Consider the following 57,515-nt stretch of genomic DNA (forward strand, 5'->3'; position numbering starts at 1 on the left):
TAATTTTTATTCCCAATGTCAACAAATTCAAACTGGCAGAATAGAGACTCATGACTGCCATTGTGACTATCCCCGCAATTGCCGTCATTAAATAAGGGATCACCATCCAATCCGGCAAGATAGAGCCAATATGAGCAATCGGATTCTCTGATTTAGGAAGGTCAGGCAATTGAACGGAGAGCAGGATCCCCGCAAACAATAGCAATACCAGGGGGATCATTCCGCCTGCGGTTACCGCCGTAAAAATTTTTACTTTGGGGGAATTGTCATGTTGATAACGGCTATAATCAGCGCCCGTGGCTGCCCACGCAATACCACTACCGGCAGCAACAACCGAAACAGCGGGCAGGAATCCCGTTAGCCAACTGCCTGATGGCATGGTTAATACAGCTTCCCATTCTGTCGTGAACAGAATATAAAACACGACAACGAGCGTCATTACGCCGAAAATTTTGGTAACCCACCGCTGCATGGTGATGACCATCTCTTTTCCCAACAAAGTGACACCAATTGACAGCCCAGCAAACAATACCATGCTAATCACAGTCAAAAGGGTACTTTCACTGAGTCCGCAAGCCTGAAATAGCGCAGAAAGCGTCAAGGTACCGGTAACAATATTAATGGATTCCCATCCCATGGAGATGAACCAGAAAATCACCGTCGGCGCAATATTTCCTTTAATACCAAAAATAGTCCGGGAGAGGGTGAGAGTGGTAGTTCTTCCCAATTTGCCACTGAAACTGATATAGCCAACCAACGCGAAGCTGGAAAGACCTATCAGTGCCGCGAGTACAGATTGCAGAAAAGAGAGCTTAAAAGAAACGATAATGGCACCGTAAACAATGCCGAGGATGCCAATATTGGCGGCTGACCAGACCCAGAATAGCTCCAGAGGTGAACCTGTGCGTTCTGAAGGAGGGACAATATCTATACCAGTGCGTTCTACCTTCCAGAATCGATGACGCTTTTGTTGTGTACCCATTATGTTTTCCATTACTGTCTTAAGGTCAGGCTTAAGACACAAAGCGAAAAACCCTATCTGAGTTGAACTTCACTAACTTATATCATTTACCTCAGCAGGGAATATGAAGATATCGGATAACGTCCTGAAAAATGGCTCTGGTCATGGCTACAATGGTTCTCTTTCCCTAGGTTGGCGCAAATCACACACTTTACCGGAGTACCAAAAAAAATAGCGCCATGACCGGAGCACTACGTTCCGGCTTGATTAAGCCGGTGTTTCTTCAAGCACAACTGGCAACAGGACGCCTGCTCTACCACGCCACGCCAGGGCCAATGTCAGACATAAGCCCCAAGATTGAAGAACACATAACGTTTCTGTGTACCCTTTATCTTTCGAGCTACAACTCTGTTGGATGTAATGCGAAACATATTGGATATACAGCCCCTGCAAATAGATCAGGTAGTTTCAAAAAACAGTTTCAGAAAACAGTTTTAGAAAAAAGCTCCAGAAAAAAGTTCCCAAACCCCCGACTTCTTATATAAGCAGGATTTATACTTTATCGTTCAATTAAGTCCAATAAAAGTCCAATTTCATCATTATGTGATGCCAATCTAATTCCAATACACGCTATACCCAATGGATTTTAAGATGCGTCGCGGTGGAAAAGGAGCGAATCCCCGGGAGCATAGATAACTCTATGTTCATAACAACGGTAACCGGAGTGAGTGAGCGCAGCCAACAAAGAGGCAACTTGAAAGACGAAGGGTATATACCTTGCTGTACAGGCTAATGTACACTTAAGCCATTAAATAATTGGGGTTAAAAAAATGCTGAATCACTTTGTTGACTGGGTATACGAACAACTTGAAAAGAAAAGCAGTAGCCCTCGTTATATACAACTACAAAAAGCCATTGAAATGGCAATTGAAAAGCGGTTATTGAATGTTGGTGATTTTTTACCGCCAGAACGCCGATTAGCTGAGCTTCTCAATATATCTCGCGTAACAGTCAGTAAGGCAATGCAGATTCTGGAAGAAAAAGGGGTCATCATACGCCAGCAAGGTATTGGTACTCAGGTTGCCAAACCGGGATGTTCTTCACTTAATCAAGCTGTTGGTTTTACCTCTCAGATTATTAAAGAGGGAGGAACGGTATCCAATTACTGGCTATCGAGGAATATCATTCCCGCACCGGAAGAGATTGCGAAAAAACTGTCGATTAACACGGGTGAGCCAATCGCTGAGCTACGTCGTATCCGCCTTGCCAACGGTACACCGGTTTCCCTTGAGAATACTTATATTCCCCAGCACTATCTGCCTCATCCTGAGCTGTTGGAAGGTTCCTTGTATGCACATTGGGAGGAACAGGACATCCACCTCACCAACGTGAATCACAAAATCAAAGCCATTTCCTGCCCTGCAAATCTGGCGATATTACTCAATATCGCTGAAAGCTCGCCATTGCTACAAATCCACCAAATAAGCCTGAATAACCAAAATGATATCATTGAGTTCAGTGAAATTTTGTGTCGTGGTGATATTTATGGCCTAGATTTCAATTCTCCTCAAAATATCGACATCAAATACAAATATAAAAATAATTAACACATCTAACTATTTATAAGTCATCCCTCCCTTCTCTTGAAGGGCGCAATTCAGCCTAAAATCCACTCATCTCTTCAACTTCCCTTCTGCCAAATAACATCATCGACAGAAGGGGTAGTGAGGAAAGGTAACAATGAAAGCAAGGGAAACAACGCAAGTTATTTCTTACTTGCTAATTTGCTAATTCCAACTGATGCCGCTTCCAACTGCTGGTAAATATAATGCTTATAACTCTCCACCAGCGCATTGTCCTGACAATCATCCAGCGCACCATCACACAAATGACGCATAATCATATTGGCTTGATAAAACTCAGGAGCTGGCAAACGAGCACGCTCCAGAATCATTCCGCCAAGAAAGGAGATATCAGTCAATTTTCCCGTTGTTATTGACGCTCCCTGTTTCAGGTTATCCCGCAGGGTAAATTGAGTCACATGGGCGGGATCAAGTAACGGCGAATGATAGTGCTCAAAGTGGATGTTCGGTTGATGATCCCCAAAATAGAGGAAGACGGTAGGTTTGTTGCGATGGGCAACGAATTCACTGAAATCTTTGATGGCCGGATCAGAAGCCACGATTTTTTCCATATAATGACTAAATTTACCTACCGCCGTTGAAGGCTCAACGTTGCCAGCCAAACCATAATCATCATCATGGCTCTCTTCATAAGGGCCATGTTCATACATTGTCAGAGAAAAAATAAAAATCGGCTTATCTGTTTCCTTCGCCAAGATGGTTTTCACATAAGACAACATATCTTGTGTCGAGATTTTCCATAAATTTTCTTCCATGTCTGCCGGATAGCCCAGCTCCTGCGGTTGGATAATCCGATCAACGCCCAGCGTTTTGTAAGCATGCCCTGCATGATAAGCAGACTTATTAAATGGTGTCAGAACAACCGTGTAATAACCATTGTCTTTCATTACGCGGAACAAGCTGTTTTTAAGATGATCAACGACAGTGTAAAACACCGAATTTTTATTGGGTTCAAAGTCCTCTGTATTCAATCCGGTTAAAACGGAAAATTCAGATAACCATGTTCCTCCCCCAAAGGTCTGTACCCTGAGTGGACTTTGGCTACTGACACCTGCATCACGCTGGAACATATAAAGATCTGGCAAGTGCACATTGGCGGGTAACTGGTAAATATGGGGATTAACGGTGGATTCCTGTAACAGTACAACGACATCGGGTTTAACGTCTGACTGGGGTTCAGGCAACGTCACTTTTTTCGCCTGTTGTAAGAAATAATCAGCAGATGAGCCGAATTTCGGAGGCTGATATTGCGAATCTGAGGCAGACATCACCATATTAGTCATCGTTCCCCTTCCCTTCGGTAATTCATTCTGCCATTCAGTATGGTAAGCATTCACCGTCAGATTAATTCCCCAGGCACTTACTGCCATCAAAACGATACTGGCGAATCGCCATTTGATCCCACGTGCAGAAGGTGCCGATTTCCAACTCAATATCATGTTTAATATCAACCAGATAAGCATCGCGACTACAGCGATACCTGCCAGCCAATAATGGTGTAAAGTCTCCTGATTTGAAGGGTCCAACATGACATTCAAATCAGAAAAAAATAACTGCTCTTTGTAGTAATGAACTTTTATCTGGTTGAGAAATTTGAGGATGATAAATAAGGTTCCAGTTAACACCGCCGAAAATAGCCAGCGTGCTGAAACTAAAAAAACCAGACCAAAGATGACGCCAAATACGCCGACAGACACCAGTGCAGGATAAATGTCCCCACCCTTTTCAAACACTAATACCAAGGAAGCAATCAACAGCAAGCCCAGATAAATCTTCGAGATTATCTTTTTTTTCATATTCTATTGAATTCCACACATGAGTTTAGTTTGACAACTCGTTGAAAAATAGCACAGGTTGTCAAATATGCCGCAAATAAAATGCAGCGGATTCGCTCAGTGAAGACAGCATGAATTCAAAGGAGTTCAACTGCGGCTATTGAAAACAGATATCGAACAGGTTCAAAACCAAATGCTAAAAAATGCCCTCATCCCGCAAAACATGCAAATCTGCTTTCCTGCGGGTAAATCCCATGCGATCAAAGTATTCCAGTATTTGGATCGCTAATTTCCGGCCAATCCCCAACTCATCCCGAAACTCTATCGCCGTTATGCCTCCCTTATCCTGAGAATAGCGACGGATTAAATCAGCAAACTGCTGAATGCACTGGCGATGGTAATAACGATCAGACACAATAGCGATGATCAGCCCTAATTGCGCCGCTTTTCGCAAAAGACAACGCATGGCTTCTTCATCTTCTCCCATTTCCGTTGCCAAATCGCGTACCCACCACACTTCCGCTTGAAAATATGGTTCTACGTGTAACCACAGACACGCCTGCTCTGCGGTAAACATCAATCCATGCTCAGGCGAGTGCAGCCAACCATTTGTTTGTTTAAGTAATTTTTGCTCCAGTAGCCGGTTGATCAGTTTATAAGCCAGCATGTCATCCAGTGTCGGCAGAGCCATGCGTTTCAAACGTGCTTTACCTACTCCCAGTTGATCGGGGTGTTTTTCATGGTATCCCGCCATAGCCTGCAATAGTTTTTGTTCTGCCGACGCGGCATGATGCTGCGATAGTGCCCAATCACCGGCAATAATCACCTTCATCTCGGCCAGCAAGCTGTTGAGCTGACTTTCTGTCAACTGACGTGACCAGGCAAAATGGCTGAGTGACAATGCACCACGGGTTAAATATAAGGCGAGACTTTCCGCATGGCTGTGCGTTCGAGCCAGTTGGGATAACCAATCAAGAAATTCATGCCGACGCTTACCCCTGCGAGGGGAATTTAAGCTAACGACCCTCGCTCCTGCCAGTGTTTTCTTGGCACTGATATCACGCAATATCAAGCGATCATTTTCCACCAGCCACAACGGGCGATCCAGCGTCAGTTCAGCCAATATTGGCGCATCAGCCAGCGAGTTCAATATAGAAATTCGTCCGGTGATATGGCTGGCGGCATGATGGATGTGGAGAGGTTGCCAGTTTTGCAATGGTGAATCGGCTTCAATTTCCACTAACACTTTTTCAGCAGCAAGCAATAGGCCTTGTGATACTGGTTTTTGTGACAACAACCAGTCGCCACGGGAAATTTGTTCTTTGCTGATATCACCGACGATATTCAATGCAATACGCTGTCCCGCTTTAGCGCTCTGGGCGGGTTGATTCTGGGCATGCAAGCCACGTACTCTCACGGCTTGCTCACTGTCAGTCAGCCATAACGTTTCACCGACATTGATACTTCCTGCCAACGCCGTCCCAGTGACAACCAATCCTGCTCCTTTAACGGTAAAAACACGATCGATAGCCAAACGGAAGCGTTGCTTCAATTTTTCATGCTGCAAATTTTGCAAAGAAGAAGTTTGCAAAGAAGAAGTCTGCAAAAAAGAAGAGCGGCAAAATTGATGGACAGAATTAATCTGATGAATAGATAGCAAATGCTCCCGCAATGGAATGATACCATCCTCTGTGGTGGCTGCCGTTACAAACAGAGGCACTGATTGCCAGCCTTGTGATGCCAATAATTGCGCAGCCTGTTGCCGGACTTCCTCAACCCGTGCTTGTGCAACACTATCCGCTTTAGTCAGCACAATCGTGATGGCAGGTCGCCCGATTAAACGCAAAATAGCCAAATGTTCCCGCGTCTGAGCCATCACACCATCATCACAGGCTATAACCAGCAAGATATGATCGATGCCACCAATCCCTGCCAACATATTGGATAGAAATTTTTCATGCCCCGGAACGTCGACAAACCCCACCGAAGTTCCATCTGGTTGCGGCCAGTAGGCATAACCGAGATCGATAGTCATCCCGCGTTTTTTCTCTTCCGGTAAATGGGTCGTATCAACGCCCGTGATTGCTTGAATCAGTGTCGTTTTACCGTGATCAACATGTCCCGCAGTGGCAAAAATCATAGTTATTGAACCTATTTTTTATAGCGACAATTTCTATAGCTAGAATTTTCTATAACAACAATTTCTATAACAGTAATTTCTATAACAGCAATGCCCGCAATAATTCACTTTCATCTTCCAGGCAACGGAGATCCAGCCATAACCGACCATCATACAGACGCCCAATGACTGGTTTTTTCAAATTGCGCCATTGATGAGCCAAGTTTTCCAATGTACTGCCACGTCCATTAATGGCAGTAAAAGTCAGTGCCCAACTGGGCAATCGATCCACAGGCAAGGAACCACTGCCAATTTGAGAATAGCAAGGTTCATCACGGACAATGAATTTTTCGCTGTAATATGCCTGAATTTGGGGAAGTAGCTGTTGCGCCATATCACGGATTTCGCCTTGCGTGCGGGTCAGCAAACGCAAAGTCGGTAATTTCTGGCGAAGCTGTTCAGGGTGTTGATAAAGGCGCAACGTTGCTTCCAATGCAGCCAGCGTCATTTTGTCTGCCCGTAATGCACGTTTCAGGGGATGCTGCTGGATAGCCTCTATCCACTGTTTTTTACCAACAATGATGCCAGCTTGTGGGCCGCCCAATAATTTATCGCCGGAGAAAGTCACCAGATCGATGCCGTGATTCAGATAATCCCGAGGCATCGGTTCTGCTGGCAAACCATATTGTGCCATGTCTATCATGGAACCACTGCCAAGATCAATAGCTGTCGGGATTTGGGATACCATGCCCAGTTTCGCCAGCGCCTCTCCCGACACTTCAGCCGTGAAGCCCTCAATACTGTAATTACTGGTATGCACCTTCATCAACATGCCGGTATCAGAATTGATCGCCCGCTGGTAATCTTTCAGATGCGTTCGGTTCGTTGTCCCCACTTCCACCAAACGACAACCCGCTTGCACCATAACGTCAGGAATACGGAAGGCTCCGCCAATCTCAACCAATTCACCACGGGAAACGACAACCTCTTTTCCTTGCGCCACTGTTGCCAGCACCAGTAAAACCGCGGCGGCATTATTGTTAACAATGCAAGCATCTTCTGCACCAGTTAATGTACAGAGTAAATCGGCCAGTGCGCGATCACGATGCCCCCGGCTGGCACCATCAAGGGAGTATTCCAATGTAACCGACGAGCGCATGGCCTGTGTCACGGCATCAATTGCCGTTTCAGCCAGCAATGCACGCCCCAGATTGGTATGGAGCACTGTTCCGCTCAGGTTAAATACGGGCTTCAGTGCTGATGTCTGGCCCCGCTCCAATCTTCGGTGCAATGATGCTGCCCAATCGTCACTCCATTCTGGCAAGGATTGATGCTCACGAATATTGAACCGCGCCTGTTCCTGCATTTCCCGCAATATATCGACCACTTGCGTCTGCCCATGAGACGCAATCAGCGAGGTGATTTCCGGCTGCCGCAACAATCTGTCAATGGATGGTAACTGACGATACAACGAATTTATTACTTGTGTCATCGCGTCCCCATCCCCCTTTATTCGTTGGGAAACAGAAAAGGGTTCAGGCTACTGCGGGCAAAACCTTCTTCTTCCATTTTGGCATCCAGAATCAATGACGCCAGATCATCTGCCACAGCATCTACATTCGGATCTTTTTCCTGATACAGAATTTTGAGATAACTGCCACAATCACCACAACTTTCCGCCTTAATTGCCGCCTGCTCACTCTCCAATGACCAATAATTCAAGTCTCGGGTCTGTTCGCAATTACTGCATTTGATTCGAACAACATGCCATTCGCTTTCGCACAGATTACAATGCAAATAACGCAGCCCTTGGCGAGTACTGATTTGCACCACACTGGTCACCGGCATACTGCGGCATACTGGGCAAAATTGGCGATGTTCTCCATATTCCGCCCGTGCCTTGCCGGGGATTAAACTGGCCATTTGTGCCCAATACACAGATAACGCAGCCCAGACAAACACCGCCTGATCAGCACTAACCTTGCTGAACTCGCTATTGAGCAGCGCGCTCGCCATCTCTTCTAATTCTTGTGCTGAATTTTTTGCCAGATTTTCGAGGACAGGTTTCACATGTTCGGGTACAGTAGGCTGTAATTCCGCAATCAAGGCATGCAGGATATTTTGCCAGTGCTGAGTACGCCGCAACGTTTTGCAATCCAGAGGGACAAAACCCTCTTGTTGGGAAGAATGGCGAAGCAGCTCGTCCAATTCCATCTCCAGCGGGTTGTCATACAACGCCTTTTGCTGTGCTTGTACAATTTCCGCGACAAAATTCAGGTAACTTGAAAATGGATTGCTTTCTGTTGCCAACGTTCTCAAACGTTCAGCGCGCTGTTGATACAATTTTTTCAGGTTGGCAAATAATAATGGGGGAATAAAACCAACAGATCTTTCAGTTACCCGCTCTTTGATCAGCTGCTCTTTAGGAACAATGCGAATACTCATTATCTAAACCTTTCCTGTTATGTTGATATGCCCGTTATATTGATAAATAAATACCCAACTATCTTACCTTGCCGGACAGCGGAATGGCATTGTCATATATCCAAGAGATTTCAAATTGCATCCGACAAAACAGCAACTTGAAAATTTCAACACAAGTTTACTGACCTTACAAAAATTCAGGTTAGACTATTAATAGTCATAAATTAGTGGTCATAAATTAGTGGTCATAAAGAGGGAAGGGTGGATTTAACAACATGATAATGAGCACTCTTCTTGGTTAATATATTGATAATTGAAGAGATTGATGATGAAACTTACACCTGAAAAATTGCTATCTGCAATAGAAAAATACGCCCATACCCCCGAGAAACAGCAAACCTTAACCCAAAAGCAAATACTGTGGTTTTCCGATCCTGAGAACGTCTTCTTATTGCTCAGTCTGGTGTTGATCTTACCTGAAGATATGATGACCGAGATGGGAGACAGCATTAACAATTGGGTTAACGTTGCAGTAGCAGAACTTGCATTAACCACAAACAAATTGCCGGTTGAGGACAAACAGCAGATTGAAGAGATCATTGAGCAGATTCTGGTTCATGCCAACGAAAACTTCGAACTTAATAGTGAATGTGTGCTGTTATGTATATCGAGCTTGAAAAGACATCAGTTTCATATCAAAACTGACATCACCCAACTATTGAGTACCCCGCAATATGCTGATAACACGAACATAGCCACCTTTCCTTCACCTCCCCCCAATTTAAGCCAACTGTTTGAGCAAGTCAGAATTGAGTCCGGCCTTGAGTTTCTCGAATTTTTTGAAAACGGCTTTTCCGTGATTCCCCATGATGGCTTAAGCCATCTCTTTTCAGAAGTGGCCCGGTATTCATGGGGCATAGATGCCCTGCTTCTGCTGACCCAATACTTTGAGGAACCAATTGCTCTCGCCAGTGCGCAAGCGTTGGACGATTGCCCCTCCTCTGCATGGAAAAACTTATCCTATCTGCAACTGGTCAATCTGTGTGCCCGATTCAACCGTCATCACTCCATTCATCCTTGCTTCAAGCGCTGGAAAAAAAGGGCGATGGCACATCATACTGTTCGGGAACCCGCTGAGATACATGAATTATACGCCACCCATGTTGATGGAAATGATTGCGCCAGCATGATGATGACAATCACACTGGATGGTCAAAAATACCAAATGAATATGATGCTGGATTTTAAATCTGGTATCCGCGAGAGCTTACCGAATAGCGAGCCTGACCTCACCATCCCCGAACTGATTAAAGAGTTGGGCACTCATGACACTCATATTGACTTTGTCCCCGTCTCTTCTGACTGGCTACAACAAATTTTACCGTGGATACTTTCAGTTCAGCTAAACAAAAAAACGCCTATCGAGCTTTACTCACTTTATTGGTTGTCACGACTTCCCTTTGAATGGACACAGCCAGAAGAGTTTGAACTTGAACATTGGAGCCAGAAGCTGGGCTATCAAGCTGATCCAAAACGACAAGAGCAGAACCGCCTTGGCATCACCATGGGTTCACCATTAATCCTAAGCTGGTTAGCGCCGGAAGAATGCTTGTCAAAGGCGAAAAAGCCCAGAGATTTATTGAAGCTTTATTACTATGCAAACCGGGAGCTGTTTGCTGAACGTCTGACTTATTCCGCTGCAATTGAGCAATATAGGCTGTCATCACCAGCACCACATTTGGTGAATCAATATTTAGATTTGGCCTATACCCTCAGAGATCCTGCGCTCAATCGCAAGAGATTTGCTTTATTTGATACTTTGGCTGAGATCAGTTTTGAATATTTTTACATGGAACAAGATGAGGAGATCCTACCGCAAGGATTGGTTCTCAAGGTGAGTTTACTGGATGCCAGCCCGGCCGTATGGCGCCGAATCCGTGTCAGCAATCAGCTCACGCTGATGGAATTTCATGATGTGATACAAAATGCCATGGGCTGGGAAAACGAGCACTTATTCAAGTTTAATGTTTCAGGGATCGATATCCCGGAAGAACATTATGACCAAACGTGTATCGGCGTATTTCTGGATGAAATTGAAGACGAACTCAGCTACCAATACGACTTTGGTGATGATTGGCTCCATCAGATAACAGTAGAGAAAGTGCTGCCAAAAGATATTATCCAGCCTGAAATAACCGCAGGTAACGGTATGTGTCCGGCAGAAGATTCTGGTGGCATTTGGAATTGGAATTATTTGCTCAAACTGAGAAAACAAAAAGTCCTGACGGAAGATGAAGCTGAACAATTAGAATTTGTGGGCTTGTCGCCAAGTGAATCGTTAGCGCCTTTTGATAAACAGCAGGCTAATAAGAGATTAAAGGCACTATTTAACCAATAAAAGTTTCCGTCAATAAAACCGAAGGAGGAGAATAATCCCGGTTTTCTTCGCTAACGGCTAATTGAATAAATCAGCATGGCTCCCAACGCGATACACAATCAATTCCGTGTCAGTGCGTTGGTAAATCAAGAGTAAATCTGGGGCGCCGTGACACTCCAAGTAACCAATATAGTTACCAATCAGTCGGCGCTCTTTATATTTCGGAGGTAATGGCTGGCCTGTCGCTTGTAGCGTTTCGCTATTTGGCTGAAGAAATCCATCAGGAAGTTGCCCTTCAACAGCCAGTCTATTAACAAGCATACGGATAACAGTAGACAAATCGAGTCCTAAGGCTTTGGCATTCGCCATAGCTGCTTCTTTAGAAGCTGAGGACACTCTGGCTCTTACTACGGTATCAACCATACAAACGCTCCCATTTAATGTACAAATAATAATCATTGCAGCCATATTGTAGCCACAAAGCAAAGCTTATCAATTGTGACAATAACCGAGGAAACAAGAACGGTAGGAACAAGGCAGGGTACACAAAATACCCTGCCTCAAATTCACTCTTTTTCCTTTTGCCGTTCTTGTTTCACAATTTCACGATACCAGCGAGGATGATGTTTTTTCGCCCAACCCCGTGTGACCCAACCTTCTACCATTGCCCGCACTGATCCCTTCACCCAAAATGCCGCATAAGCATGAACAATAATAGTCAGGATCAGGCCAATCGCTGCCAGTGAGTGAATCAGTAAAGCAACTCGAATCAATGGAATGGGGAAATACTCCGCAAAGTAAGGACGCCAGATAATGATGCCGCTGATCAACAGCAGAAACAGGCAAACGCTCACTGCCCAATAAATGCCTTTCTGACCGAGGTTATATTGCCCTATATCCCCCGCTTCTTCATTACGCAGCACTTTGTGAATATTCTTCGCCCATTCGATGTCATTTCTGTCGATCAAGTTATGTTTGAAATACCTGAAAAACATAAAGACAAACAGAAAGAACATCACCGAACCCGCAAACGGGTGCAATATCCGTGAAAGCTGTGGTGTACCAAAGATATTCATCATCCAGTTCAGGGAAGGAAAGAAAAATCCCAATCCGCTGATGGCGGTAAACAGGAAGCAAATCACAACCGCCCAATGATTGATTCGTTCAACCGGAGAATGGCGAATAATGACATCGTTACGCTTTTTCATTTTCATTTCTTCACCTCCTCATTGTTTGCATTGTTCGAATCAATATCTTTAAGTGCGCTCTCTTCCTCTTCTTTAGAAACGCGGTTCGGGCCAATACCCACATAATGGAAAATCGAAGCAGCAAAAGTGGCAGCAAAACCAATCGCGGCCAATGGTTTCCAGATGCCTTTCCAGAAGGTGACGGTCGGGCTGATTGCCGGATTGTCCGGCAATCCATGATAGAGCTGGGGTTTGTTGGCATGGTGCAGCACATACATAACATGAGTTCCACCTACGCCTTCGGGATCGTACAAACCCGCATTTTCATAGCCACGCCCGTTAAGTTCCTCAACCCGCTCTGCCGCCAGTGCTTTCATGTCCTGTTTGCTGCCAAAATGAATCGCACCTGTTGGGCAAGTTTTTACACAAGCCGGTTCCTGCCCCACACCAACACGGTCAACGCACAGAGTACATTTGTAGGCACGATTATCTTCTTTGTTGATACGCGGCACATTGAATGGACAGCCCGCAATGCAATAACCGCAGCCAATGCAGTGCTCTGACTGAAAATCAACGATGCCATTGGCATACTGAATAATCGCCCCTTCTGCCGGACAGGCTTTCAAACAACCCGGGTCAGCGCAGTGCATACAGCCATCCTTGCGGATCAGCCATTCCAGCCTGCCATTCTCCTCTACTTCGGAAAATCGCATCACCGTCCATGACTTCGCCGTCAGATCAGCAGGGTTGTCATAAACACCAACGTTATGCCCAATTTCATCACGGATGTCGTTCCATTCTGAACATGCCACCTGACACGCTTTACAGCCGATACAGGTCGTCACATCGATCAGCTTTGCCACTTCTTGCTGGTGATCCCGCACACGAGGCGCGGGAGTCAGTGAATTGGTGGCAGATCGACGAATAATGTCTTGAGACTGCAATGACATGATTTTTCTCCTCTACACCTTTTCCACATTAACCAGAAACGCTTTGAATTCTGGTGTTTGCGTATTGGCATCACCGACAAACGGCGTCAGAGTATTCGCAAGGAACCCTTTCTTCGCCGCGCCTTCAAAGCCCCAGTGAATCGGAATACCGATGGTGTCCACTTCACGGCCGTGAACATTCAAGGTACGAATACGTTTCGTCACTACCGCTTTGGCCTTGATATAGCCACGATTGGAGCTGACTTTGACGGTATCACCCTGTTTGATGCCTTTCTCTGCCGCCAACCGTTCACCAATTTCCACAAACTGCTCTGGTTGGGCAATTGCGTTCAGCAACGCATGTTTTGTCCAGAAATGGAAATGTTCAGTCAGACGGTAAGTGGTTCCCACGTAAGGGAATTTATCGGCCTTGCCCATTGCTTCAAAATCGCTTTTGAACACACGGGCGGCCGGATTGGAAACCACATTCGGATGCAGCGGGTTAGTTCCCAACGGCGTTTCAAATGGTTCGTAATGCTCAGGGAACGGCCCTTCTGCCATTTTGTCGATGGCAAACAGACGTCCCATGCCTTCTGGTTGCATGATAAATGGCCCGACATCACTCCCCGGAGCCGCATTGCTGTAATCAGGAATATCCACCCCGCTCCATTTATCGCCATCCCATGCAATCAATTGGCGTTTAGGGTCCCATGGATTGCCCTGTGGATCAGCAGACGCACGGTTATACAGAATGCGGCGGTTCAGAGGCCACGCCCATGCCCAACCCAGTGTATTACCCATGCCGGATGGATCAGCATTATCGCGGCGTGCCATCTGGTTGCCTTCCGGTGTCCAGCTTCCGGCGAAAATCCAGCAGCCGCTGGCGGTTGTGCCATCATCGCGTAGTTGTGCGAAAGAAGATAATTGCTGCCCCTTTTTCACCAACACATTGCCGCTGACATCCAGCAAGTCAGCCAAAGCGCGACCGTTATTTTCCTGTGCCACCTCTTCCGGTGTCGGGGCAGCCGGATCAAAATAATCCCATGTCATGCTCAACACTTGTTCTGGCGCCGCGCCACCTTCCTCGCGATACCGATCACGCAAGCGCTTGAAGATGCCCGACAAAATTTCACCATCCCCAATCGCTTCCCCTGGTGCATCCGCGCCTTTCCAGTGCCATTGCAGCCAGCGGGCTGAATTGACTATTGAGCCGTTTTCTTCCGCGAAACAACAGCATGGCAGACGGAAAACTTCGGTCTGGATGGTTGCAGGATCAACATCATTGAATTCACCATGATTTTGCCAGAATGACGACGTTTCAGTACTGAGAGGATCAATTGTGACCAAGAATTTCAGCTTCGATAACGCAGCAACTACTTTGTTCTTGTTCGGGAATGACGCTATTGGATTGAAGCCCTGACAGATATAGCCATTGACTTCCCCTTTCGACATCATTTCAAAATATTGCAGGACATCGTAAGGTTTATCCCACTTCGGCAACAGATCAAAGCCCCAATCATTCTCTTTACGGGCATTATCACCATAGAAACTCTTCATCAGGCTGACAAAAAACTTCGGATAATTTCCCCAATAATTAACCTGCCCTGAAACGGTGGCTGTTGGTGTATTGGCCTGCAAATAACTTTGCAAATCGGTCTGTTTTTCCGATGGCAGGGAGAGATAGCCCGGCAGGCTCTGGGACAGTAACCCCAAATCTGTCAGTCCCTGAATATTGGAGTGACCACGCAGCGCGTTAATGCCGCCTCCGGCCATACCCATATTGCCGAGCAATAATTGAATCATCGCCATTGTGCGGATATTCTGCGCACCGGTGGAGTGTTGCGTCCAACCCAGTGCATACAGGAAAGAAGTGGTTTTGTCTTTCACACTGGTTTCAGCCAGATATTCACACACCTTGAGGAAATCTTCCTTTGGTGTACCACAGATATCGGTCACGACATCCGGAGTATAACGGCTGACATGGGCCTTCAACAGACTCCAGACACAACGTGGATGGGTCAGCGTTTTATCACGTTTGGCGAAACCATTTTCATCCAGCTCATAATTCCATGTCGTTTTATCGTACTTACGATTTTCAGCATCATAGCCGCTGAACAAACCATCATCGAACGAGAAATCTTCCCGCACAATCAGGCTGGCATTGGTGTAAGCCTCGACATATTCACGGTTAATCTTTTCATTGGTCATCAGGTATAAAATCACACCTGACAGAAAAACAATATCCGTACCGGAACGGATAGGCGTATAGAAATCCGCCACAGATGCTGTACGGGTAAAACGGGGATCGATAACAATCAGTTTGGCTTTGTTATGAATTTTGGCTTCCATCGCCCAACGGAAACCGACAGGATGTGCCTCAGCAGCATTCCCGCCCATCACGACAATCAAGTTCGCATTCTTAATATCCACCCAGTGGTTGGTCATCGCACCGCGACCAAATGTTGGAGCAAGACTTGCTACCGTTGGTCCGTGTCAGACACGCGCCTGGTTGTCTACGGCAAGCATGCCGAGAGCGCGACTAAATTTCTGTGATAAAAAGCCGGTTTCGTTACTGGCCGCAGAGGCACACAACATGCCCGTGGTCAGCCAACGGTTAACCGTCACACCATCTTGATTGGTTTTAACGAAATTGGCATCGCGGTCTTGTTTCATCAATCCCGCGATACGATTGAAGGCTTCATTCCAGCTTATTCGCTGCCATTGATTGGAGCCGGGGGCACGATATTCTGGATAGTGCAGACGATTTTTGCTGTGAACAAAATCCACCAATCCAGCCCCTTTAGGGCATAGGGCACCACGGTTTACAGGATGGTCCGGGTCCCCTTCGATATGAAAAATAGTCGATTTGGCATTTTTGGCGCCATCACCAAGGCTGTACATCAATAATCCACAGCCGACAGAGCAGTATGTGCAGGTATTTCGGGTTTCATGCGCACGCAGCAATTTGTAGTTACGTGTTTGTGCAATCGCGGCGGTTGGGGCAAACCCCAACGCGGCTGCCGTCGTACCCGCCATACCGCCAGCGCAGATCTTAAAGAACTTCCTCCTGCTGACTTGCATGGGGATCTCCTCACTCACATTGCTTATTAGCACTCGTTTATTAACACTTATTTATTAACACACCGTTTAACAGAAATCCTGCGGGTATGTTCGCTTCTTATCAAAATATTCTTAGGTGATAAAATGTCATTCGGTAATAATTTGATGAATCATTTTTGATTCTGGGCACTGTCTGCTATAAATCCACACAAACAGTATTATGAATCAATCTACTGGGGAATTCACTATGGATGATGCAAGGTCAGAAAATGAGTTAACCATGGAAGGAATCAACGGTGCTTTCCGTATCAATGTGCAACAAAAAAACGCAAAACAAAGCAATCAGTTGAGCAGAGCAAAGCTGGATTGGGTAGCCGAGGAAGTTCCTGTCGCATTGGTTTATAACGGCATTTCCCATGTTGTAATGATGACCAGCCCGAAGGATCTCGACTATTTCGCCATCGGGTTTTCATTGTCGGAAGGGATTATCGCGTCTCCACAGGAAATTCGGGGCATTGACTCAGTAGTTAGCTGTCATGGCGGCATTGAGCTTCATATTGAACTTTCCAGCCGCCGTTTTACGGGATTAAAAGAACGCCGACGCAGTATGGCGGGGAGAACTGGCTGCGGTATCTGCGGCACTGAGCAACTGACAGAGATTTTTCGCCCAATTACGCCCCTGCCTTTCACCCAAACCTTTTCCCTCTCTCACCTTGATACTGCACTTGCCCAATTACCGCGTGTTCAGGACATCGGTTCACTTACCGGCTGTACCCATGCGGCAGGTTGGATTGACCTTGAAGGAAAATTGCTTGGTGGTTGTGAAGATGTCGGCCGCCATGTTGCATTGGATAAGTTATTGGGAATGCGGGCCAAAACGGGTTGGCAACAAGGTGCAGTGTTGGTTTCCAGCCGCGCCAGTTATGAAATGGTGCAAAAATCAGCCAATTGTGGCGCAGAAATTTTATTTGCCGTTTCTGCTGCAACCTCACTCGCCATTGAAGTCGCACAAAAATGCAATCTGACACTAGTCGGATTTTGCAAGCCGGGACGGGCAACCGTGTATACCCATCCGCAGCGAATTTTGGATTAATTAATTGAGACGGTGAAATATCCTCAAATTCGCTCGCATCCTTTTTCAATATAAAAAACCTTTAATTTCAATAGATTAATCCCAGTATAAGTAATAAAAATCAACAATTTAAAAACGTGGTTTGATTTATAGTTTACCTGACTATTTATTAATCATATTGTTACTTTGTGTACATTTCTAATTCATACGTTTTCTGCACAAAAAATTCAGGACGCTCTTATGACAGGATAACAAGATACTTAATTCTCAGTGAGGTTAATGATGAGAAAGATCAATATATTAATCACTGTGTTAGGCGTTTTGGGATTGATAACACAGGCTCAAGCAAAAGTTGGCTATGGCATAAGCCAACAAGAAACCAAACCACATATTCTACTCGGAGAGAAAGGCGGTGATCCTGCCATAGGCATCTCTTCGATACCTATAATTGGGGATAAGCTCTTCACTGCCTCTGAGCTGAAAAAACTCGCCACTCTCGACAAGAACAACATCTATGATGTCAAAAAAGAGGGATTAAGCATTTGGGGTATCGAGAATCAATATATCGATATCGGCCAGGTTCCAAATGCGGAAGTTTACTTCGGTGAATGGGCACAAAAAACCCCTGATAAATCGGACATCACCCATACTGTTTTTTATCTAGGCAAAGATGTTACAACCAATATGCCAAAAAACGGCACTGCGACCTATACGGTGAAAGGCCTTAGCCAATATAACGGTAGCAATCTTCTCTCCGGTGAATTAGTCGCAAACTTTGATTCCCAAAAACTGAATGGCTCACTGAGCAATAGCTCACTGAATATAGGTATTGATGCCAATATAAATAATGATGCCGGATTTTCAGGCAAAGCCACAGCCAACGGCAGTATCAATGGAACCACCGATGGAAAATTCTATGGTGATTCCGCCTCCTCTCTGGCAGGGATTGCCAAATTTGATAGTGACAGGAACAAAGATACGGCTTTCGGTGGCAATAAAAAGTAATTTTCCGGATAACAGTGCCATTTTGGGTACTGTTATCCCACTTTTCCCTTTCCGTTCACCTTCGTTGCCCTAATAACGTCTCGTATCACTGTTTATTCCCAATAATATGGGATCTGTAAGTGAGTTTTTTCTATGTCTGACAAAAGAAAAGTAGCTGGCAAGAGAAAAGTAACTGGTAAGAGAAAAGCGCCTGAATTACTGATATCACTGCTGATCCCATTCATCTTTCCAGCGGCTCAGGCTAATGAAGCTCAGGCTAATGAAGATAGTAGCCACAAGATTTGGCAAGACGCACGATACAATCAACAGCACAATCAACAAAAAAATGAAGCAGGATTAATAATATCAAATACCATTTCTGCAAAGAGTGATACTTCATCGATCATCATTCATGGGCAAAAATTCAAGATAGAAAACAATGTTAAGGATATCGGTCAAGCCTTGTACCTTGCCATTAACTATCGACAGTGGCAAGACGTAAGACGCCTTCTGATCACTTATCAAAAACTACCTGCACACGATCCGTTACTCATCAATTTTGCTCAAGGTGGTCTGGCACATTTTGAAGGAAATTTGGCACTTGCTGCTTCTTATTATCAAAAAATTCTACGTCAAAAACCAAATTTTACGCGCATCAAACTGGAACTCGCGCGTACTTATTTTGAAGATCACAAAAATCGGGAGTCTAGCCAGTTATTTCAAGAGGTCAGTAAACAGCATCAGTTACCCAAAATGGTTCTGAAGAATATCGACAGTTATCTGAAAGCAATAACCCGAAGAAATGGCTGGCATAGCTCGTTCTCATTCGGTTATTCCTATGACGATAATATAAATATGTCTCCAAATCAGAAACCGGTTTGCCTGCTTTCCAAAGAAGGAAAGTGCGTGATCGAACGGAAATCGCCAAAACCTATTAAAGATTGGGGTGTAACTTATAACGCTACATTAAGCCGACATTACCAACTTATCGGCCATCATGGCATTTTTGGCCGCAGCCTGATTTATGGTGAAAATTATCACCATTACCACGACGAAAACAAAAATACGTTTCTGCTGGTTGGTGGCTACAACTATAAAAGCAGAACCCATGATTTCGCCTTTGGCCCCCTGTTTGAATATCAACAACGTGCAGGGAATACCGAATACCACGCCATTGGCGCCAAAATGGAATGGCAGTGGTCTATCACCAATAAAACCACACTCAATATTGAACTTGGTCATAAGAAATTGAATTATCAGCCGCGTTACCGCTGGAAAGACGGTGAGCACTCCTCATCCCATTTCAGCCTGTCTCATGCCATCAGTGAAAAATTAGTTCTGTTTGGTGGCGGCAGTTGGATCTATCAAAACAATCAACAACCAGCAGCTCGCTATCAGCAATGGAAAGTGAATGCGGGAATTGCCGGGCAACTCTATTCCCATATTAATGGCTCACTGTTTTTCACACTGAAAAAACAACAATTCGGAGCCTACAGCCCATTATTGGGTGCCAGACACAAAGATAACGAACAGATCTATACTGTTTCCATTAAATTCCCTGCCACTAAGATATTGGGAATGACCCCCTCTTTAACTTTCCGCCATCGACACAATCGCAGCAATGTGAACTGGTTGTACAGTTATGACAAAAATGAAGTACAGATACAGCTAGAGAAATATTTTTAATCAAGGCGGTGATACATCCACAAATTAGGTTCAATGTAATAAGCCATCTGTTTTTCAACATCCACCACCAACGGCACCAAACCACCCGGAATGATATATTCACCGCTTTGTGGAAACTTCATGTCAGTCCATTCCTGCCACTGTTCCAGTGTGCCGTAGATATCCATAGAGCGGAGGGCAGGCTTGATGATTTTTGCGCCCAAACGGCAATGTGTGCGGATCCACGGGTCAAACGGCTCGCCTTTGTCATTTTTCCAACTACAGTATTCGATAAAATCTTGCAGAGGATATTTGCTTTTCAGACTCGGCCTGACAGGAATCACAAGCCCTAGTAATCCTTCATCCCGGGCAGTCTGCTTCAAGCTGTTGAGCAACAAAGCAGGAACATTTTGCCCCCTGAACTCAGGAGCAACTGTCATCCCCAGAGCAGATACCATATTGGCTTGTACCTTTCCTTTCGCTGCTCCACCGGCCTCTAATACAGCATCCCATCCTTCATCAGGCAATTGATCTAATGAATGATTTTCCCAAGGAAAAGGAATTGAGTTAAACAGACCAATAAGGCGTTCTTCTTTACCTTGTTTCAAGATGGCAAATTTTTGAAAATGGCTGAAGCCAGACTCATATAATTTGTCCCAATGTTTTTCAGCTACAGCATCATAATTCATGAACCGAGGCCAATTGTTACCAATAAGTTCGCCTATTGCATCGCCAAAATCTGTTCTTTCTTCAGCAGATTGAATAATGATTTCTACTTCCATAATACATCTCCCATTCAGCCTTTTTCAGCCAGATAGATATATAAAATACAAAACCAATAAATTTAACTTGCTAATAATTAAAAGATTAGAACTTTGTAAATTAAATCGACCTACCTCACATTTTCAACAAAAAATCAGATAGCTTCAATCTCCCTAAAACACAAAAAAACAACCAATAATCAATAAATTAAATAAAAATAATATCTAATAAACCCTACAAAAATAGAAACAAATAGAAATAATTATCATTTACATTATCATTTGATCGGTGTACGTTTTCCACGCGCAATAAATCAGGCCGTTTTTATGATTGGGTAACGAGGGATCCCCCATTCCAAACGAGGATAATGATGAAAAAGATTAAGGTATTAGTCGCCGCTTTAGGCGCATTGGGATTTATGGCACAGGCTCAGGCAGCAGTCGGTTTTGGTCAAAGCCAGAAAGAAACGACACCACATATTACGGTTGGGGCAACTCAATCTAGTTCAAGCTCCCACGGTGGAGTGGGTAACGAACCCGGAATTGGTGTCAGCTCCGTTTATGATGGCAAACTCATCGGTTTTGCTGGCTTGACCCGAATGGCTCCTGCTGACAGCAATGGTATTCATAATATCTCAATGGCGGGCGCGCCAGGCTCTCACGGCGGTATGGGTGTATTCCATTTCAGTAAAGTTGCCAATGCTGACGTTTACTTCGGTGAATGGTCTCAAACCGGTAAAGCAGATGATAATACTCATACTGTCTACTATGCGGGCAAAGATATTACCACCAATATTCCGACCGACGGTACAGCAACTTATACAATAACAGGTATTAACCAGTACAGCGGTGACAATGCCCTGTCCGGTACATTTACCGCAGATTTTGGTGAGAAAACCCTGATTGGTTCACTGGCAAATACCGCGATGACGATAGATATTGATGCCAATATCGGCTCTGATGCTAAATTTGAGGGTATAGCCGCTACTGATGATTTGATTGGAACAAGCACTGGCCACTTCTTCGGTGACAGTGCTTCCAGTCTGGCAGGATATGCAAAATTTGAAGATGACAGTACCAAAGATACCGCTTTCGGTGGTTCTAAACAGTAAATATTAATTTTTCAGAGAACAGTACCATTTTTGGCGCTGTTCTTTGTTTTTTTATTTCTAATAACGTGAACTTTGTAAGCTGGTTTCCCGATGTCTGACAATAGAACAACGCCAATATTATCAGCGGCACTGATGGCCTTATTCCTCTCCTTGCCTGCTTATGCCGATGAAGATATCCCTCGAAAAATCTGGCAGGAAGCGCAGCATAACCAGCAGGAAAATGAAACCAGCCTGATTACGCCAGATCCTGTTTTTATTGAAAATAACACTTCACAGATTGTGATTAATGGGCTGACATTTCAAGTCGAGAATAATCTGAACGATATCGGTCAGGCACTATACCTTGCCACTAACCATCGACAGTGGTCAGATGTCAGGCGTTTTCTCGCGGCTTACCAAAAATTGCCGGGGCATGATGTTATGTTGGTTAATTTTGCTCAGGGCGGATTGGCACGTCTTGAAGGAGATTTAGATCTCGCCGCCTATCATTATCAACAAATTCTGAATCAACAACCTGATTTCACACGTATCAAACTGGAACTGGCCCGCGTTTATTTTGAAGATCATAAAAATCGGGAAGCCGAACAACTGTTTGCTGGGTTAAATAAAGAACAGCAGTTACCAGAAATAGTGTTGAAAAACATTAACAGCTATCTGGAAGCGATAGAACTGAGAAATGGCTGGCGCGGCTCTTTCTCTGCTGGCTACGCCTATAACGACAATGTAAATATGTCTCCTGATCAGGAAACCACTTGTCAGCCACACTTAAACATTCAATGCTATCAGAAGCTGCAAGTACCCAAAGCGATCAAAGCATGGGGCATGTCTTATGACGCAACATTAAGCCGGCGCTATCAACTTGTCGGCCATCATGGCATTTTTGGTCGTGGCTTGATTTATGGTGAAAATTACCGTGATAACCAAGATGAAAACGAAAATACATTTCTGCTGGTTGGTGGCTACAACTATAAAAGCAAGAGTCACGATTTCTCTTTTGGCCCTCTGTTTGAATATAAACAACGTGCGGGTGATACCTTTTATCACGCCACGGGTGTCAAAACAGAATGGCGATGGGCATTCACTCCCCAGACAGCCCTAAATATTGAACTTGAACATAAGAAACTGCGCCATCAGCAACGTTACCGTAGGAAAGATGGTGAATTCTCTTCAACCTACCTCACCTTATCCCATGCCATTAACAAAGATTTTGTTCTGTTTGGCGGCGGCGATTGGGTTTATCGGAACAATGACCAGCATCCCGTCGATCGTTATCAGCAATGGGGAATTCGGGCAGGGATTGCCGGACAGATCTATCCCGGTATTAATGGCTCACTGTTTACCATGCTGAAAAAGCGCCATTTTGGTGCTTACAGCCCCATGATGAATGCCAGACGCCAGGATAATGAGCAGATTTATACCGCAGTCATTAAAGTCCCTGCCGCTGAAATATGGGGAATGACACCTTCTTTTACTTTCCGCCACCGACGCAATCACAGCAATGTCAATTGGCTGTACAGCTATAACAAAAATGAAGTGCTGATAAGGCTGGAAAAATATTTTTAATCAAAACCTTATGTTTTTTATTTGCGTGATGATAATCGATAAATTGAGGCAGGGACATCAATGGCATACCGAGTTAAAACACAGTTCACCCCCATCACAATTGCATTGTCACTGGCATTTTCATTGGCTGCACCGCCCCTGTTTGCCGAATCCAAGCCTGCTGTCACAGCATCAAGCGGCAAGACGGATCTGGGCAAGATCCGTGTCAAAGATAACAGTGATAAAGATGAAGCAGGTTATGATGCGGTCTATGACAAAGATATCTCCAATATTTATATCGGCAAAAAGCAGATAGAACGCTATAAAGGTTCATCTCCCGCCGATTTAATTAAAGGTGCTGTTGGCGTATATAGCGGTGATGCCCGCAATGGTGGTGCTCTGGATATCAATATCCGTGGCGTTCAGGGGCAGGGGCGTATTCCCGTCACCATTGATGGCACAGAACAGGCCATTACCGTTGGGCGTGGTTATCATGGAGCCAATAACCGCAATTATATCGATCCAAATTTAATCAGCAGCATCGAAATCGAAAAAGGCCCTTCTCTGAATCGCAGAATCAAAGGTTCCGTCGGTGGTGCCGTATCCATAAAGACCTTAGACATTGTTGATGTAGTACCGAAAGGGGAAACCTTCGGCATTAATACCAAACTGGAAACTAGTAGCAACTCGGTGAGAGAACGACTGCCTTCCTTGTCATTGGGACAGGACTATCGCGATATTCCGGGCTTTACCCAAAATGGTATCGAGACTGATCCCGCTTTAAAAATCACCCCCCACTCATCGAAAGACAATAAACTATTTGGCTTCAAGGACAATGCCTTCCGCATCGCAGTGGGAACGCGCCAAGAATATTTTGACCTCATGCTGGCTTACGCTTACCGCCGTCAGGGGAACTATTTTGCCGGCAAAGGGGGTGCCCATCGTTATGATGCTCCCATTACGGAAAACGACAGGAAACTGATGAAAAATGCTCTAACAACACTAGATCCTTATCTGCCGTTTGCCGCACGTATCTATCGCCCCGGTAATGAGGTCCCCAATACCTCCAGTGAAATGCGTTCCGTGCTAATCAAAAACACTTGGCGTTTCACCGATGACCAAACTCTGCTATTGGGCTTTCGCAATACCCGCATGGAATTTGGCGATATTATGCCCTCACGCTTGGGCTGGATTAATCCCGAAGAAAATAAGGTTCCCCAATGGTCACTGGCTAATGCCCACCAACAAGCAGCTAACCTGAGCTACAAATGGCAGCCTACAGGTAACTCTTATATTGATTTCGACATGAATTTGTGGACAACCCGTACCACCAGCAATACCAACACCGCTGGAGGATATCCGCGCAGCCCCTCCGATAGAGACTGGCGTTGGGAGGGCGGTCTTGATGGCAGGAGCACCAATATTGATGGCACATTGATCAATACCGCCGCCACCCATTCTCAAAACAACCGCTGGGGTGTCGATCTCTCCAATAAATTTACCCTACACTCCAGTCTGGACTTGACCTTGATGGGTAATTTCCAGCGGGAACACCTAAAATCTAATGATGATTACAACTCCACCAATATGTACTTTTTCCAGTCTCCTGCGCGTAAAGGACAGCGTCAGGAAATCAATCTCGCCTTTAACTTTGATTGGCGGCCGACTTCATGGCTGGCCCTGAGCGCTGGAGCCAAACGCGTATCTTATTGGTCTAAAGATGATTTGCTCAATGAACGGCGCATAGCAAGAGATAATCATTATAAAAAACAGCGCGAAACCATCGGATATGAAATGAGTTATTTCCGAACCTTGACCAAACCAGAAGCTGATACAGTGCAAAAAAGGGAACAATTTATAAAAACAAACAGAACCTCGCAAATGAGTTCAGCAGAAAGGATGGCGTTCCTTAAGAAACTTAGAACTGAATATTCTACTATCGAAACAACTAGTATCACTTCACGTGATGGACAAAAACGCAAGGTGGTTCACGAAACATTCACTTGGCTTTACGATCCCAACAATGGCAAGCTCAATAAAAGCGATAACCCCTATTTCAATGGTCAACTGGATATGAACGAAAAGGTTATCGACCCAATGAGTGGTAAGGAAGCCTTTAAATATGAATACGGCACAAGCGTTGATGCAAATGGTATATCAGGTTCTGATGTTGACGATCCTTGGGAACCAGCCCCAAAGCGTAAGGATCACGCTTGGGCTCCGACCTTCTCTGCGACAGCCTATATTACAGACAATTTCCGTATTTATACCCGTTATGCCGAAGCGGTAAGAATGCCCAGTATTTTTGAAGATACCGTCGGTTTTTCAGGCTCGCCAACCAACCAAATAGGCCACAAGTTTAAACCTGAGCGATCCAAAACCACGGAAGTAGGTTTTGTCTATGATTTCAGCCAGTTGGTTGATGCTGAACGTCATGCCGATATCAAACTCTCTTATTACAATACTGTGATCGAAAATATATTTGATAGGGATAATACCTATAAATTTTCCCAATTGGACAAACAGAAACTGGCAGGTCTGGAATTACAGGCACGTTACGATAATGGCAGTTTCTTCACCGATATGGGGTTAGTCTACAATATGAAAAACAAAGTTTGTGACAACAACTCTGTGTTAAGAATGGACTCTCAAAATCGTTATGGCATCTCAGAATGTATTGATGGCGGCTTCCCCGGTGGTTATTTACGCACCTCTATCCAACCTAAATACTCAGCCAATCTGACCATCGGCGGCCGCCTGCTTGATGAAAAACTGGAACTGGGCGGCCGGATGCTCTACCACAGCAAAGCAGAAAACAAAGATGAAAAATGGTTGATGAATGCCTTGCCAAGTGTTTACAAGGGGCAATCCAACAACCCAATGCGCTGGAATCCGGTATTTACGGTTGATGCCTATGTCAGCTATCAAGTCACCCCAGCTATATCGGTAGAGCTAACTGGCACAAACCTAACCAATCGCTACTATCTTGATCCTTTGACCCGTTCAATGATACCGGCACCGGGCAGAACCTTTAAACTCAGTCTGACCAGCCAGTTTTAGGGGTTTCTTTTTTAGGGACTTGTTTTTTAGGGACTTGTTTTTTAGAGACTTGTTTTTTAGAGAATAGTATGACCAACGCAGCCATATTAGATAATCCAACCGCCAGCTTTCCATTGATGCCCAGAAAGGGCTTACTGGTTGGCATCCTGATTGCCATTTTATTGCATATCAGTCTGATATGGCTGTTCAACCAACATGCTTCATATGATGACACAGCCCATCATATCAACAAAAATTCTTCTACTACGGGGCTATCCATTACGATGGTTGCCGCCTCATCGTGGGAGAATAAGCCGGAACCTGTTTCTCCGCCAACCCCGCTTTTAACTGCACCGGAATCTCCGACAAAGCCTGAAATGGTGCTGGATAAAGCGATCCCAACCGAAAACAAAGTGGCAAAACCGCTGGAAATCAACAAACCAAAGAAACGTAAAAAGCAGCAGAAAGAAAAACCGCAAGAGGTGACGGAAAAGAAACCCGCCCCATCACCGCAAATACAAGAAAGCAATAATGCAGAACAGGCAACCAGCGGCAGCGCTCAGATTAATTCGGAAAGCAGTATGAGCAGGGCAACAACGTCACAACCTTTGGTGGGACAGGGAAATAGCGAGATGGATAATTACCACGCCAGATTACGGCAGGAAATTGAGCGTCATAAACGCTATCCCCGCAAGGCAAAAAGGATGAAACAGGAAGGCTCGGTTATTGTTAACTTTACCCTGCTGAACGACGGTACATTAACCGCTGTCAAAGTGATTAATTCTTCAGGCAATACAACACTGGATGATGCCGCACTTGATGCCGTCAATCGCGCCATATCCGTTGGCCCCAAGCCAGCAGATATGGCGTCAGTGGTCACACTGGAACTCGATTTTATGTTGGATAAAACGTGATAACACCCGTTTTTCACTTACCAATACAAAAACTCGAGAAAATCCGCCCCAACAAATCATCAGAAGTAAATTCGCCGGTGATTTCACTCAATGCTTGCTGTGCCAGACGCAGTTCTTCTGCCAGCAATTCTCCTGAACGGGCAAAGACCAGTTGCTGATGGCCTTCCTGCAAATGTTCTGCCGCCGTATTCAATGCCTGCAAATGACGACGACGGGCAAGGAAGCCACCTTCAGTATTACTGTTGAAACCGATTGTCTCTTTTAGGTGGTCGCGCAACGAATCGACACCTTTCCCATCACGGGCAGAGAGGCGAATTAATGTATAACCGTTGATTTCTGAAATGCCGATTTCTTCCCCAGTCATATCTGTCTTATTACGAATGACCGTAATAGGCAGAGATTCAGGCAGCTTAGTCATAAATTCAGGCCAGATTTGTGCTGGTTCAATAGCATCCGTGGTCGCACTGTCCACCATAAACAGCACCCGATCGGCCTGCTCGATTTCCTGCCATGCCCGCTCGATGCCGATACGTTCCACTTCATCACTCGCTTCGCGCAATCCCGCCGTATCAATCACATGCAGCGGCATTCCATCAATATGAATATGTTCACGCAAAACATCACGTGTTGTACCTGCAATATCAGTCACAATCGCGGCTTCACGTCCTGCCAGTGCATTAAGCAGGCTGGATTTACCCGCATTCGGACGCCCTGCAATCACGACTTTCATGCCTTCACGCAATAAGCTGCCCTGACGCGCCTGTGAACGAACTTGATCCAGTTCTGCGATCACTTCATCCAACTTGGCTTCTATCTTGCCATCGGAAAGGAAATCAATTTCTTCATCGGGAAAATCAATCGCGGCTTCAACGTAGATCCGCAAGTTAGTCAGCTCTTCCACCATTTGATGAACTTGGTTGGAGAACGTTCCTTGCAGGGAGTTCATCGCGGAGCGTGCCGCTTGTTCGGAACTGGCATCGATCAAATCTGCAATGGCTTCTGCTTGTGCCAAATCGAGTTTATCATTCAAGAAAGCACGTTCAGAAAACTCCCCCGGATTCGCAATGCGCACGCCGGAAATAGCCAGAATACGCTTTAACAACAAATCCAAAATAACCGGCCCGCCGTGCCCTTGAAGCTCCAGTACATCTTCTCCCGTAAATGAGTTAGGGCCAGGAAAGTAAAGTGCAATCCCCTGATCAAGCACAGAACCATCTGCATCACGGAAGGGCAGGTAATCAGCATAACGGGGTTTTGGGCGTTTCCCCAATACCACCTGAGCGATTTCCGCCGCTTTGCGGCCAGAAATACGCAGAATGCCTACACCGCCTCGTCCCGGAGGAGTGGCCTGAGCGACTATTGTATCGGTGGTATTCATGAAATTCTCTCTTTTGACCTATATCCGTCATCGTCAAGCAAATTGCTGCTTTATCGACTGTAAGCTGAAATCTATTGGGTATATAAACTGCAATAATAAAGGCGGTCAAAGACCGCCTTCTACTTATATTTTAAAACTAGTCTTATTTTAAAACGAGTACCTTAAAAACTAGCTTTTAAAAAGTGTTACTTTTTTTCGCGGGTATGTAAGCCGCGTTTTTCCAGACTGCGGAAAATAACCTGCTGCTGGATAATGGTAACCAAGTTACTGACGATGTAGTACAGAACCAGACCAGATGGGAACCACAAGAAGAAGACTGTGAACACGACAGGCATGTAGGTCATGATCTTCTGCTGCATTGGGTCAGTCACGGTAGTTGGTGACAGTTTCTGGATAACAAACATGGTCACACCCATCAGCAATGGCAGAATGTAGTAAGGATCTTGTGCAGACAAATCCTTAATCCAACCAATGAACGGTGCATGGCGCAGCTCAACAGAACCCATCAGCATGTAGTACAACGCAAGGAAGATTGGCATCTGAATCACCAGAGGTAAGCAGCCGCCCAGCGGGTTTACTTTCTCCGTTTTGTACAACGCCATCATTTCTTGGCTCATGCGCTGGCGATCATCACCAAAACGCTCACGCATCGCGGTGATTTTCGGCTGCAACAGGCGCATTTTCGCCATTGAAGTGTATTGCGCTTTAGTCAGCGGATACATGATACCGCGCACGATAAAGGTGATCGCAATAATGGAGAAGCCCCAGTTACCGATGAATTCATGCAGGAATTTCAGCAGCTTGAACAATGGCTGAGAAATGAACCACAACCAACCGTAATCGACGGTCAGATCCAGATGGGGTGCAACCGCCGCCATTTTGTCCTGAATTTCAGGGCCTACCCACAGAGTAGAAGAGATATTCTGCTGGCTCTTCGGCGCGATATTGATGTTTTCACCCTTGTACCCGATGATCGCCATTTTTTGGTCTTTCAGGTCAATGGTATAGAAAGTACTGGTTTTACTTTCTCCCGGAACCCAAGCAGTAGCGAAATATTGCTGGAGCATCGCAACCCAGCCACCTTTTGTGGATACGGAAAGCTCTTTGCTTTCAATATCACCAAATTTGTACTTTTCGTATTTTGTGTCATCAGAAGAGTAAGCAGCACCACGATAAGTATGCAGAGCAAAGTTGCTGCTGCCATTATCACGATGTTTTGGCAAATCAATGCTCTGCTTCAACTGACCGAAAAACGCCATCTGCAATGGTTTGTCAGTGACGTTATTGATGCTGTAATCAACAGAAACTGCATAGCCACCGCGTTTTAAAACGAAGGTCTTGACATAAACCACGCCATCCGGTGCGGTATAAGTCATCGGAATACGTAATTCATCCTGACCATCAGCCAAAACAAAGCTATTTTGGGCGGCATGATAAAGCGGACGTTCAGCTTGCTTATCTGGACCATTGGCACCAGTTAATCCACTTTGAGCCTGATAAGTGAACTCAGGGGTTGTTTCCAGCAATTTGAACGGTGTTTTGGAGCCCAGAGTATCTGGATAGGCCAGCAGATCAGCCTCCTCGATATCACCGCCACGGGTATTGATATGCAATGAAAGCACATCCGTTTTCACGGTGACCAGTTTACCTTGCCCACTGCTTGCTTCGCTACTCAGCGTAGTATTTGCTTGCTGCGTGATCTGGGCTGTTGGTTGTGGGTTTTTGTCATTTTCCCACGCCTGCCAGACCAAGAACGAAACAAACAGCAAGGCGATGAGAAGAAGATTGCGTTGCGAATCCATCGTTAATGTTCTCTGTTATCGTCGTTTTTTTTAGGTGGGACAGGATCATCACCACCTTCGTGTAAAGGATGGCATTTTAATACACGCTTCACTGTTAACCAGCTGCCTTTTATCATTCCAAACCTGCGCAATGCCTCTATGCCATAGTGGGAACAGGTAGGATTGAAACGACAACGAGGCCCCAGCAGTGGACTAATCACTAACTGGTAGCCTCTGATCAAAGCAATCAGGAGGCGCGAGCCAAGCGACAGTGACGACGCCATAATTTGCCCAAAGCTTCCGTTAGCTCACGGTTATCAAGCTCAGCAACCCCTTTTCTCACCAAAATCACAAAATCCATTGAAGGCAATTTATGCTGGTTTAAACGAAAACTTTCACGAGCCAGTCGCTTGATACGATTTCGCTCATGGGCGCGTTTAACATTTTTTTTGGCGACGGTTAGACCGATGCGGGGATGCCCCAGCTCATTCAAGCGCCCGAGAACAGTTATCTCTGCAGAGCTTGCCCGTTGTGGCTGCTGGAAAACATATGTGAAATGCTCGGGAGTTAACAAACGTAACTCCCTCGGAAAAGCGAGCTTAACCACTTGGTATGGTTAGCTTTATTACTTAGAAACGGTCAAACGAGCACGGCCTTTTGCACGACGGCGGGCCAGAACTTGACGACCATTTTTAGTGGCCATACGAGTGCGGAAGCCGTGAGAACGGTTACGCTTCAGTACGGACGGTTGAAAAGTGCGTTTCATAGCGATTTCTACCTAGCTTAAAATTTGTTACTGATTCAGCAAATGCGTTGGCGACCAGTGAGAAATAAGTAGACACTAATGCCTCAGTCGCAACATCAATATATAGAAAGAGGCAGGATTGTAATAAAATGTACTACCCTGAGTCAATCCAAGATGACACAAGCCTAACCGACTTCCTGTCGGATTTTCTATTTTAATCAGACGTTCGGTCAGACTTTTTGCTACCCGAAGTGCTTACCCCAAATCCTCACCAGACATAAGCCGGAAAAAATCGTTGGTATAACACGTAGGGTGCAAGATTATACGGACTGTGCAATAAAGCGCAAGGATCATACACAGATCATTGCATCTAAAATGAGTGATCATCGCGTTGTTTTCATGTTGAATTTTAAACGATAGCTAAATGAAGTTTGCTATATGCCATGATTCCACTACAGTATCTTTTGCGGGCCTTTATATTCTGCAAGTGCCAAAGCGTGGTGATCTCCCTGTGGATAAAAAGCGTCAAAGCTGTGTAAAAGAATGAGGATCTATGTCGTCTTTTGCGTTATGATCGTTGGCCACGATCCCGACCTCTCTCATATGTGGATCGTTGGGGAGCGATGATGTTAAAAATCGCCACAAGGTACATGCTACCTTCCTCTCTATTGAGGAATTACGCCTTGTGCCCAGCATAACGTATCTTTTATTCCGGTTTCTTTTATTGGTCTTGTTTTAGGGGAGTTCGCCGTGTCACTTTCGCTTTGGCAGCAATGTCTTGCCCGATTGCAGGATGAGTTACCTGCCACAGAATTCAGTATGTGGATACGACCCCTTCAGGCAGAACTAAGTGATAACACTTTGGCTCTCTATGCCCCCAACCGTTTTGTGCTGGATTGGGTAAGAGAGAAATATATCAATAATATCAATTTGTTATTAAATGATTTCTGTGGTCCTGAAGTACCGTTACTGCGTTTTGAAGTAGGGAATAAGCCTGTTTCACCAAACCAGTCTGCAGCTCAGAAAATCATTGCCGATATGCCAGTGGCTGCTGCGCCGTCCAATTCATCAGTACGCCCAAGTTGGGACAACCCAAAAGCCCAGCCAGAGTTATCTTATCGTTCCAATGTTAATCCCAAGCATACATTCGATAACTTTGTGGAAGGTAAATCCAACCAACTCGCCAGAGCTGCTGCCAGACAAGTAGCTGATAATCCAGGGGGCGCATACAATCCCCTGTTCCTTTATGGCGGAACCGGATTGGGCAAAACCCACCTTTTGCATGCTGTCGGCAACAGCATCATGGCACGCAAGGCCAATGCAAAAGTGGTTTACATGCATTCTGAACGTTTCGTTCAGGATATGGTAAAAGCATTACAAAACAATGCGATAGAAGAATTTAAACGTTATTATCGCTCAGTGGACGCCCTACTGATCGATGATATTCAGTTTTTTGCAAATAAAGAGCGATCCCAAGAAGAATTCTTTCATACGTTCAATGCCTTGTTAGAAGGTAATCAACAGATTATTCTGACATCAGACCGCTATCCGAAAGAGATCAATGGCGTCGAAGATCGGTTAAAATCCCGTTTTGGCTGGGGATTAACCGTTGCTATCGAACCACCGGAGCTGGAGACTCGCGTTGCCATTCTGATGAAAAAAGCTGACGAGAATCAAATCCAGTTACCGGGAGAAGTGGCTTTCTTTATTGCCAAACGCCTGCGATCTAACGTTCGTGAACTCGAAGGCGCTTTGAATAGAGTCATCGCCAATGCCAATTTTACAGGCCGTGCGATTACTATTGATTTTGTACGCGAAGCATTACGTGACTTATTGGCTCTACAGGAAAAGCTGGTAACCATTGATAATATTCAGAAAACTGTGGCTGAATATTACAAAATCAAGGTTGCGGATCTGCTTTCCAAGCGCCGCTCACGCTCCGTTGCCCGTCCGAGACAAATGGCAATGGCGCTGGCAAAAGAGCTGACAAATCACAGCTTGCCTGAAATCGGGGATGCCTTTGGTGGACGTGACCATACAACTGTACTTCATGCTTGTCGGAAAATCGAACAACTGCGTGAAGAAAGTCATGACATCAAAGAAGATTTTTCTAACTTAATCAGAACATTATCTTCCTAGCGCTATGAAATTCATCATTGAACGTGAGCAATTATTAAAACCTTTACAGCAGGTGAGCAGCCCCTTGGGCGGCCGCCCTACCCTGCCCATTTTAGGCAACTTATTATTACAGGTTACACCCGGTTCCCTGCTGCTGACGGGCACCGATTTGGAAATGGAAATGAAGGCTCGGGTTACACTTGCCCAGCCACATGAACAAGGTGCAACCACTGTCCCTGCACGTAAATTCTTTGATATCTGGCGCGGGTTGCCTGACGGAGCGGAAATCAGCGTAGAACTGGACGGCGATCGCATTCTCGTCCGTTCTGGTCGCAGCCGTTTTTCGCTCTCGACTCTACCCGCTTCAGATTTTCCCAATCTTGATGACTGGCAGAGCGAAGTCGAATTTTCTCTGCCTCAGGCCACACTGAAACGTCTGATTGAGTCCACTCAATTTTCCATGGCGCATCAGGATGTTCGCTATTACTTGAATGGCATGTTGTTTGAAACTGAAGGCGAAGAACTGCGTACCGTAGCCACCGATGGCCATCGTTTGGCGGTTTGCTCCATGAACATCGGGCAAAATCTGCCGTCCCATTCAGTGATCGTACCTCGCAAAGGGGTCATTGAATTAATGCGTCTGCTGGATGGCGGTGACAACCCACTGCAACTACAGATTGGTCGCAACAACATCCGTGCCCATGTTAGTGATTTTATCTTCACATCGAAGTTGGTTGATGGCCGCTTTCCTGACTATCGCCTCGTACTGCCAAAAAATCCTGATAAAACGTTGGAAGCCAATTGTGACACGCTTAAGCAGGCATTTTCACGGGCAGCGATTTTATCCAACGAAAAATTCCGTGGCGTTCGCATCTATTTAAGTGAAAACCAACTTAGAATTACCGCCAATAATCCTGAGCAGGAAGAAGCAGAAGAGATCGTTGATGTCAGTTATCAGGGCACTGAAATGGAAATTGGCTTTAATGTCAGCTACGTATTGGATGTTCTAAACGCATTGAAATGCGAGCAAGTGAGCCTCCTGCTAACGGATGCCACATCCAGTGTAAAAATTGAGAATTCAGCCAGTCAAGCTGCGACTTATGTCGTGATGCCGATGCGTCTGTAAAGAATGCGCCTATAACAGAATTAACTCATAAATATGATTCTCTCGCGTTTGCTGATCCGCGATTTCCGTAATATCGCGGATGCTGATCTGTCATTGGCAACTGGTTTTAATTTTCTGGTTGGGCCAAACGGTAGCGGCAAAACAAGTATACTGGAAGCCATTTATACATTAGGCCATGGTCGTGCTTTTCGCAGTATTCAGGCAGGAAGGGTAATTCGCCATGACTGCGAAGAGTTCATTCTTCATGGGCGAATTAATCAGCAATCCCATGAACGTATGTTGTCAGTGGGTTTAAGCAAAAACCGTCAAGGCGATAGCAAGGTCAGGATAGATGGCAGTGATGGGCATAAAATTGCTGAATTGGCAAAAATGCTGCCCATGCAACTTATTACGCCAGAAGGTTTTACTTTACTAAATGGTGGCCCGAAATATCGCCGGGCTTTTATTGATTGGGGATGTTTTCACAATGAACCACGCTTTTTTACTGCTTGGGCCAACCTGAAAAGGCTGCTCAAGCAGCGGAATGCGGCATTGCGACAAGTCACCCGCTACAGCCAAATCCAGCATTGGGATCGGGAGCTTGCTCCGCTGGCAACCGAAATCAGCCAATGGCGGGCTGAGTATATTGCAGGAATTTCCGAGGATATAGAAAAAACCTGTAAACAATTTTTACCTGAATTCACACTCAGCATCAGCTTCCAACAAGGCTGGGATAAAGAGAGTGAATATGCGGAACTGCTCGCGCGGCAATTTGAGCGCGACAGATCGCTAACCTACACGGCTTCCGGCCCGCATAAAGCCGATCTGCGGATCAGGGCGGACAGTACACCAGTAGAAGATATGCTGTCCCGTGGTCAGTTGAAGCTACTGATGTGCGCGTTGAGGTTAGCACAGGGTGAATATTTCACCCGACAGAGCGGGCAAAAATGCCTGTATCTGCTTGATGATTTTGCCTCAGAACTGGATGCCGGCCGTCGTCAGCTATTAGCCGAGCGTCTAAAATCTACGCAAGCCCAAGTGTTTGTCAGTGCAATTACACCTGGGCAAGTTACAGACATGATTGATGTAAATAGCAGGATGTTTCGCGTAGAACATGGCAAAATCGAGGTTCAACCACAGGATTAAGATGAGCGAGAAACGTTGATGTCGAATACATATGACTCCTCAAGTATCAAGGTATTAAAAGGGCTGGATGCTGTCCGTAAACGTCCAGGCATGTATATCGGTGATACCGATGATGGTACTGGCCTGCACCACATGGTCTTCGAGGTTGTTGACAACGCTATCGACGAAGCCCTCGCAGGCCATTGTGACAAGATAATTGTCACTATCCACGCAGATAACTCGGTTTCTGTGCAGGATGATGGCCGCGGTATTCCTACCGGCATACACGAAGAAGAAGGTGTTTCAGCAGCAGAAGTTATCATGACCGTGCTGCATGCGGGGGGTAAATTCGATGACAACTCCTATAAAGTTTCTGGCGGCCTGCATGGCGTAGGGGTTTCTGTTGTTAACGCCTTATCGGAAAAACTGGAACTGACTATCCGTCGTGACGGAAAAGTCCACGAACAGACCTACCACCATGGTGTTCCACAGTCTCCGCTGAACATCGTTGGCGATACCGAACATACAGGAACCACTGTCCGTTTCTGGCCAAGTATGGATACGTTCAAGATTAACACTGAATTCGAATACGATATTCTGGCAAAACGCCTGCGTGAATTATCATTCCTGAACTCTGGTGTTTCCATTCGTTTAGTCGACAAACGTACAAACGCAGAAGATCTCTTCCACTATAAAGGAGGCATCAAAGCGTTTGTTGAGTTCCTGAGCCGTAATAAAAACCCAATTCATCCAAATGTCTTCTATTTCTCTACAGAAAAAGACGGTATTGGCGTTGAAATTTCCATGCAATGGAATGATGGTTTTCAGGAAAACATTTACTGCTTCACCAACAACATTCCTCAGCGCGATGGAGGAACCCATTTAGTTGGTTTCCGTACCGCGATGACCCGTACCCTTAATAGCTATATGGATAAAGAGGGCTACAACAAAAAATCTAAAGTCAGTGCCACTGGTGATGATGCCCGTGAAGGTCTGATTGCAGTCATTTCCGTTAAAGTACCTGATCCTAAATTCTCTTCCCAGACCAAAGATAAGCTGGTTTCTTCCGAAGTGAAGACCGCAGTCGAAACTCTGATGAATGAGAAGTTGGTGGAATACCTGCTGGAAAACCCGAACGATGCCAAAACTGTCGTCGGTAAAATCATTGATGCAGCCCGCGCCCGCGAAGCAGCGCGTAAAGCCCGTGAAATGACCCGCCGTAAAGGTGCTCTGGATCTGGCCGGATTGCCGGGCAAACTGGCTGACTGTCAGGAACGCGATCCTGCCCTGTCCGAACTCTACTTGGTGGAAGGTGATTCTGCGGGTGGTTCAGCAAAACAAGGGCGCAACCGTAAGAATCAAGCTATTCTGCCTTTGAAAGGTAAGATCCTGAACGTTGAGAAAGCGCGCTTTGATAAAATGCTTTCTTCACAGGAAGTCGCAACTTTGATCACCGCTCTGGGCTGCGGAATTGGCCGTGATGAATATAATCCGGACAAGCTGCGTTATCACAGCATAATCATCATGACCGATGCCGACGTTGATGGTTCACATATCCGCACCCTGTTGCTGACATTCTTCTATCGCCAGATGCCGGAAATCATCGAGCGTGGCTATGTCTACATTGCCCAGCCACCACTGTATAAAGTGAAGAAAGGCAAACAAGAGCAATACATCAAAGATGACGATGCAATGGAAGCCTACCAGATGTCCATCGCATTGGATGGCGCTGCATTGTATACCAACCCACATGCACCAGCCCTGAAAGGTGAAGCACTGGAAAACTTGGTAACTGAATTCAATACTACCCAGAAAATCATCCGTCGCATGGAACGTATGTATCCTCTGGCTCTGCTGAACAGCCTGATTTACCATCCAAAACTGACTGAAGATGCTCTGGACAGTCAGGCAAAAGTGGAAGAATGGGTAAGTGCGTTGGTTATTCGTCTGAATGACAAAGAGCAACATGCCAGCACTTACAGCTATCAAATCCATGAGAACCGTGAACGCCAAATTTTCGAACCAGTTCTGTGCATTCGTACACATGGTGTTGATACCAACTACAATCTGGATTTCGACTTCATCCACGGTGGCGAATATCGCCGTATCACCAAACTGGGGGCATTGTTCGCGAACTTGATTGAAGAAGATGCATATATCGAACGTGGTGAGCGTCGTCAGGCGGTAAGCAGCTTTGAACAGGCTCTGGAATGGCTGACCAAAGAATCGCGTCGTGGTCTTTCCGTTCAACGTTATAAAGGTCTGGGGGAAATGAACCCTGATCAGTTGTGGGAAACCACCATGAACCCAGAAACACGTCGCATGATGCGTGTAACAGTGAAGGATGCGATTGCAACTGACCAACTGTTCACAACGTTGATGGGGGATGCAGTTGAACCTCGCCGTGCCTTTATTGAAGAAAATGCGCTAAAAGCAGCGAATATTGATATCTGATCTTAGTTGCTTAAATCTTATATCCCAGATGATCATGTTATCTGGGATAAAAAACCCCTCATACAGATTCATGTATGAGGTTTCATTTCCCAACCCTGCCCAATATGTCATTATTATTTTATTTATAACGATAATCAGAGCAATCAATGTGATAGGAAAACCAGATAATCATTTTAAATTAACGCTAGTTAAATAAAATAATCAGGAAAGATGAAAATCCAGAAAAAACAAGACTGAAAGCATAGCTCTATAATTTATTAAAAATAATAATCAATAAAAAATATATACATTTTAAATAGACAAAGAAAATATTTTATTTATCCTATATAAAGCAGTCATCTCTACGGCAATCCACCTCCTCCAACACAAAAAATAATAAAAACCAACTACTTATTTTCACCAAAAGCCAATTCATTTACAATAAAAGAGATTTCATCATGCTAAAACGAACTGCCTCCTTTAATAATTATATACACAAAACTCCATCAGACTCTTTATCCCGATCAAAATCTTTCCATTCTTTACCACCTGATAATATGTTGAATATAAACGTTAATTACCAAAATCCCAGATTGATTAACGGATATGTACCAGTAATCAGAGAAACTAACATGGAAAAGGGAATAATTGCAGTTAATCAACTTTACCAATCAATCAAGACAGACGGATGGATTAGTCATATTAATGATATGACTAAAAGAGAAAAAGAGATATACAAAAAACAAGAAAAAACACGCGAAGACTTATGGGATATAAGATGCTGCACAACATATAATCTTTTAAATAAGATGCAAAAGCTTTTGAATCTACTGAAGAAAATGGGAGATACCCAAAATCATACTTGTTTTGTTTGTTATAATAATACGAAACCTATCGGAGTCATGCTAATTAGAAAATATAATTCTAAACATAACTCACCCTATTATCCTGAGATAAATTTCCTTATAACCCACCCAGGCATCCAGAATTGTGCCTATTTACTGATGGAACAAGCAGTTAATATATCTTATCAAATGGGTTATCACGGAAAATTGAAACTAACAATTGCAACAGATGAACTATCTCCAAAAGTTTATGAAAAGATGGGTTTTATTAATATGAAAGAACCAGATAATATGAAGATGACATTAGACCCGAATGGAAACAAAGCCTGGGTTTTCTCTCCGAGTCATGGCGGTTATCGATTTACAGGAACTTGCTGAAATTAACGATAATACAAAGTATTCAATGAAAAATGATAAAATCCAAACCGCCAATTTATCTATCCAATTGGCGGTCTATTTCTATTAACCCAATAAAAATTAAGTTCTTCCTACAGCAGAATACGCAACATTTTATTATGAAAAAACAAAAAATGGCTTTACTAAAAATATAAGCAGAATTTAATCTCAATACATGGATCAAAACCTTTTAATTTCCCACCTTCATATAATGTATTGTTATTCGTCCGGGTAATCAGGGATTCCCTTCTTTATTAACATATTAATAAAGAAAGTTGTTAATATATATTATAAAACAGGGCAGCATGAAAACTTAAAATTATTTTATACAATTGATAAATTCGCGATAAGAATTTATCAACAGTGAGGGTTTACCATTTATGCACCATATTGTATGGTATTAACGCCTAATGGAAATCAAGCCTGACTCTTCACCCCAGAATCTAGGAACTATCGATTCAAAGGAACGTGCCGATCTTTAATATGAATATTTCATTTCTACTATAAAGGTTATTGTTATGTTAAAACGGAATCCTTCTTCTCATAGCTACATACACAGAACATCATCCGGGTCTTTATCCCGTTCAAACTCTTTCCATACTCTACCCTCTGATAATATATTGAATATCAACGTTAACCACCACAACCCCAGGTTGATAAATGGATATATACCAATAATTAAAAAGGTATCATTACAAGAAGCAGAAAGAGCAGTCATAAAATTATATGATTCAATTAAAAACGATGGATGGCTATCACATATCAATAATACGTATCGTAGGAAATGCGATATAGAAAAAAAAGCGAGCCTTTCCTCCGAAGAATCATGGGATCTTAGATGTTGTATAACAGATGAATTACTATCTACAGTGAAAGATAACTTATCATTTCGGCTTAAGTCCAAAAACCAGAATTTATATCAATTTTGCAATTATGCCTACTTTGTGTGTTACACGACTCATTTTCCAACAAACTCAGTATCTTCTCAAATAATGCCCATTGGGATAATGTTATTTGCATACAATGAATGTGATGAATTCCTACATTATCCTGAAGTCAGTTACCTGATTACCCATCCGGGTATCCAAAATTGTGCTTATTTATTGATGGAAAAAGCAGTAAATTTATCCTACCAAACAGGCCATCATGGAAAATTAAAATTAACGACAGCAACATCTCATCTTTCAAGAGCTTATAATAGGATGGGATTTGTTGATGATACAAAAAATACTATGCTATTAGACCCCAATAACAACAGGGCCTGGTTATTCTCTCCAGAGCATGGAGGTTATAGATATACTGCATTATGCCAATAACACAATATGCCAATAACACAACAAATTCCAAAACGATTCGCCGCCAATCTTGATTATCTTTATCCCATTGGCGGCCAATTTTTATAACAAACTTTCTACAATAAAATACGCAACATCCGGCGCAATGGCTCAGCCGCTCCCCACAACAGCTGATCACCAACAGTAAAGGCGGATAGATATTCCGGCCCCATATTCAGCTTACGCAGGCGACCAACTGGTGTATTCAATGTTCCGTTAACTGCGGCGGGCGTTAACTCACGCATCGTCAATTCACGATCATTCGGGATAACGCGAACCCAATCATTATGGGAAGCCAACAACGTTTCAATCTCATGAATCGGAATGTCTTTTTTCAATTTCAGGGTAAATGCCTGACTATGGCAGCGCAATGCCCCAACACGGACACACAGGCCATCAATCGGAATCACGTTGTTACCCATATTCAAGATCTTGTTAGTTTCCGCCTGACCTTTCCACTCTTCGCGGCTCTGCCCATTCTCCAGTTGCTTATCAATCCACGGAATCAAACTTCCCGCCAAAGGAACGCCAAATTGATCCGTTGGCAATGCACCGCTGCGGGTAAAATTTGTTACACGTTTTTCAATATCCAAAATCGCGGAAGCAGGGTTCTGTAACTCCCCAGAAACCTGATTATGCAGCATCCCCATTTGCACCAACAACTCACGCATATGGCGAGCACCACCGCCAGAAGCTGCCTGATAGGTCGATACCGATGCCCATTCAATCAAATCATTGGCAAACAACCCGCCCAACGACATCAGCATCAAGCTAACGGTACAATTACCGCCAACAAAGGTTTTGATACCTTTATTCAGGCTATTCTGAATATGCTGATAGTTAACAGGATCAAGAATAATGACTGCATCATCATTCATACGCAGCGCAGAAGCGGCATCGATCCAATATCCCTGCCAACCTGTTGCCTTCAGTTTGGGATAGATTTCATTAGTATAATCCCCACCCTGACAGCTAATGATAATATCCAACGCATTCAGCGCCTCGATATCAAAAGCATCTTGTAACACACCTGATTTGCCTGCGCTATTTGTTGTAAACTGCGGGGCAGGAAGCCCATGCTGGGAAGTTGTAAAAAAAACCGGATTGATCTCATCAAAATCCCGCTCTTCCAACATCCGCTGCATCAATACTGAGCCGACCATACCACGCCAGCCGATAAAACCTACACTTTTCATCATGGATACCCTGTCTTGAGAGAAATTAATCAGACACACTGACCCCATTAAAGCTGACAAAATATGGCGAAAGGTGCAAGCATATTTATGAACTATACCCAATGGATTTCAAGGTACGCCCGCCATTTTTAATCCATATTGAAGTATATCCTCCCATACCAGTATCAGAATTATCTAGCGGTTTGCCCGCACTTTAGGTCTCAAGAAAAGCATTGAAGTGATAGGAGCTAATTGAGAGAACTCTGAAGTAAAATATTCATCGATTCTTCATACTAAAAGCACAAATAAAATGGCGATGAAATGGATTATTCTTCACTTAATTAATTATTCATTTACTATAGGAGCAAAAACTCAAAAACAAACAATGTTGTAAACGGGTGAGCAAAGTAGTATTTTCAGTCACTGTAGTTATGCATAAATGTAAACAAGATGAAGGATAGGATAAGTGAAAAAGTTTAAGATAATTCCCATTATTTATGACGATAAGCAACTTATTATCGAATGCGATTAATTACCATCAGATCAACATAATTTAGAGTTAGATTAATCTATGGGTAGTTGTAATGATAATCAATTAATAAGGTTAAATGTCGAAAATGAATAAATTGAATAAATTAAAGAAAATGGCCATTTCAAATATAGTTGGCTTATGCCTTTCAATATTTTTTATAAACAAATCGTCACTGTCAATTTTACAAAGTGATAATTATTATAATCTAGCAATAGCAATTGTATTATTTTTTGGATTTAAGTATATTTGTGAAAAACTGATTGAGATTTTATTTTTCAAATGATAAAAATCATCACTCCAATTTTAAATCAAATAAATAGAGGTGATGTATGAAAGAAATTAGTCATAACTTATTGAACGTTGTTTCTGGTGCTGGCGGCGGCGCCCCTCCTACACCAGCTAATGCTATCGGCGCAGCAGTTATTGTTGGTGCGTTAGCAGGGATACCTGGTGGACCTGCGGGGTTGTAATAGGAGCTGCAGCAGCGGGAGCCACAACTGCCATTGGATTCATTCCTAGCGGAGGATTGAGTTCAAAGCGTTAACCAGACTGGATTTCAATGAAAATGTGTAAGAAATCATATCGTAACCTCAGCTTTGTTTAAGGATAACGGTTCGAAAGGTAAACAGCCGAAAGAGGTCAAACGATAGATATGCACACAAGTTCCAGAGGGAATACTGGGGGTATCTCAGAAAACGAAAAAATCGTACTCTAGCCCAATTTTAATTGCCGCAGTGGTCTGAATTTCCCGGCTTCGCCGAAAATTTTGTCAAGTTTCTTACTCAGTAGGCGGCCATTGTTGAGCTGCATAAAGTATGAGTAAACCTCCAGTACCTCCCCTTCAACCCAGTATATCAAGGATGTAACGGGGTCTGACCACTACTTCCTTGGTGCCTTTCAGCCGGCCGACTTTATACATCTCAGGCTGAGTACACGCCCGCTGTCTCAAACTAATCCAATGCAATCGTGGCCTTAGGGTTATCACTGGCGATATAATCCATACAAAAACAATCTCTTAGTTGGAAGTAATATCGTTATAAGCAAGCACAATCTGAATTTATTGATAATTACTTTGTGATACGGGCATTTCTAATATGGTTGTTTTCTTTTCAGATGACTAGAGCCTAATATCCCCTACTGCTTACAATGGGGCAATTTATTTAAAATATAACATTCTAATTAATAAGTTATTTTTTGGTACACTCAGCGGTCATGTTCCCTAAAAAGTGCCGACTTTATTTTCAAAGTTTTCAAAAACGCTCTCATCTACCAGCTATCACGAGAGATTCAAAATCTCACCGAGGATGAATTACGGGTTCTAATTCCGAAGTTCGCTTTTTCTCTCTTACAGCTCATTCGATGCTTCCCGTACTGGCTGGCTGATGAATGATGACCGTCCGGCCATATTTGTTCACGGTAACAATATAACAACAACTCAGTGTTCAGTTGCTGACAATTGTCTTCTGACACTTTCTACACTATCAGCCAAACAATAAGATGGAGCTATCTGATTTTGAACGGTAAGAAAGACCTCTATCCATGTCTGCTCAAACTTCTCACCCCAATATTAACAATGGGTAATATTTATAATTAAATAAATTTACTTATAAAATATTTACTGATTCATAATTAACAAAATAAACTTCCCCCATTCCTTTCTCAACTGACAACTTTAGATTTTTCCTCTAATAATTTTCACTTTATGAGAAAATTAATTTATATTTCCCACTCATATTGGTACTCATCATTTCCTTTCAGCATAAATTCCAAAAAAAACCATATTGAAAGTTCAATATTTATGAATAATTTCAATAAATCAGAGTGATCTAATTATTGCGATAAGATTCAAAAAAGCCCTCTTTTCCTCTATTAAGTTATTTTTAAAACTGTTTTAATTAAGTATTATTTAATAATCATTATCGTCTTGAGACAACATTCTGATGGAGCTTTTCTTACAAAATTGTTTGGCTTTTCCAGTTGTTATTTTCAGCGGGTTATTATTCATTATTTTGTTTTATTGGATATGTGCTGCTTTTGGTTTGCTTGATATTGATATCCTTAATATGGATATGGATGAATTAGATGCCTCAAGCTTGGCAGGTTGGTTAACGAAACTTGGCCTAACAGGAATTCCTGTCACCATTATTATCACGCTGTTTACTCTGATTGGTTGGCCTTTGAGTTATTTCAGCATGCACTTGATGCTCCGCTTTATTGAAACCGATGTACTCCGTTATTTACTTGGAACCATCACTTTCTTTGCCGTGAGTTTCATTTCCTTATTACTGACAGCAATGTTATTGCGTCCATTACAACCGAAACTGGCCAAACTCAATCGCTCCAACAGCAGGTGTCTTCCCTGCTCTACGAAAAACTCTGTCAGGACACCCGCCGTCTGGTGGATATCTACTATTGGTTTAATGACGAACATAGGTTTAACGACGAACATAGGTTTAATGACGAACAGAGCCTGAATATCGCTGGGTTGCTGAAAGAGATCGCCAATACTGGCGAAAAGGTACTGGATGAATACGAAAAAGTAGAAAGCATCCGCCGCCAGTCTGTTCGGGCCATGAATGAAGCGACGTCGTATCAGAAAGATTTATTGTCTGCGATGCTGCCGGAAAGCTGGACAGAGACTCAGCAATTCATTGAAGCCTTAAACAGCCTGAGCATCCAGCGTGGTCATTTGATCACTTTGCGCAATCATCGTTATATCGATCTGTCCCGCCTTGATGAAATGGAAGCGCAACTGTCTGATAGCCAGCAACGTATTTCTCTGGCGACAGCCGAATTCCTTGCCAGCGAAAAGGCATTACAGCCATTTACTCAGCAATTACAAGAACTTTCAGTGAAGTCGATCTGCATTTCACCGTCATGGATTTGATCGGCGAACACCCTTCCATCGTCAATCAAACTCTGACCCTGAATCTTGATGATTATTTCTGCCGGATGCGTAAACAGCGTAAGGTCTTTATTCCTGCCTATCACCATTATCAGGAATTGCGCCAAAACGTATTGAATCAGCAGAGAAAAGCGCTACGGCTGCATGAATTCAAGGCCCGGCCACTCAGTTCATTTGTGCGCAACAAATTGATCAACGATGTTTACCTGCCGCGAATTGGCGACAACCTTGCCAAACAAATTGGTGCCATTGGGGAAGGTAAGCGCACCGACTTGATGGGGATGTTATTGATGATTTCCCCACCGGGTTATGGCAAAACGACCTTGATGGAATATATCGCCAATCGCCTTGGATTGATCTTCATGAAGATCAACGCACCCGCATTGGGGCACGACGTTCTGTCACTTGATCCCGCTCAAGCCCCGAATGCCACCGCCCGTCAGGAATTGGAAAAGCTGAATCTGGCGTTGGAAATGGGCAATAACGTGATGCTGTATGTGGATGATATCCAGCACACCAACCCTGAATTCTTGCAGAAGTTTATTTCCTTGTGTGACGGTACACGGCGTATCGAAGGGGTTTGGAAAAACCAGACTAAAACCTATGACATGCGTGGCAAAAAATTCTGTGTTGTTATGTCTGGTAACCCTTATACCGAATCCGGCGAACTGTTCAAAATTCCGGATATGCTGGCAAACCGGGCTGATATCTATAACCTCGGTGAAGTATTGGGTGGTATGGAAGAGGCATTTACGCTGAGTTATATTGAAAACAGTCTAACCTCAAATCCAGTATTGGCTCCGTTGGCATTGCGCGATATGAATGACCTCTATCTGTTTATCGATAAAGCAATGGGCAAACCATTTTCCAGCAATAATCTGAGTTACCCCTACAGTGAAGCAGAGATCACCGAAATCGTCGCCATTCTTGAGCGTTTGCTGATGATGCGGGATGTCATCTTCAAGGTGAACCAACAATACATTGCCAGTGCCGCGCAATCCGACAAATACCGGACAGAGCCACCGTTCAAGTTGCAGGGCAGCTATCGCAACATGAATAAACTCAGCGAAAAGATTTCTGCGGTTATGAATGCTGAAGAAATACGCCGCATTATTGATGATCACTATTTAGGTGAAGCCCAATTACTGACGAGTGGTGCCGAAGAGAACCTACTCAAACTGGCAGAGATTCGCGGCACAATGACACCGGAAGAGGCGCAACGCTGGCAGCAAATCAAACGTGATTTTATGCGGAATAAAGCACTGGGTGGTGATAATGCCGATGTGGGGGATCGCGTGGTTGCTCAGTTGGCTGACTTGGTTGAAAGCGTTCAGGCATTGAAGAACAAATAGTTACAGTTTTTTGTAATATCATTTGGTTCAGGCCAGAAGGATAATCCGAACATCCTTCTGTTCCTGTCCCGCTAAAGATAATTATCCGGCATATGCTGTACGAGCGATGTACGATTGATATACGCGTAAAGGTTGTTCATAAGATCAACCCCTACTCCAATTTCAGACGTATCTCACACACTTGCTCTGCACATATTTTGTTATAGTGCCATTCTTCAGGTTGTTATCAGTGGCCGACGGTCTTTCCAAGCCATCGCTTGCTCTAGTTGAGCGGAAACCTGGAGTACAGTAGCCTCGTCGCCATAACGACCGACAAGTTGTACACCAATGGGAATACCATCATCGCTCCAGCCAAGCGGCAGTGAGATCGCCGGCTGACCAGTAATATTGAAAGGAAAGGCGAAAACTGAATCTGTCCATTTGTTGTAGTAACGGTCAATGTCAGTCTCCGACATATCATAATAGCCAATGGGACGCGGTAATTGTGTCAACGTAGGCGTAATGAAAATATCGTAAGGCAAAAGGTCATTGGTTAGCTCTCGTCCAAGCAAGCGGATCTGCTCTATGTCTTTGGCATGTGCCATACCACTGATCGAACGATAACGTTCGATAATTGCCCAAGTAATTGGCTCAACATCATCTGGTGTCATTGGCCGTCCAACAATGCTTGATAGATCATTTAAATCTGACGCTGCCTGCACGAAAATCATGTCTGTGTAAGACTTCCATGCAGAAGTGGTGTCAAACGCCATATCATGCTCTTCCACTCTGTGTCCAAGACCTTCCAGAGTACGTACTGTTGCCAGCACAGCCTTTTTCACCTGAGCATCAATTGGGGTGCCATTGGGGGGAGTAACAGTAAATCCGACACGCAATTTTCTAGGTTCCTGTGCCAACAGTTCCAACCAAGGTAAATCCGGAGTTGGAGGTGTATAGGGATCACCCGGAAGTGCGCCAGCCACGACGTCCAGATAAGCGGCAGTATCTCTTACGGTGCGTGAACAACAAAGAAAACAAGCACCGCCATACCAGTAATCACCGGTAGGTGCCAGCGTCACACGCCCCCGCGATGGTTTTAGCCCCACGATGCCGCAGCAGGACGCAGGGATACGGATAGATCCGGCACCATCACTGGCTTCGCCGATGGGTACAATGCGTGCAGCTACCGCCGCAGCTGTGCCACCACTTGAACCTCCGGCACTAATCCCTTCTTTCCAGGGGTTTTTCGTGATGCCATAGAGTTTTGGCTCAGTGCTGATCGACAAACCATTCTCTGGCGAATTTGACTTCCCGACCAATATTAATCCCGCACGTTTAATGCGCTTTGTTGTTTCTGAGTCAATCGGCGCAATCATATCTTTCAGATAGCGGGAGCTATTGGTGAGAGGCGCACCTTTCCATTGAGAGACAAGTTCTTTAAGCAAGAACGGTACGCCGGCAAAGGGGGCATTATGATCAACAGAAGCCGCAGCCTCTCGACCAATATCATAGAGTTTGTGAACTACAGCGTTAAGTTCAGGATTAAGCCGTTCAATACATGTAATAGCTGCTTCTACCAATTCTAAAGGGGTAACCTCACCCTGATGCACTAACTTAGCTAAACCCAGCGCATCCGACTCGGTATAGGTGGTTATGAGACTCTCAGTTATAGCCATATTACCTTCTCCTATCGAATAGTTACGAACTTGCTTAAAACATATACAGACTCACTGATTTCATACATTCCTCCTATCGGTTTATTCCTTAGAAGTTATGCAAGATCTTTAGATAAAGATTTTTTCAGCAAATCGAGTCTATAACTATATTTCTGGCTGTCAATTGAACTAAGTCGAAGGAGTTTACAACGATAAAAGTAATATCAATCCCCCGCCACGTGGGACAAGATATATCAGCTAATTAACATACTCCCTGTTATGATAGAACAAAAAAATATCTTGGCATTAGCATTCCTAATAGATTTGTTATTTTCAAAATGAACTATTTATAGATTATATAGTTACATAATAAAAAATATTTTAAATTTAAAATAGATTATAAATATATTGCAATAAGTTCAATGATCTCTAAAATTAGGTCAGTTGACCAAATTTTAGAGATCATTGAACTTTTGTAAGGATCATAAAATGAAAAATATATCTGTATTACTCGTTGGTGGTTATGGAGTTGTTGGTCAGCAAGCAGCGCAAATTATCAATCAATACCGACCTGATTTACACTTAATCATTTCCGGCAGAGATATTAACAAGGCAAAAAAAGTATCTGAAACCTTAAATAATTCCGAGGGTTTATTTTTTGATGTAGAAAACCCCTCTTTGCCAAATGAACTAAAAATTGATATTTTGTTAGCACTTGTTAATGATCCACAAGATAAATTATTAAATTTTTCGCATCAAAATAATATTGCATATATAGATATTACTCGTTGGACTGAGCGTTTACAGGTTGCATTAAGTAAGGCAACAGTCATGCAAAATCAAAAAAGAAGTACTATGATTTTTGCATCGTCATGGATGGCCAGTATCGTAGCAACATTAATCAATGATATCAGTAAGTCATTTACAAAAATTGATAGTATTGACATGAGCGTCTTATATGCTTTGAATGACAAGGCAGGTCCAAATTCAGTTGATTATATGGATAGGTTAACAACCCCTTTTACTGTGAAGCAAAATGGGAAATACCAGAAAATTCTCCCTTTTTCTGATGAGAAAACGGTTTTATTTAGTGATGGCAGTACCCATAAAGTTTTTCGTATTGATATGCCAGAACAATTTATCTTCCCCTTAATTACAAATGCACAAACCGTTGCAACCAGAATTGGTTTCGATGATGTTAAAAGTAATCAGCTATTAGCTTTTTTAGTTAAAAAAGGGATTTGGAAGCTATTGTCAGGAAAGAGAACGACTGGACTGCGTAGAAAAATCTTATATAACCCAGGAAAAGGGCATCAGCATCAAATTCGTACCGATATACAAGGCACTGATGAGAATGGACATCGCAAAAGTGTATATCTGCAAATTAATGATCCAAAAGGGCAAACACATTTAACGGCAACGGGAGCTGCCGCATTGGTGATTCAGTTGGCTGAACATATACAAAATAATCACTCACCGATTTTAAATTCTGGTGAAAGTTTTTTAGATGTTGAAAAACTAAAATCGCTATTATCCTCAGAAAATATTCATTTTAGTGTTAATAGCTAAACAGAGTAAAATCGTTCTGCAACCAGATAATGTTAAAGATTAATAATATAATTCAGCCCTTAAATAATCCGCAAAGGCTTTTTTGCGGATTATTTTAATCTGACTCTATAATCGCAATTATGGTAGAACGTAAACGCTTACTTAAATCAAAATTAAAATTTCCCTTATTCTGATAGGAATATAATATGGACAATCCTTCAAATAAAGAAACCAACATTAACGCTTTTTCTTGCCTGATATTTTCTGGCATATCTGAACAGGTATTACGCAAAATAATAATGATTTTCTCAATATAACGTTGATAAAACTTAGTCAAAGCTTTATGCAGTTTATCTGAGTGACGGCTCGCTAACCATGTTTCTAACGTCAAGGTACATAGCGACATGTCTTGTAAGTTCGTTAAAATGATGTCCAGTAAAATATCAAGTTCAGAACTCTTAGCATTAACAAATTGTAATCTTGTTTCCGCATCCTCAATAATTTGATTGAACAATCCCTCTAATAAAGATTCTATATTAGGAAAATAGTACTGTAAATTCCCAAGAGTGATTCCACAATAATTAGCGAGAGCTCTCATGCTAAAAGAGCGACTTTCTCCTTGAACAAGAAGTTCTATCGCATTTTTTAAAATACTATTTTGTTTTTCTTTGAATTTTTCTTTTCTAGATTTCATTATGATCATTATCAACGTAGTATAGTTAAATAAATGATAAATATATAGAAAGTTGTATATGGCATTAACCTGTATTGCAAGAAAACTTTTCAAAAAAACATACTCATATACCGGATTTTTTGTTGGAGATGATACCTTCCTACCGAAAGCGATAACCATCCCCCATTGTTGCAATACTGATAAGTGTAATGTTATTCGTGATAGTTTCCCCTAAAAGAGAACATCCTGCCAACATACTGCTAACAGGATGGGAATGAGTATCTCATTAAAATCAAATTTGATTTTGAAATTATTTCCACTTCAATGCCACATCATCTACTGGCTGACTCAATACTTCTTTATCTTTTTTATAATCATGTGGAACATGCCAATTTGGACTTCTCCCCTGACGAGGAAGGCCCTTATCACCACGCTTCACGTAACCCGAGCGTAAGGCACCAAACATATGTTCATCAACGACTATCTCATCCGATGAAGCATACGGTGTTACTACTGTGGCATGACGACGATCCATCTCATTTAACAAACGACAAATATAGTCTGCTGATAGATCAACTTTTAATGTCCAGGCATTATTGATATAACCAAACAAATAGGCAAAATTAGGAATACCCTGTAATAATGTTCCCTTATAAAACATCAGGTTATGACTTTCTAGTGGTTGTCCATCAATAGAGAGCTTAATTCCCCCCATAAGTTGTAATTGCAAGCCTGTCGCTGTCACTATGATATCCGCAGGTAATTCCTTACCAGACTGCAACAAAATACTGTTTTCAGTAATACGTTCAATCTGATCAGTAACGATAGACGCTTTGCCTTCCCTCAGTACCTTAAATAGATTACTGTCAGGAACAAAGCACAACCGTTCATCCCATGGCATGTACTTTGGCGTAAGGTGTTTCATGTCAAAAGTAGGGCCAACCTTTCTGCGGGCTAACCCCAGTAAGAATGATTTCAATAGGTTAGGAAAATATCGACTCACTTTATACAGTGAACTAAAAAAGAAAATATTACGACTTCTGCTCAATGCATAAATCCAACGTTGCGGAACAATGCCTTTTAAAAACTCAGCGATCTTATCCCTACCCGGTATCGAAAAAATATAGCTAGGGGAACGCTGTAACATAGTGATGTGCTCAGTATCATTGGCCATAGCTGGAAGTAAAGTCACTGCTGTTGCACCACTTCCAATCACAACAACTCGCTTTCCTTTGTAATCCAATGTTTCAGGCCAATGTTGTGGATGAACGATTGAACCTTTGAAATCTTCAAGGCCGGGAAATTGAGGTAAGTATGGTTGATCATAGTTGTAGTAACCTGTCGCAGAAATAAGAAAATTACAGGTAAATTGCCGCATTTCTCCACTGGCTTCGTCAATTGCAGTAACAGTCCATTGATCTGTTTCACTTGACCAATCAGTTTGAGCGATCTTTAATCCAAATTGTATTTTCTTATCAACGCCATACTCTTCCGCCGCTGAATGGAGATAACGCCTAATTGAAAGACCATCAGCAAAAATGCTGGTATCTGCCCAAGGGCGGAATTTATAGCCGTAGCTCATCATATCTGAATCGGTACGAATACCCGGATAGCGAAATAAATCCCAAGTTCCACCTATCGCATGACGACGTTCTAAGATGCCCACTTTCTTGTCAGGACATTCTCTTTCCAGATGACATGCCATACCAACGCCAGAAACTCCAGCTCCAATTATCAAAATATCATAATGGTTATCCATACAATCCCCCTGCAAAAATGCCCGTTTAATCAGATAAGTATCCTGCACAATCTTCCATGTTATTTTTTATTTGCAGGGGTAACCATTTTCATTTATGTGGGGGGAGTATCACAGTTAGAGACAGCTAATCGCCTGAGTTTTGGTAGAAGTGACTGTATTTCCAATCTTAGATTTTCTCAACATGTTATCTAATCCGCCAATATCCCCCTTTTTTCGCACCAACTCGAATCAAGAGTCCATTTTCCTGCAACACTTTGATATTGCGTTCTATTGTTCGAGGATTAACACCCAAATCATCAGCTAATTGAGATATTGTTATAGATGGCTGATTAGCAATAAGAGATAGTATTTTTTGCGAAGTCGCATTGAGTGGCTGTGGCTTTTCTTCCGACATTTGTACCGACATTGCAGTAGTATTCGGCTTTTCCGTATTAATACTGTCCTTAAGTGCTTTGACTAATTTTTCCAACATATCTATAACACACGATTAAGTATGGATGGTGTGATACGGTAAGGAGGTTGGTAAGCCATTAACCAACAGTGATTATAAATATTGGCTGAGCACTTCGTCACTTAATACCTATTGGCAGGCTGCGAATGAGGAAGCGACGCGCGAACGTTTGCTGGCTGAAGAACAAAAACTCGAACAAGAGCGGCTTGCAACTCTCAAGCGGCTTAATGCTGTCTTTTTCTCAAGAAAGGTTCACTGGGAAAATGTGAAGAAATACAGCGAACAAGGCCATGCCAGTGCTTATGACAAAGCAGCCAAAGAAATGAAAGATCTGTACGAGGCTTATCGGATTAATAATGCACTAGCAGAATTTGTTCCACTCTATCGGGTATTTGCCAAACATATAGAAAGAAGAAGAACACTGGTTCAACGATTGGAATTACTAGATCAGGAAATAGGTAAGTATCAAGGTAGTATTTGATTTTATTGGTAAAGGCACGGCACGCACCATGCATGGCACACTAAAGCAAAGCGCCGGATAAAAATCAGCACTTTGTCGGTATCCAGAAGGCACTATTGCTAGTGCCTTGATGCCATTAAGATTAAAAATTAGTACTGAACGTATCAAAGTTATCGGCTTTGACAAATTTGGCAGCGTTGGGCACCTCTTTGCCATCTTTGTCTTTGCTTAGCGCATTGAAGTGCTCAACGCCACACTTGATCTTGGCCTTTTCAGCCTCACGCAGATCATCAGAGAATATGCTTGATTTCGTTTCAACCACAAAGTAAAGCTGCTCTCCTGTACCATCATCTTTGTCAATTAATACCGCCCAGTCAGGATTGTAACTGCCCAACGGGGTATCAATCTTGAACCAAGAGGGTAGCTTGGAATAAATCTTCACTTCTTCAGCGCTTTCTAGCTTTTCGGCGAAGTTAAACTCGGTATCTGAATCGCAAATGATGTAGTCATATACCGACTTTTCAGCTTTCACCATATCTTTGAGGTAGCCAGTCAGCTCTTCTTCTTGGAAAAGCGCTTGAGAATAGTATGCCTCATCACTAATACGGTGATATTTAACGCCATCGACAATGACAATACGCATCTGCTTACGAATAACTTCACCAGCTAACTCGATAAAGCGCTGAGGGTTGTTTTTGAAGGCTTCCAACTTATCGCCCAAACCCAGCAGAATATCGATAATTGTCTGACGGGTCAGATTGGTCTGATCAGTCAGATAAGTCACGATATCCGGCAACTGGAAGTTGCGATTACAGTCATTCTGGATCTGGGTTTTCTTATCGTAGGTTTCCAGTTCAGCTTCAGTAACAGCAATCTTAACCTTGGTGTACTGAAACTTAGCTCTGGCTACCGCCACGTTTGTTCTAATTTCCTTGATACAGTTTTCAACCAGCTTGTTGATACTAAAGTTAACACGATAAGTCGTTTTATATTTAATTCGCCCCCAAAGCGCCTGGAAATCTTCACCAAGTACAACCTGTTTACCATTTTTATCTTCACACAAGGCTACAGAACGCTTCTCTTCGTGTTTTTTCACGTTCAAGCCTTTTGCCAGCTTCTTCAACGTGGCAACGATGGCATCAGTATGCTCAGCGACACTGGGGGGCAGACTCACCTCATTGTTATTGAAGGCAAGATTCAGCACAGCCTGAATCTTGCCTTTGCCATCAATATAACCTTGGGACAGAAGGTGCTGGAAGATCTCTTCTGACTTCTCCGCTCCCAAGAAGGTTTTCTGATCCAACTCGCCAGAAACAACAATGTTGGCAAATTGGTGGGGAGCAACCGTACCAAATTTAATGCCTTCTTCCGCTTCAATCTCTTTTTGCAGTTCAGAAACAAAGCTTTCATAAGATTCGTTTGCCATAACGGTCAGAGTATTTACCTCAAAACCGTAAGGTGCTCGCTCACCAGATTGATCAACTGCTAAACGCAGGCCACGACCGATTTCCTGTCGTTTTTTAGTGATTGAGCTGGTTTCATTCAACGTACAGATCTGGAAAACATTCGGGTTGTCCCAGCCTTCTTTCAGTGCTGAGTGTGAAAAGATAAAGCGCAGCTTCTCGTCCATAGATAGAAGCTTTTCTTTGTCTTTCATGATCAGGTTATAGGCAGACTCATCGGCTATGGTTTTCCCCCCTTCGCCTTTAGCTGAAAGCTTCGAGTCGGCGAACTGAGGGTTGCCAGAAGCATCTTTTTTCTTGTCCTGTGCAAAGTAGCCACCATGTACTGTTTGAGTGAGTTCTTGCAATGCGACTTTGTTGATGGTGTATTTATCTCCATTATTATCCCAGATTCCTGGGTACAACATGCAATATTTGGGCTTGCTAACCTGCCTGGCAAACTCTTCTTCAAACCACTTGGCAAACTTACCCTGAACAGGAACGCCATCTTTAGAGTAACCACGGTAGTTGGCAACCTTATCGATAAAGAACAGACTCAGCACCTTAATACCTTTCTGGCTTAGGATCTTCGAGTGGTCTAGCTTGTCATGGCTCTTTATTATCTTGTGGTAGAACTTCAGCTCTTTTTCTAGATGCTCTTCGATAGTTTTGGCTATTTGAATGCGCTTAAAAGCCTCCGAATCCGCTCCGCCAATGGCTTGCCCAAGGCGCACAATGTCATCGCAACTGGTAAAGTCAATGTACTCATTACCTTCTTCGCAATAAATATCGTTAATGACATAACCTTCATAAACACTACGCCCACCCGAAAGTTCGAATAAGTCATTGATCTGGCCATCTTTAATGGTTATGACCTTACGTGGTTGCAGCTTGCCTGTGCGCGTTTGAGCGTCAATTTCAATCTTGGCAGAAATGGGGGACTTTTTATTATCAACACTCACTAACTTAATGTAGGCTTGGTTGTGCCCATCCTTGAGATCCAGAGAAGCAACTTCAATTTGCTTAACCAGTTTACGTTCATAGGCATCAATAGAATCAAGCTTATACAGCAGGTGTGGTGCTTCCTTCAACGTGGCTGAATAACGAAATGTACACAGTGGTTTTAAGCTACCGATCGCTTCTTGTCGGTTTGCCGTTGATACAACAGACTGTGGTTCATCAATAATAACGACAGGACGAGTAGCCTGAATAAATTCAATAGGCTTCATCCCGTTCAATCTGTCATCTGTACGGTGAATCAGATTCGCCGTAGTTTCCTTCGTAGGATCGGTGAATGACTTACTGAATGCATCAATATTGATCACCATGATTTGAATGTAATCATTGGTAGCAAAGTTACGAACCTGTTCGCGCTTTGATGAGTCATAGACAAAATAGTCATACTGGACGTTTTTGTACTGCTCACGGAAGTGTTGCTCAGTAATTTGCAGTGATTTATAGACGCCTTCTTTAATCGCAATGGACGGCACCACGATGATGAACTTTGTCAGTCCATAACGCTGATTTAGCTCAAAGATAGAACGCAGGTACACATAGGTTTTACCTGTACCTGTTTCCATTTCAACGCTGAAATCTAGACTTGGCAGTTCTTGTTTTACGTTTTCAACCTGTGGCAAGCCATTCTTTAACTGGACGTTACGTGTGTTGGCATAAATCTCATCAGGCAATAAAGTAAGCGTATTACCGACACCGATATCGTTGTTTTTACCAAAGATATCCAATTGCTGATTCGCCAGCATATTATCAGTAACAGTGAAATTGGATTGAAATGTTTCCTGCCCTTTAAACACACCTAAAACAGCTTCAACCGCATCTATTTGGTGTGATAAGTCCGATCTAAATTGAATCTTCATCACCACCACCTTAAATGCTTTTTACATCGTCGATACCATACTGTTTCAGGATCTGAATCACATTGGTCTTCACTACGCTGTCTGCAAAGCCTTGGTCTTTAAAAACGACTTGAGTACTTTCTGGATTGAGCTTTTCTTTTAGTTTGGCAATACCCTTAACCACCTGTTCCGTGATGCCATCGTCCAGACAAACCATTAAGGCACCTGCACCAACAACAAATACTCTCTTGCCCTCGACTGTTGCTTCTTCAACATGAATGGTTAATTCAATACCGTATTTAAGTAGGATTTCATAAAGAATATCTTCTACCGAGCGATCATCTTTAATTGATTTTAATGCAAGTTTAAGTGCTGGCTCCAAATTATCGAAGTTAGCATCCCAAGAACGGATATTAGTTTCGTTAAGCTTAAATACTTTAAATCCATTTACTTGAGATTCAGTTTTGTATTTTTCAATACTCATTCTAATTCTTTGTTTTCCCAGTTCTGTTAAGATAAGAGGCTTACCTAGTTTATTTAAGTAATCCATAGACTCTTTTATTTGCTTTTTTACATCAGCACTGGCTAATTTGTAAGTGTCCTCTAAATTTTCTGGTAATTGAACTAATATATAATTTAATTTAACATTGTTATTTTTACTTGCTATCATTGTCGCTTCACCAGTCGTTGCTGAACCAGCGAAGAAGTCCAAAACTATATCTCCATCATTAAGACATTTTAAAGAGCTAATCAATTCAGTCACTAGTTTTAATGGTTTTTTCCCATTTTTGTAAGGAACTCCACCTTCATTATCAAGCCCTGTGGTTTTAATATGTGCCCAAAAATCACCAGGATGAACAAATAGGTTATCAGAGGCAAATATTAATTGTAGCCTAGGGTCTCGACT

40 protein-coding genes and 2 pseudogenes (1 of these 42 cut by a window edge) are annotated in these 57,515 nt (G+C 43.4%); 20 read left to right on the forward strand and 22 right to left on the reverse strand.

The genetic code is table 11. From position 1 onward, the window contains the following. Window positions 1–982 carry the 5' portion of a purine-cytosine permease family protein gene (locus PSI14_RS08370; protein ID WP_273575481.1) on the reverse strand. 419 nt of this gene lie to the left of the window's left edge, so only the first 982 of its 1,401 coding nucleotides appear in the window; its start codon is at window positions 980–982; its stop codon lies off the left edge, out of view. 809 nt (window positions 983–1,791) lie between these two features. Here PSI14_RS08370 and PSI14_RS08375 point away from each other — a divergent pair. After that, window positions 1,792–2,568 carry a GntR family transcriptional regulator gene (locus PSI14_RS08375; protein WP_273575482.1) on the forward strand — a complete coding sequence of 259 codons (777 nt, stop codon included), beginning with the start codon at window positions 1,792–1,794 and terminating at the stop codon, window positions 2,566–2,568. A gap of 158 nt (window positions 2,569–2,726) precedes the next feature. Here PSI14_RS08375 and PSI14_RS08380 read toward each other — a convergent pair whose 3' ends face one another. The 4 genes from PSI14_RS08380 to fdhE form a co-directional block, all read right to left on the reverse strand. After that, entirely contained in the window at window positions 2,727–4,400 is a 1,674-nt protein-coding gene (locus tag PSI14_RS08380; protein ID WP_273575483.1) for an LTA synthase family protein, read from the reverse strand. Window positions 4,401–4,575: 175 nt separating this feature from the next. After that, entirely contained in the window at window positions 4,576–6,519 is a 1,944-nt protein-coding gene (selB, locus tag PSI14_RS08385) for a selenocysteine-specific translation elongation factor (RefSeq protein ID WP_273575484.1), read from the reverse strand. Window positions 6,520–6,598: 79 nt separating this feature from the next. Then, window positions 6,599–7,990, reverse strand: a complete 1,392-nt coding sequence (gene selA / locus PSI14_RS08390; protein WP_273575485.1) for an L-seryl-tRNA(Sec) selenium transferase — start codon at window positions 7,988–7,990, stop codon at window positions 6,599–6,601. 17 nt (window positions 7,991–8,007) lie between these two features. Further along, window positions 8,008–8,943 (reverse strand): formate dehydrogenase accessory protein FdhE, encoded by a 936-nt coding sequence (fdhE, locus tag PSI14_RS08395; protein WP_273575486.1) that lies wholly within the window; start codon window positions 8,941–8,943, stop codon window positions 8,008–8,010. A gap of 304 nt (window positions 8,944–9,247) precedes the next feature. Between fdhE and PSI14_RS08400 the strand changes: the two genes are divergently transcribed. Then, window positions 9,248–11,320 (forward strand): plasmid pRiA4b ORF-3 family protein, encoded by a 2,073-nt coding sequence (locus tag PSI14_RS08400; protein ID WP_273575487.1) that lies wholly within the window; start codon window positions 9,248–9,250, stop codon window positions 11,318–11,320. A 57-nt stretch (window positions 11,321–11,377) separates the two neighbouring features. Here the strand turns inward: PSI14_RS08400 and PSI14_RS08405 are convergent, their stop codons facing one another. From PSI14_RS08405 to fdnG, 4 genes are all read right to left on the reverse strand, one after another. Further along, complete coding sequence (locus PSI14_RS08405; RefSeq protein ID WP_273575488.1) at window positions 11,378–11,722, reverse strand: type II toxin-antitoxin system mRNA interferase toxin, RelE/StbE family; 345 nt, start codon at window positions 11,720–11,722, stop codon at window positions 11,378–11,380. Window positions 11,723–11,865: 143 nt separating this feature from the next. Continuing rightward, window positions 11,866–12,507 (reverse strand): formate dehydrogenase cytochrome b556 subunit, encoded by a 642-nt coding sequence (gene fdoI / locus PSI14_RS08410; protein WP_273575520.1) that lies wholly within the window; start codon window positions 12,505–12,507, stop codon window positions 11,866–11,868. Window positions 12,508–12,509: 2 nt separating this feature from the next. Then, window positions 12,510–13,436, reverse strand: a complete 927-nt coding sequence (fdxH, locus tag PSI14_RS08415; RefSeq protein ID WP_273575489.1) for a formate dehydrogenase subunit beta — start codon at window positions 13,434–13,436, stop codon at window positions 12,510–12,512. Window positions 13,437–13,448: 12 nt separating this feature from the next. Then, window positions 13,449–16,496 carry a formate dehydrogenase-N subunit alpha gene (fdnG, locus tag PSI14_RS08420; RefSeq protein ID WP_273575490.1) on the reverse strand — a complete coding sequence of 1,016 codons (3,048 nt, stop codon included), beginning with the start codon at window positions 16,494–16,496 and terminating at the stop codon, window positions 13,449–13,451. 226 nt (window positions 16,497–16,722) lie between these two features. On the opposite strand from fdnG, the gene fdhD reads away from it, so the two are divergent. From fdhD to PSI14_RS08435, 3 genes are all read left to right on the forward strand, one after another. Then, on the forward strand, window positions 16,723–17,568 hold the full coding sequence (fdhD, locus tag PSI14_RS08425; protein ID WP_273575491.1) for a formate dehydrogenase accessory sulfurtransferase FdhD: 846 nt from the start codon (window positions 16,723–16,725) through the stop codon (window positions 17,566–17,568). A 261-nt stretch (window positions 17,569–17,829) separates the two neighbouring features. Beyond that, window positions 17,830–18,552 carry a Slam-dependent surface lipoprotein gene (locus tag PSI14_RS08430; protein WP_273575492.1) on the forward strand — a complete coding sequence of 241 codons (723 nt, stop codon included), beginning with the start codon at window positions 17,830–17,832 and terminating at the stop codon, window positions 18,550–18,552. Window positions 18,553–18,684: 132 nt separating this feature from the next. After that, window positions 18,685–20,217 (forward strand): surface lipoprotein assembly modifier, encoded by a 1,533-nt coding sequence (locus tag PSI14_RS08435; protein ID WP_273575493.1) that lies wholly within the window; start codon window positions 18,685–18,687, stop codon window positions 20,215–20,217. On the opposite strand, the gene PSI14_RS08440 is transcribed toward PSI14_RS08435, so the two are convergent. Continuing rightward, a complete protein-coding gene (locus PSI14_RS08440) occupies window positions 20,214–20,978 on the reverse strand; it encodes a transferase (RefSeq protein ID WP_273575494.1) in 765 nt (254 codons plus the stop codon). The two genes, PSI14_RS08435 and PSI14_RS08440, sit on opposite strands and share 4 nt — an antisense overlap. 350 nt (window positions 20,979–21,328) lie before the next feature. Here PSI14_RS08440 and PSI14_RS08445 point away from each other — a divergent pair, with 350 nt between their 5' ends. The 4 genes from PSI14_RS08445 (at window position 21,329) to PSI14_RS08460 (ending at window position 27,564) form a co-directional block, all read left to right on the forward strand. After that, window positions 21,329–22,069: a Slam-dependent surface lipoprotein gene (locus tag PSI14_RS08445; RefSeq protein ID WP_273575495.1), complete on the forward strand. Its 741-nt coding sequence runs from the start codon at window positions 21,329–21,331 to the stop codon at window positions 22,067–22,069. A 90-nt stretch (window positions 22,070–22,159) separates the two neighbouring features. After that, window positions 22,160–23,632: a porin family protein gene (locus tag PSI14_RS08450; RefSeq protein ID WP_273575496.1), complete on the forward strand. Its 1,473-nt coding sequence runs from the start codon at window positions 22,160–22,162 to the stop codon at window positions 23,630–23,632. Window positions 23,633–23,692: 60 nt separating this feature from the next. Continuing rightward, window positions 23,693–26,671, forward strand: a complete 2,979-nt coding sequence (locus PSI14_RS08455; RefSeq protein ID WP_273575497.1) for a TonB-dependent receptor domain-containing protein — start codon at window positions 23,693–23,695, stop codon at window positions 26,669–26,671. A 68-nt stretch (window positions 26,672–26,739) separates the two neighbouring features. Next, window positions 26,740–27,564: an energy transducer TonB gene (locus tag PSI14_RS08460; RefSeq protein WP_273575498.1), complete on the forward strand. Its 825-nt coding sequence runs from the start codon at window positions 26,740–26,742 to the stop codon at window positions 27,562–27,564. A gap of 13 nt (window positions 27,565–27,577) precedes the next feature. On the opposite strand, the gene mnmE is transcribed toward PSI14_RS08460, so the two are convergent. The 5 genes from mnmE to rpmH all read right to left on the reverse strand — a co-directional run bounded on the left by mnmE (window position 27,578) and on the right by rpmH (window position 31,489). Beyond that, entirely contained in the window at window positions 27,578–28,942 is a 1,365-nt protein-coding gene (gene mnmE, locus PSI14_RS08465; protein ID WP_273575499.1) for a tRNA uridine-5-carboxymethylaminomethyl(34) synthesis GTPase MnmE, read from the reverse strand. A gap of 185 nt (window positions 28,943–29,127) precedes the next feature. Next, window positions 29,128–30,744 (reverse strand): membrane protein insertase YidC, encoded by a 1,617-nt coding sequence (gene yidC / locus PSI14_RS08470; protein WP_273575500.1) that lies wholly within the window; start codon window positions 30,742–30,744, stop codon window positions 29,128–29,130. Between the two features lie 2 nt (window positions 30,745–30,746). Continuing rightward, a complete protein-coding gene (gene yidD, locus PSI14_RS08475) occupies window positions 30,747–31,007 on the reverse strand; it encodes a membrane protein insertion efficiency factor YidD (RefSeq protein WP_047771132.1) in 261 nt (86 codons plus the stop codon). Then, window positions 30,971–31,330, reverse strand: coding sequence for a ribonuclease P protein component (gene rnpA / locus PSI14_RS08480; protein WP_092519232.1), 360 nt, complete (start codon window positions 31,328–31,330; stop codon window positions 30,971–30,973). Before rnpA ends, yidD begins: the two co-directional genes overlap by 37 nt. Window positions 31,331–31,348: 18 nt before the next feature. Then, window positions 31,349–31,489 carry a 50S ribosomal protein L34 gene (gene rpmH, locus PSI14_RS08485; protein ID WP_036845347.1) on the reverse strand — a complete coding sequence of 47 codons (141 nt, stop codon included), beginning with the start codon at window positions 31,487–31,489 and terminating at the stop codon, window positions 31,349–31,351. 729 nt (window positions 31,490–32,218) lie between these two features. Here rpmH and dnaA point away from each other — a divergent pair. The 6 genes from dnaA to PSI14_RS08515 all read left to right on the forward strand — a co-directional run bounded on the left by dnaA (window position 32,219) and on the right by PSI14_RS08515 (window position 40,806). Further along, a complete protein-coding gene (gene dnaA, locus PSI14_RS08490; RefSeq protein WP_273575501.1) occupies window positions 32,219–33,607 on the forward strand; it encodes a chromosomal replication initiator protein DnaA in 1,389 nt (462 codons plus the stop codon). A 4-nt stretch (window positions 33,608–33,611) separates the two neighbouring features. Continuing rightward, a complete protein-coding gene (gene dnaN, locus PSI14_RS08495; protein WP_273575502.1) occupies window positions 33,612–34,712 on the forward strand; it encodes a DNA polymerase III subunit beta in 1,101 nt (366 codons plus the stop codon). A 33-nt stretch (window positions 34,713–34,745) separates the two neighbouring features. Next, window positions 34,746–35,837: a DNA replication/repair protein RecF gene (recF, locus tag PSI14_RS08500; protein WP_273575503.1), complete on the forward strand. Its 1,092-nt coding sequence runs from the start codon at window positions 34,746–34,748 to the stop codon at window positions 35,835–35,837. Window positions 35,838–35,855: 18 nt separating this feature from the next. Next, window positions 35,856–38,270, forward strand: a complete 2,415-nt coding sequence (gene gyrB, locus PSI14_RS08505; protein ID WP_273575504.1) for a DNA topoisomerase (ATP-hydrolyzing) subunit B — start codon at window positions 35,856–35,858, stop codon at window positions 38,268–38,270. Between the two features lie 611 nt (window positions 38,271–38,881). Then, complete coding sequence (locus tag PSI14_RS08510) at window positions 38,882–39,472, forward strand: GNAT family N-acetyltransferase (RefSeq protein ID WP_273575505.1); 591 nt, start codon at window positions 38,882–38,884, stop codon at window positions 39,470–39,472. A gap of 536 nt (window positions 39,473–40,008) precedes the next feature. After that, entirely contained in the window at window positions 40,009–40,806 is a 798-nt protein-coding gene (locus PSI14_RS08515) for a hypothetical protein (protein ID WP_273575506.1), read from the forward strand. A 95-nt stretch (window positions 40,807–40,901) separates the two neighbouring features. Here PSI14_RS08515 and asd read toward each other — a convergent pair whose 3' ends face one another. Further along, the gene (gene asd, locus PSI14_RS08520; protein WP_273575521.1) at window positions 40,902–42,020 is read right to left on the reverse strand and encodes an aspartate-semialdehyde dehydrogenase; all 1,119 of its coding nucleotides are present in this window, start codon (window positions 42,018–42,020) and stop codon (window positions 40,902–40,904) included. 840 nt (window positions 42,021–42,860) lie between these two features. Between asd and PSI14_RS08525 the strand changes: the two are divergent. The 3 genes and pseudogenes from PSI14_RS08525 to PSI14_RS08535 form a co-directional block, all read left to right on the forward strand. After that, window positions 42,861–43,075: pseudogene (locus tag PSI14_RS08525) on the forward strand (microcin H47). Window positions 43,076–44,471: 1,396 nt separating this feature from the next. Then, window positions 44,472–45,005 carry a hypothetical protein gene (locus tag PSI14_RS08530; protein ID WP_273575507.1) on the forward strand — a complete coding sequence of 178 codons (534 nt, stop codon included), beginning with the start codon at window positions 44,472–44,474 and terminating at the stop codon, window positions 45,003–45,005. 373 nt (window positions 45,006–45,378) lie between these two features. After that, window positions 45,379–46,788 (forward strand): annotated as a pseudogene (locus PSI14_RS08535) (AAA family ATPase); the annotation flags it as partial. Between the two features lie 215 nt (window positions 46,789–47,003). On the opposite strand, the gene PSI14_RS08540 reads toward PSI14_RS08535, so the two are convergent. Then, window positions 47,004–48,443 carry an amidase gene (locus tag PSI14_RS08540; RefSeq protein WP_273575509.1) on the reverse strand — a complete coding sequence of 480 codons (1,440 nt, stop codon included), beginning with the start codon at window positions 48,441–48,443 and terminating at the stop codon, window positions 47,004–47,006. A 468-nt stretch (window positions 48,444–48,911) separates the two neighbouring features. Here PSI14_RS08540 and PSI14_RS08545 point away from each other — a divergent pair, with 468 nt between their 5' ends. Then, window positions 48,912–49,991, forward strand: a complete 1,080-nt coding sequence (locus PSI14_RS08545) for a saccharopine dehydrogenase family protein (protein WP_273575510.1) — start codon at window positions 48,912–48,914, stop codon at window positions 49,989–49,991. Between the two features lie 94 nt (window positions 49,992–50,085). Here PSI14_RS08545 and PSI14_RS08550 read toward each other — a convergent pair whose 3' ends face one another. The 3 genes from PSI14_RS08550 to PSI14_RS08560 form a co-directional block, all read right to left on the reverse strand. Continuing rightward, the gene (locus PSI14_RS08550) at window positions 50,086–50,664 is read right to left on the reverse strand and encodes a TetR/AcrR family transcriptional regulator (protein WP_273575511.1); all 579 of its coding nucleotides are present in this window, start codon (window positions 50,662–50,664) and stop codon (window positions 50,086–50,088) included. 289 nt (window positions 50,665–50,953) lie between these two features. Further along, on the reverse strand, window positions 50,954–52,402 hold the full coding sequence (locus PSI14_RS08555; RefSeq protein WP_273575512.1) for a flavin-containing monooxygenase: 1,449 nt from the start codon (window positions 52,400–52,402) through the stop codon (window positions 50,954–50,956). Window positions 52,403–52,586: 184 nt separating this feature from the next. After that, entirely contained in the window at window positions 52,587–52,874 is a 288-nt protein-coding gene (locus PSI14_RS08560) for an HTH domain-containing protein (protein WP_273575513.1), read from the reverse strand. Between the two features lie 148 nt (window positions 52,875–53,022). On the opposite strand from PSI14_RS08560, the gene PSI14_RS08565 reads away from it, so the two are divergent. Continuing rightward, window positions 53,023–53,334, forward strand: coding sequence for a hypothetical protein (locus PSI14_RS08565; RefSeq protein WP_273575514.1), 312 nt, complete (start codon window positions 53,023–53,025; stop codon window positions 53,332–53,334). Window positions 53,335–53,455: 121 nt separating this feature from the next. Here PSI14_RS08565 and PSI14_RS08570 read toward each other — a convergent pair whose 3' ends face one another. Together PSI14_RS08570 and PSI14_RS08575 are read right to left on the reverse strand one after the other, a co-directional pair. Continuing rightward, complete coding sequence (locus PSI14_RS08570; RefSeq protein ID WP_273575515.1) at window positions 53,456–56,629, reverse strand: type III restriction-modification system endonuclease; 3,174 nt, start codon at window positions 56,627–56,629, stop codon at window positions 53,456–53,458. Between the two features lie 10 nt (window positions 56,630–56,639). Beyond that, a partial coding sequence (locus PSI14_RS08575) for a DNA methyltransferase (protein ID WP_273575516.1) occupies window positions 56,640–57,515 on the reverse strand: 876 nt, incomplete at its 5' end.

This window comes from Xenorhabdus anantnagensis, from assembly GCF_028598555.1.
Lineage (GTDB): Bacteria > Pseudomonadota > Gammaproteobacteria > Enterobacterales > Enterobacteriaceae > Xenorhabdus > Xenorhabdus anantnagensis.

Excerpts from the sequence above, each read along its gene's own strand:
- PSI14_RS08375 (WP_273575482.1), top strand. The coding sequence starts at position 1,792 with ATGCTGAATCACTTTGTTGACTGGGTATACGAACAACTTGAAAAGAAA.
- PSI14_RS08380 (WP_273575483.1), bottom strand. The coding sequence starts at position 4,400 with ATGAAAAAAAAGATAATCTCGAAGATTTATCTGGGCTTGCTGTTGATT.
- selB (WP_273575484.1), bottom strand. The coding sequence starts at position 6,519 with ATGATTTTTGCCACTGCGGGACATGTTGATCACGGTAAAACGACACTG.
- selA (WP_273575485.1), bottom strand. The coding sequence starts at position 7,990 with ATGACACAAGTAATAAATTCGTTGTATCGTCAGTTACCATCCATTGAC.
- fdhE (WP_273575486.1), bottom strand. The coding sequence starts at position 8,943 with ATGAGTATTCGCATTGTTCCTAAAGAGCAGCTGATCAAAGAGCGGGTA.
- PSI14_RS08400 (WP_273575487.1), top strand. The coding sequence starts at position 9,248 with ATGATGAAACTTACACCTGAAAAATTGCTATCTGCAATAGAAAAATAC.
- PSI14_RS08405 (WP_273575488.1), bottom strand. The coding sequence starts at position 11,722 with ATGGTTGATACCGTAGTAAGAGCCAGAGTGTCCTCAGCTTCTAAAGAA.
- fdoI (WP_273575520.1), bottom strand. The coding sequence starts at position 12,507 with ATGAAAAAGCGTAACGATGTCATTATTCGCCATTCTCCGGTTGAACGA.
- fdxH (WP_273575489.1), bottom strand. The coding sequence starts at position 13,436 with ATGTCATTGCAGTCTCAAGACATTATTCGTCGATCTGCCACCAATTCA.
- fdhD (WP_273575491.1), top strand. The coding sequence starts at position 16,723 with ATGGATGATGCAAGGTCAGAAAATGAGTTAACCATGGAAGGAATCAAC.
- PSI14_RS08430 (WP_273575492.1), top strand. The coding sequence starts at position 17,830 with ATGAGAAAGATCAATATATTAATCACTGTGTTAGGCGTTTTGGGATTG.
- PSI14_RS08435 (WP_273575493.1), top strand. The coding sequence starts at position 18,685 with ATGTCTGACAAAAGAAAAGTAGCTGGCAAGAGAAAAGTAACTGGTAAG.
- PSI14_RS08440 (WP_273575494.1), bottom strand. The coding sequence starts at position 20,978 with ATGGAAGTAGAAATCATTATTCAATCTGCTGAAGAAAGAACAGATTTT.
- PSI14_RS08445 (WP_273575495.1), top strand. The coding sequence starts at position 21,329 with ATGAAAAAGATTAAGGTATTAGTCGCCGCTTTAGGCGCATTGGGATTT.
- PSI14_RS08450 (WP_273575496.1), top strand. The coding sequence starts at position 22,160 with ATGTCTGACAATAGAACAACGCCAATATTATCAGCGGCACTGATGGCC.
- PSI14_RS08455 (WP_273575497.1), top strand. The coding sequence starts at position 23,693 with ATGGCATACCGAGTTAAAACACAGTTCACCCCCATCACAATTGCATTG.
- PSI14_RS08460 (WP_273575498.1), top strand. The coding sequence starts at position 26,740 with ATGACCAACGCAGCCATATTAGATAATCCAACCGCCAGCTTTCCATTG.
- mnmE (WP_273575499.1), bottom strand. The coding sequence starts at position 28,942 with ATGAATACCACCGATACAATAGTCGCTCAGGCCACTCCTCCGGGACGA.
- yidC (WP_273575500.1), bottom strand. The coding sequence starts at position 30,744 with ATGGATTCGCAACGCAATCTTCTTCTCATCGCCTTGCTGTTTGTTTCG.
- yidD (WP_047771132.1), bottom strand. The coding sequence starts at position 31,007 with ATGGCGTCGTCACTGTCGCTTGGCTCGCGCCTCCTGATTGCTTTGATC.
- rpmH (WP_036845347.1), bottom strand. The coding sequence starts at position 31,489 with ATGAAACGCACTTTTCAACCGTCCGTACTGAAGCGTAACCGTTCTCAC.
- dnaN (WP_273575502.1), top strand. The coding sequence starts at position 33,612 with ATGAAATTCATCATTGAACGTGAGCAATTATTAAAACCTTTACAGCAG.
- recF (WP_273575503.1), top strand. The coding sequence starts at position 34,746 with ATGATTCTCTCGCGTTTGCTGATCCGCGATTTCCGTAATATCGCGGAT.
- gyrB (WP_273575504.1), top strand. The coding sequence starts at position 35,856 with ATGTCGAATACATATGACTCCTCAAGTATCAAGGTATTAAAAGGGCTG.
- PSI14_RS08510 (WP_273575505.1), top strand. The coding sequence starts at position 38,882 with ATGGAAAAGGGAATAATTGCAGTTAATCAACTTTACCAATCAATCAAG.
- PSI14_RS08515 (WP_273575506.1), top strand. The coding sequence starts at position 40,009 with ATGTTAAAACGGAATCCTTCTTCTCATAGCTACATACACAGAACATCA.
- asd (WP_273575521.1), bottom strand. The coding sequence starts at position 42,020 with ATGAAAAGTGTAGGTTTTATCGGCTGGCGTGGTATGGTCGGCTCAGTA.
- PSI14_RS08530 (WP_273575507.1), top strand. The coding sequence starts at position 44,472 with ATGGAGCTTTTCTTACAAAATTGTTTGGCTTTTCCAGTTGTTATTTTC.
- PSI14_RS08540 (WP_273575509.1), bottom strand. The coding sequence starts at position 48,443 with ATGGCTATAACTGAGAGTCTCATAACCACCTATACCGAGTCGGATGCG.
- PSI14_RS08545 (WP_273575510.1), top strand. The coding sequence starts at position 48,912 with ATGAAAAATATATCTGTATTACTCGTTGGTGGTTATGGAGTTGTTGGT.
- PSI14_RS08550 (WP_273575511.1), bottom strand. The coding sequence starts at position 50,664 with ATGAAATCTAGAAAAGAAAAATTCAAAGAAAAACAAAATAGTATTTTA.
- PSI14_RS08555 (WP_273575512.1), bottom strand. The coding sequence starts at position 52,402 with ATGGATAACCATTATGATATTTTGATAATTGGAGCTGGAGTTTCTGGC.
- PSI14_RS08560 (WP_273575513.1), bottom strand. The coding sequence starts at position 52,874 with ATGTTGGAAAAATTAGTCAAAGCACTTAAGGACAGTATTAATACGGAA.
- PSI14_RS08570 (WP_273575515.1), bottom strand. The coding sequence starts at position 56,629 with ATGAAGATTCAATTTAGATCGGACTTATCACACCAAATAGATGCGGTT.